Source organism: Pseudomonas sp. FR229a, assembly GCF_030209115.1.
Classification (GTDB): domain Bacteria; phylum Pseudomonadota; class Gammaproteobacteria; order Pseudomonadales; family Pseudomonadaceae; genus Aquipseudomonas; species Aquipseudomonas moraviensis_A.
Genome location: NZ_JARVSP010000030.1, coordinates 1 through 56,585 on the forward strand (window position 1 = coordinate 1; position 56,585 = coordinate 56,585).

The following is a 56,585-nucleotide window of genomic DNA, read 5'->3' on the forward strand; positions in this document are numbered from 1 at the left end:
CTGCCGAAGGCTGCGATCTTTTATTTTGAGAACGCCGCACTCTGTGCAGGCAGGAACAGCATGCGAGCCGGTCTGGTGGCGCGCCTGGGGGATTACCCAATCTGGCTTTGAAGATCAAAAGATCGCAGCCTTCGGCAGCTCCTACGGTTGCACCGTATTTCAAATGTAGGAGCTGCCGAAGGCTGCGATCTTTTATTTTGAGAACGCCGCACCCTGTGCGGGCAGGAACACCATGCGAGCCGGTCTGGTGGCGCGCTTGGGGGATTACACGATCTGGCTCTGAAGATCAAAAGATCGCAGCCTTCGGCAGCTCCTACAGTTGCACCGTATTTCAAATGTAGGAGCTGACGAAGGCTGCGATCTTTTATTTTCGAAGACGCCGCACTCTGCGCGGGCAGGAACAGCATGCTGGCCGGTCTAGTGGCGCGTCTCGGGGACTACCCGCTGTGGGACGTAATCTGGCTCTGAAGATCAAAAGATCGCAGCCTTCGGCAGCTCCTACAGTTGCACCGTATTTCAAATGTAGGAGCTGCCGAAGGCTGCGATCTCTTATGTTTGAAAACGCCACACTCTTTGCGGGCAGGACACCAGGCGAGCCGGTCTGATCGCGCCTCGGGGATTACCCAATTTGGCTTTGAAGATCAAAAGATCGCAGCCTTCGGCAGCTCCTACGGTTGCACCGTATTTCAAATGTAGGAGCTGCCGAAGGCTGCGATCTTTTGACGTTGGGTCAGGCTTGCCCTTTGGCCTGCTGTTCCAGATGCACCTGCAGGTCTGGATCGATCTGTAAGGCCGCGGCCAGCTCGTCGAGATAGCTGCGTTCGGCATCCTGTTGGTCGTCCACCAGCATCACGCTGGCCAGATACATTTCCGCGGCCACGGCCGGGTCGCCGTCCGCAGACTGCGCTACTTCGCGGGGATCCAGCGGTTTGGCGACTTCGGCGTCGAGCCATTGCTGCAACTGCGGATCCGCAGTGTGTTTGCCGATTTCGCTGCTGATCAGGTGCTTCTCTGCGTCGTCGATACGCCCGTCAGCCTTGGCGGCGGCGATCAAGGCGCGGAGCACCGCGTGGCTGTGGGTTTCGATTTGCGGGCCGGCGAGCAGGTCGGCGGTTTGTGGCAGGTCTGGCGGCGCCTTGCTGGCCTGGCTGCGTTGCCAGGCTTGATACGCCTGGTAGGCCATCATGCCCAGCGAAGCGAGGGCCGCGTAATGGGTGCCGCCGGAACGACTTCGGTTGCCGCCACCCAAGGCACTTCCCAAGCCGCCACCACCGAGCAAGCCTCCCAGTAACCCACCCAAGCCGCCGAGTCCGCCGGAAGCCGCGCCAGCACCCGCGCGGGTCTGCCCTCCACCGCCCAACAGGCCGCCAAGCAATCCGCCCAGGCCATCGCCGGCCGCAGCACCACGTTGTTGTCCCGCCGAGGCCTGGCCTCGCAGCAGTTGTTCGAGCAAATCGCTGGTGTTCATGTCGTCATCCTCAAGGCCCCGGCCCGATTGCGTCAGGCAACGATAGACCGACGCGGCCATAGCGCCAGCACCGTTTGGCTGACGCCCGATAATCGATAAATCGCCACGCAAGAAATTTTCCGCCAGCCAGCTAAGATTCAAGGGTGGTGAACCTTATCCCGGCCAAACCGGTCGATAGCTGCAACCCGACCCGGTTTGCCGACGCCCTTCCTGAGGATGGGCGATACCCGGCTTGCTTCACTTTCTGGAGAACGCCCCCGTGATATCCACCGTACACATCGCCAGGCTGAAAGCATGGGGCGCCCATGGTTTTACCGCGACCGGCGTGGTCACCGCCTTCCTTGCCACCCTCGCCCTGCTGGAAAACCAGCCGATCCATTGCCTGATGTGGCTGGGCGTAGCGCTGATCGTCGACGGCCTCGATGGCGCACTGGCGCGCAAGGTCAATGTGCAATCGGTGTTGCCGAGTTTCGACGGCTCGATCCTTGATCTGGTGATCGACTACCTGACTTATGTGTTCATCCCGGCACTGTTTATCTACCGCTACATTCCCCTCCCCGATTACACCTTGTTGCTGACGGTGTCGGTGATTCTGGTGTCCTCGCTGTTCTGCTTCTGCAACGTCAACATGAAGAGCAAGGACAACTATTTTGTCGGTTTCCCGGCGGCCTGGAACGTGGTTGCGCTGTGCCTGTACATCATTGGCCCGGGGCCGTGGATCACCTTCCTCACCGTGATCGGTCTGGCGCTGCTGACGGTGACGCGGATGAAGTTCCTGCACCCGTTCCGCGTTCGCCGCTTCATGCCGATCAACATTGCGGTGACGGCGATCTGGCTGTTGTGCAGTCTGTCGCTGGTGCTCAATCACCCGGTAATCAACCCGCTGGTGATGGGCTTGTGGCTGCTGATGTCGGCTTATTTCCTGGGGATCTGCATCTGGCGCACGGCGCTGGAGTGGTTTGATCGCGGCCACTCGAAATAAGCAAATCCCCCTGTAGGAGCGAGCCTGCTCGCGCTAGCGGTGTATCAGTCGAATGATTTTCAGCTGACCCACCGCTATCGCGAGCAGGCTCACTCCTACAGGGGTTGTTCATTTGTCCAGAACTAACGTTTGGTTATCACCACTTCCAGGTACTCACTCGGCACCACCAGCGACGCCTCTCCCGCCCGGTTCGAGCGGTTGAGCAACTCGGTCAGATCCTCCTCCAGCGCCTGCCCAGCCTCCGGCGTCAACACCGCAAACGCCTTGTGCACCGGCCCGTACCAGTGCCGAAAAATATCAATGAAATGCGCGGCCGAGCGATAGCGGAAGTTGAAATGGTTGCGCGTCACCCGCACGACAAAATCACGATCGTCGAAATGCTTGTGCAGCCATGCATCCGAACCCCAATTCGATGGAGGCTGTGCAACCGCAGGCGGTGGCAGATGCTGACCGAGGATCTTGAACATCTGCCCGACGAAGCCCTCCGGCGTCCAGTTCGCCATACCGATCCGCCCGCCCCGACGACACACCCGGCCCAGTTCAGCGGCAGCAGTGACCTGGTCGGGCGCAAACATCACGCCAAAAGTCGACAGCACGGCGTCGTAGCTTTCATCGGGAAACGGCAAAGCCTCGGCATCGGCCACCTGGAAAATCACCTCCAGATGCTCGGCCCGGGCGCGGTCCTGACCGCGCTCCAGCAGTGCCGCCACGTAATCGGTCGAGGTCACCACACAACCGCGCCGCGCCGCTGCCAGAGTGGCGTTGCCATTGCCGGCAGCGACATCCAGCACTTCTTCGTCACAACGCAGATCGCAGGCTTCGGCGAGGCATTCGCCGACGATTTGCAACGTGGTGCCGATCACGGCGTAGTCGCCACTGGCCCAAGCGACTTTCTGACGTTCCTTCAGGGCAGTGAGATCAATCGGGGTACTCATGACAGCGAGCTCCGTGGCAGAGAGAATGCACAGGCTGCGACGCGGACCGTGCTTGCTCACTATCGCGCCGAGGCTGCCCGGCGTCCCTGTCAATCGTCCGGCGAGCCCATAAACCGGGGACTTTGCCGATGAGCGGTGGAAATCTGTCAAGCCCATGAAACAGGTTGGCTGGCATAGGGCTGCAGATACTGGCAATGGCTCATGGGTCGCGACCCATGAGCCATTGTTGTTGCGATCAAGCCGCCGGTGCCTTGGCCTCCTCCAGCAACTGCTTGATCATCTGCTCCTGCTCCGCATAACGACCTTCACCGAAGTGGCTGTAACGCACTTGGCCCTTGGCGTCGATCAGGTAATGCGCCGGCCAGTACTGGTTGTCGAAGTGGCGCCAGATCGCATAGTCGTTGTCGATCGCTACCGGGTAGGTGATGCCGAGTTTTTTCACCTGATCCTTGACGTTGTCGATGATGCGTTCGTAGCCGTACTCCGGCGTATGCACGCCGATCACCACCAGGCCGTCCTTCTCATATTTCTGCGCCCAGTCTTTGACATACGGAAGGGTGTGCTGGCAGTTGATGCAGTCGTAGGTCCAGAAATCCACCAGCACCACTTTGCCGCGCAGGGATTCGGCGCTGAGTTCGGGGGAGTTGAGCCACTGCACAGCGCCGGACAGCGACGGCATCGCGCCCTGGGCGTCGTCCATCATCGAATCCGCGCGGACCTTGCTGACGAAGTAGTCGACCACTTTCGGCACGCTTTCCAGGACGTTTTTCTCGACGCTGGCAACGCCTTCCGAAGAGGTGTTGGCGAGCAGGGTTTTGTCCGCGCCGGTGGCGATCACTGCGACCGTAGCCAGCACCGCAACCCCGGCACCGCGGCGCAACCAGCCACTGAACGGGATCGACGGCTTCAGTCGATTGACCAGACCGCGCCCGGCGAAGATCAACGTGCCCAGCGACAAGGCACTGCCGGCGCCGTAAGCCAGCAGCAACAGGCTGGTCTGGGCATTGGCACCTTGCAGCATCGCGCCGGTGAGAATCACTCCAAGGATCGGCCCGGCACAAGGCGCCCACAACAGGCCGGTGGCGACACCGAGCATGATCGAGGCCATGGGTCCTGCGCGTTTACGGGTGTCCTGATCGAGGCGATTGCCCAACGCGACAAAGGGTTTGGTCAGCCAGTCACCGACCCGGGCCGAAATCAGCGACAGGGCAAACAGCGCCATGACCAACAGGGCCACGTGGCGGCCGGTGTTGCTGGCCTCAATCACCCACTCGCTGCTGACCACGGCGAGGCTGGAGATCAACGCAAAGGTCAGCGCCATGCCGCCGAGGGTGAGCAGGATCGAGGAGCGTGTACGGTTGGCGCCAGCGAACAGAAACGGCACCACCGGGAGGATGCACGGACTGAGGACGGTCAGCAGACCGCCGAGAAATGCGATGAGGTACATGACGGGTCACCTTGAAATGGGGGCTGGGCGCACAACCGGGCAGCGAGGGGATATGTTCCCTCGCTAGCTCGCTTTATTGACGCCGTGGCTCATGCGTTCTGGCCGTCCAGCAACTGCGCTTGTGGCGTGCGACTGGCACCGTTTTCCGCGACCAGTTGGCCCTGCGGCGTGCGGCTGGAACCGTCAGCGGCGAGCGTCTGGCCCTGCGGCGTGCGGCTGGATCCGTCAGCGGCAACCATCTGGCCCTGCGGCGTGCGGCTGGAGCCGTCAGCGGCGATCAGTGCATCGCTGCCCTCCTTCGCCACTGTGGTCAGCTGGAAGCAGGTGCTGCTGGCGCAACTGCTCTGCTCCAAGGCACTGTTGGCGTGGGCGGCGGCACCGGTGAAGGCGAAGGCTGCTGCGGTCAGAAAGCGCGAGACGTTGTTCATGGCAAAACTCCTTGCAGAAAAAGTAGGGATGACTCAGTTCTGGTTGTTGCAGCCGTCAGCGAATTTGCTGTAATCCAGCTCGCGGGTCTTGCCGGCGGAATCGAGGTAGGTCATGCGCGCCTCGGTGATGCCGCAGGTCACCGAGGTGTCTTCGGTCATCGACAGCACTTTCTTGATATCCAGATGGGTGCCGTAGGTGTAGGTTTGCCGGCTGACGTCAGCTTCGGCGTGGGCCGACAGGGTGCAGATGTTCAGAGCGGCGAACAGGCAGGCGGCGAATACGGATTTGTTGTTCATGGTGGTGTCCTCAAGGCTTCAGTGGGTTTTGAGCCGAGGCAATCTGTGTGTGCCTCGATGGAGCCTATTTGAGGCGCTCGAGGTATCGCGTCTGTGTCAGGAAAGGACGAGAATCACTCGTTGTGTATCCACGCCATGTGTAGATACACAGCGATACAAACCCCGGTAAAAATCGCGTTTTTGCGTCGGCGTGTATCCGCCGTTGCGGCAGATACACTGCAATACAAAGGCAGGCAGGCGTGCGGTTTCCGGCGCTATAGACTGCACGGCATTCCCCTTTTGACAGAGGCTTGAACCGATGGAACATGTCGATCACATTCTCATCGTCGACGACGACCGCGAAATCCGTGAACTGGTAGGCAACTACCTGAAGAAAAACGGCCTGCGCACCACAGTGGTCGCCGATGGCCGGCAGATGCGCAGCTTCCTGGATGCCAATACTGTCGACCTGATCGTGCTCGACATCATGATGCCCGGCGACGATGGTCTGCAGCTGTGCCGCGAATTGCGCGTGGGCAAACACAAGGCGACGCCGGTGCTGATGCTCACCGCGCGCAACGATGAAACCGACCGCATCATCGGCCTGGAAATGGGCGCCGACGATTACCTGACCAAACCGTTCGCCGCCCGCGAACTGCTGGCGCGGATCAACGCAGTATTGCGCCGCACCCGCATGCTGCCGCCGAACCTGGTGTTCACCGAAGCCGGACGCTTGCTGGCCTTCGGTCGCTGGCAACTGGACACTTCGGCGCGGCACCTGCTCGACAGCGACGGCACCATGGTTGCCCTCAGTGGCGCCGAATACCGCCTGCTGCGGGTGTTCCTCGACCACCCGCAACGGGTGCTCAGCCGCGATCAGTTGCTCAACCTGACCCAGGGTCGCGAGGCCGATCTGTTCGACCGTTCCATCGATTTGCTGGTGAGCCGCTTGCGTCAGCGTCTGCTCGACGATGCCCGCGAACCGGCCTACATCAAGACTGTGCGCAGTGAAGGTTATGTGTTTTCGCTGCCGGTCGAACTGCTTGGGGCGTCGGCATGAAACTCAAGCTGCAATGGCCGCGCACCCTCGCCTCGCGCCTCTCGCTGATTTTTCTGATCGGGCTGATTCTGGCGCAGGGCCTGTCGTTCGGCGCGCAGTACTACGAGCGTTACCAGAGCGCGAAAAGCACCATGCTTGGCAACCTCGAAACCGACGTCTCGACCTCGATGGCAATCCTTGATCGCCTGCCCGCTGCCGAGCGCGAGGCCTGGTTGCCGCGCCTGGCACGGCGCAATTACGGCTACCTGCTCAATGAGGGCGAACCGGGCATGCCGGTGACCTCGGCTGAAGAGTCCGTTGCGATTGCCTCGATTACCGCGGCCATCGGCGGCACTTATCCATTGGTATTTACCGAAGTTCCCGGCGGTCCGAGACGACATTTCCAGGGCCATCTGCGCCTGAGCGACGGTAGCCCGGTGACCATCGATATCCGTCCGGCGATGGTGCCGCTGTCGCCGTGGTTGCCAGTGGTGCTGCTGGGCCAACTGGCGCTGCTGATCCTCTGCACCTGGCTCGCCGTGCGCATCGCCATTCGCCCCCTCACCCGCCTCGCCAATGCGGTGGAAACGCTCGACCCCAACGCGCATCCGATCAAACTCGACGAGCAAGGGCCGACCGAAGTGGTCCACGCAGCGCGGGCGTTCAACGCCATGCAGACGCGCATCGCCGCCTACCTGAAAGAACGCATGCAACTGCTCGCCGCGATTTCCCACGACTTGCAAACACCGATCACCCGGATGAAGTTGCGTGCGGAGTTCATGGACGACTCGGTGGAAAAAGACAAACTGAGCAGCGACCTCGGCGAGATCGAACATCTGGTGCGCGAAGGCGTGGCCTACGCCCGCAGCGTTCACGGCGCCACCGAAGAAAGCCGCCGTACCGATCTCGACTCGTTCCTCGACAGCCTCGTGTTCGACTATCAGGACATGGGCAAGGACGTGCAGCTCGGCGGCAAGAGCAAAGCGGTGATCGAAACCCGTCCGCAAGCGCTGCGCCGGGTCCTGGTGAACCTGACCGACAACGCCCTGAAATTCGCCGGCGCCGCGCAACTGCAGGTCGAAGCGCAGGGCAACAGCCTGTCGGTGAAAGTCCTCGATCGCGGCCCGGGCATCGCCGAGGCCGAACTGGCGCAGGTGCTGGAACCGTTCTATCGCGTGGAAAACTCGCGCAACCGCGACACCGGTGGCACCGGACTCGGGCTGGCAATTGCCCAGCAATTGGCGATGGCGCTGGGTGGTTCGCTGCTGCTGAGCAATCGCGAGGGCGGCGGCCTGTGCGCTGAGCTCAGGTTGCCGCTGCCACGCTGAGAAAAACACCGACTAGACTCAATCAGTACCCAGTCGAGGGGGCCGCAGGACTTCTGCTGTGCCCTGCCCCTATCCGTGACCACCGCCCGGTGGCGCCTGCCTCGACATTCAACGCCGCCGGACGGTGATCCTGTTTCAGGAGCACACGTGATGAATGAGGCGAAGCTCAACGAATTCATGGGCAAACTGGTCAGCGACATGGGCGGCGCGGCGATGCTGGCCAATGTCATCGTCGGCGAAGAACTCGGTCTGTACCGGGCGATGGCCGACAGCCAACCGATCAGCCCCGAAGCCCTCGCAGCAAAAACCACCTGCAATCCGCGCCTGGTGCGCGAATGGCTCAGCGCCCATGCCGCATCCGGTTACATGGAGCACCTCGACGGTCAGTTTCGCTTGCCGGAAGAACAGGCGCTGGCGCTGGCCGTGGAGGATTCGCCGGTGTACGTCGCCGGCGGTCTCGGCGTGGTGGCGTCGTTTTTCCATGACAAGGACAAACTGGTCAAAGCCATGCGCGGCAATGGCGCGCTGTCTTGGGGTGATCACCACCCGTGCATGTTCAGCGGCACCGAACGCTTCTTCCGCCCCGGCTACAAAGGTCACCTGATCGCTGAATGGCTGCCGGCACTGGACGGTGTGGTGGAGAAACTGGAACGCGGCGCCAAAGTCGCCGACATCGGCTGCGGCCACGGCGCCTCGACGGTGATCATGGCCCAGGCGTTTCCCAGGTCGCAGTTTGTCGGCTTCGACTTCCACGCGCCCTCCGTCACCGTCGCCACGCAACGGGCCGAAGAAGGTGGCGTGGGCAACCGCGCCAGATTCTTCGAGGGCACGGCGAAAAACTATCCCGGCAGCGACTACGACCTGATTTGCTTTTTCGATTGCCTGCACGACATGGGCGACCCGGTCGGCGCCGCCCGCCATGCCCATGAGGCGCTGAAAGACGACGGCACGGTGTTGCTGGTCGAACCCTTCGCCAACGACAAACTGGACGACAATCTCAACGCGGTCGGGCGCCTGTTCTACGCCGCTTCGACGTTTATCTGCACACCCAATTCGCTGTCACAGGAAGTCGGCCTCGGGCTCGGTGCCCAGGCCGGAGAGCTACGCTTGCGCAAGGTATTCACCGAGGCCGGGTTCAAGCAGTTCCGTCGCGCCGCGCAGACACCGTTCAACCTGATATTGGAGGCGCGCAAGTAACCGACTGAAAACGCGAAACCTGTGGCGAGGCAGCTTGCTCCCGCTGGACTGCGCAGCAGGCCCTTCTTCTGCGGCCGCTTCGCCCCCCAGCGGGAGCAAGCTCCCTCGCCACAGTGGTTGATGCTAACCTGCGGGCACTGCCCATTCTGGAGTGCTGAGCATGCTCGACAGCCCGATCCGCGAACACCTCGATACGCTGGTGCAGGCCATGGCCGAGGATAAGTTTCTCGTCCTGACCGGCGCTGGCATCAGCACGCCTTCGGGCATTCCGGACTACCGCGACAGCGACGGCGTGCGTCGCGGACGGCAGCCGATGATGTATCAGGAATTCCTTTCTGCCCCGGAATCACGCCGTCGCTATTGGGCCCGAGCCATGCTCGGCTGGCCGCGCGTGCGCCAGGCGCGGCCGAATGCAGCGCATCAGGCGCTGGCGACGCTGCAGCAGCGTGGCCGGATCAGCGATCTGATCACGCAGAACGTCGACACCTTGCACGATCAGGCCGGTAGTCACGATGTGATCGAACTGCATGGCAGCCTGCATCGAGTGCTGTGTCTGGACTGCGGGCAGCGCAGTCCGCGCGATGAGATTCAGCGCCAGATGGAAGCGGAGAATCCCTATCTGAGCGGCGTTGATGCGGTGCAGGCGCCGGATGGCGATACCTTGCTCGACCCGGCATTTGAAGCGCGCTTCCAGGTGCCGCAGTGCCCGCATTGCGCGGGTGAGCGGATGAAACCGGATGTGGTGTTTTTTGGCGAGAACGTGGCACAGGCGACCGCAGCGCGGGCGATGGCCGCTGCCGAGAATGCGGCGGGGTTGCTGGTGGTTGGGTCATCGTTGATGGCGTATTCGGCGTTTCGTTTGTGTCGCGTGATTGCCGAGCGTGGCAAGCCGCTGATGGCGATCAATCTGGGCAGGACCCGGGCGGATGATCTGCTGGATTTGAAGATTGAAGGGTCGTGTGAGGTGCTTTTGCCTTGGATAGTTGAAAAGCTGGAACGGTGAGATTTTGAGTATTGGGTTCGGCTTGAAATCGGCCCCTCACCCTAGCCCTCTCCCGAGGGAGAGGGGACTGAACGAGGTGTTTGTACGGGATTCGTCGGCCTGAAATCACTCATCGAACTCAGGTTTTTGATTGCCGTGCTGGTGCCAGACTCAATGCGCCCGATCCAGGCCCACCAATAAAGCGCTGTCGCGACTGTAGATATCCGGCGCGTATCGCACGTGGCCGCTGCTGTCGACTTGCGCCGTCCAGTAGGTCATCAGGATAGGCACGGGGGAAGACAGGCGAAATTCGTGGGTGGTACCGCTGGCGAGCAGTGTGTCGGTGCGGGTCTTTTCTGCCGGTGACAGCAGCAGATCGCGCAGTTGCAGCGGATGCTCGACACGGACACAACCGGAGCTGAACGCCCGTGGACCTTTTTCAAACAGCGCCTTGCTCGGCGTGTCGTGCAGGTACACCGAGAACGGGTTGGGGAAACGAATGACCATTTGCCCCAGCGGATTGCGCGGGCCGGCGTCCTGGCGCAGTAGGATGTTGCCGGGGTTGTCCCAGTCGATGTCCGCTGCCGCCAGGGGCTGACCGTTGGCATCGAGCACTTGCAGGTTCTGGCGGCTGAGGAAGGTCTGGTCCTTGCGGATTTCCGGCAGCTTGTCTTCTTTCCAGATGGTGGGCGGCACGGTCCAGGTCGGGTTCAGCGTGAGCCGGGTGACGCGGGATTTCAGCAGCGGTGTCTGGCGCTCGGCGCGGCCGACCTGGGTGCGGGTCTGCCACACCGGCTGACCGCCCTGATACAGCGTCAGCTCAGCGGCCGCGACGTTGACCACCAGACCGCTGGGCTCCATGTCCTGGGCCATCCAGCGGAAACGTTCGAGATTGACGCGCAACTGATCGCGGCGAGTCAGCGGGCTGATGTTCAGCTCGGCAATCGTACCCGGCCCGACCACGCCGTCAGCCTGCAACGAGTGACTGGCCTGAAAATGCTTCACCGCTTCCACCAGCACGTCATCGTAGGCGTTGTCCGGCGTCACGATCACGTCTGCCAGATAACCTTCGTTGTACAGACGCCGGGCGAGTTCCGGCACGCGCTGGTCTTCCATCGCCGGGCGCAGCAGCGGGCCGTTGCCCACCGGCTGCCATTGCGGCAGGGCCTGCAAACGTTGTGCGGCATAAAGCTGACGCAGGCTCTGATACTGAGGCAGATGCGGACGGGCGAGGTCGAACGCTGCAGCAATGTCGTTCACCCCCGGCACGGCAATGCTGAGCAACTGCGCCTGACGATCGGTCGGCGGGCCGTCGACATGCCACAGCGGTTCGAAATGCGACTGCAACAGACGACCGTAATGCAGATCCTGCAAGGCCTGCAGGTAATGGCGGCTGATATCGATATCGGCACACAACTCGCCGTCCTGCGGCGGTGACGCCGACACAGCATAGCGATTGGGATTCAGCCCATCGTCGGCCAACAGCTGCAATTGCGCGCGCAATGCCGGCAATCGAGCCGATTCACTTGCCCACACTGGCATCCAGTCCTGCTGTGCATAGAACGCCTGCAATTGACTCAGCGCCGGGCCGTTGAGACGCGGAGCAATGGCCGGGCACGACTGCGCCAGGCTGATCAACACGGCCTGCAACGGGCTGCGCGGCTCCACCGGCAGTTCCGTCGTCGGCGTCGGCAGGGTTTCGAGCGGGGGCAGCGGCTCATCGGCGCAAGCGACAAACGGCGCAGCGAGCAAACAAATGCTCAAGTAGCATGCGTACTTTTTGAACAACTGCTTTACTCCAATCCATGGCCGTCCAGATGACGGTCAACCTTACATCAGGTGCGCTGAACAGTCAGGCTCCAGCCTCGGAGCCTGCGGGTATTGACTGGGAGTCAGGAGCCAAAGTGCCGTTTATGTAGCAAGTTGAGGACACTTTATAAAATGTTGACGTTTTTGCGCCGACTTCTGTTGAGCACCGCGACCCTTGTCGCCGTGACCAGCCCAGTATTTGCCGCCGGCAAGCCATCGCCGGTTCTCTACAACAGCCTCGCCCACGCCGCGCCGGAACTCAATCCCCAAGCGCTCAAAGGTGCATTGAACGCCATGCAGTGCGCAGTCAACAACGGCGCAAAGCCCTCGCGGCATCTGGCGATCATCGACTATTCGCAACCGTCCACCGAACGTCGTCTGTGGATCTTCGACCTGAGCAAACAGAAATTGGTGCTGCGGGATCTGGTCGCCCACGGTTCCAATTCCGGGGAAAACTTCGCCACACAGTTTTCCAACCGCGAAGGCAGTTATCAGTCCAGTCTTGGCCTGTTCCGCACCCAGGAAAGCTACGAAGGCACCCACGGCTATTCACTGCGCATGGACGGCCTGGAACCCGGTTTCAATGATCTGGCCCGCGATCGCGCGATCGTGATTCATGCCGCCAGCTACGTGAACCCGCTGTGGAGCAAGCGTCAGGGCCGCATCGGCCGCAGTCAGGGTTGCCCCGCCGTGCGGCCGCAGATCGCCAAACAGGTGATCGATCGCCTGAAGAACGGCCAGTTCATGTTTTCCTGGTACCCGGATCAGCGCTGGCTGCAAAAGTCACCGTACCTGAACTGCCAGCCGCAGCAGGTGGCGAGCATTCTCAACACCCACGCCAGTTAACGCGCGTCGCCGCCGGCGGGTTTGTAGAAGAGGAACCTGCCGGTCTGCGCGGTGTTGCGATAGGCCTTGGCCCAGCTCGGGTGCACGCCGCGGTCGTGAAAATACAGGGCGCCGCGGGTGCGGTCCTTGAGCTGGCGATTCAACGCCTTGCCAGCGATTTCCTTGGCCAGCGCGTATTCGGCGTCTTCCTTGACCTGATCGGGCTTGCCATCGCACCACCAGGAAAACTGGCAGTTGCCGCTTTCCGAGCCTTGCTTGACCACCGCGCACACCGTGTCGGGAAAGCCTTCATGGCCGAGGCGATTCATCACCACGCTGGCGACGGCCTCCATTTCCGGGGTGTCCTTGCCCTTGGCTTCCCAATAGATGCTGCGCGCCAGACAGGTCAGCGGATCGTCCAGCGGCGCGGCCCCGGCCGGGTCCACTGCCTGCGCTTCGGTGGGGGTGATGGCCTCGGATTTCGGCGCCGGAGCAGCACTGACTTTATCCGCCGCTTTCTCCTCCAGCACCTCGGCTTTCTGTTCCGCCTTGGCCTCGATAGGGGCCTGAGCGCCGGCCCATGCTGCGCCGGCAAAAACAATCCACAACAAACCGCCCGCCAAGCCTTTCAATCCCATGTCGGTTCTTCCGTCAGCGCCCGTCGGGGGCAAGATGTTACGTCGGTGAGACGCCCGGTTTGCGGGGTCTTCGCAGAGTGTAGCGAGCAAATACGCGGGCACACCAGTGCAGAAAAAATCCGCCGCAAAGAAAAACACATTCACCCACCGGGGGCCTTTCGCGCATCATGGGCGCATTCAGCTCAAGGGAGATTTCCATGCGCTTCATGCCGTCCGTTTCGCGTTGTGCCGCATTGTCGCTGGGCGTGGTGTTCGCCACCTCGGCGCTGGCCGCCGATGAACTGCAATTGATCGAGTCGATCAACAGCTATCGCAGCCAGCCGCAGCGTTGCGGCAGCCAGGCGTCGAACGAGTTGCCGCCGTTGTCGGCCGACCCGCGCCTGCGACTGCCCGCCAGTGGCGCGGTCGATTTGCAGCAGGCCATGGCCAGCGCCCGCTATCCGATGGTCAACGTTCAAGCGATCACTCTCAACGGCCCGCGCGATGCGGCGTCAGCAATGAAGGCGATTCAGGAAAGCTTCTGTCAGGTGGTGCTCGACCCGCAGTTTGTCGATATCGGCGTCAACCGCGTTGACCGCGACTGGCGCATCGTCCTCGCGCGGCCGTTGCTGACGGCGAAACTCGGCGATGCGCAAAGCGAAGGGCAAAAGCTGCTGGCGCAACTCAATACCGCCCGCAGTCAGGCCCGTCAGTGCGGCGGCCAGTCCTTCGCGGCGGCAGCACCGCTCGCCTGGAACGCCACGCTGGGCACCGTTGCCCAGGATCACAGCCGCGACATGGCCAACAATAATTATCTCGACCACAAGGACCGCGACGGCCGCACACCCGGCGACCGCGCCGAACTGTCCGGTTACAGTGGGCAACTGGTTGGCGAAAACATCGCCGCCGGGCAGGACACTGTCGGCAAGGTCGTCGACGGCTGGCTCGCCAGCCCCGGTCATTGCGCCAACCTGATGAACCCGCAATATCAGGAACTGGGCGCCGCGTACGCAACCGATCCGAAAAGCAACGCCGGCATTTACTGGACGGCAATGTTTGGCGCACCGTAAGGCATCATCGACGCCGTCAATCACTCGGTCAGCCAGAGTGATTGGACGGCGTGGCGAGCGCAGCCTACCCTGCGCGATCTGCGCCCGCTGACGGCGCTCCACATCCACGAGGCGAGCCCATGACACAGCGTGAATTGATCGATGGTCACAACCGCCGCGTGGATTATCTGCGCCTGTCGGTCACCGACCGCTGCGATTTTCGCTGCGTCTACTGCATGGCCGAGGACATGCAGTTCCTGCCGCGCCAGCAGATCCTCACCCTCGAAGAACTGTTTCAGGTAGCGCAAAGCTTCGTCGCCCTCGGCACGCGCAAAATCCGCCTGACCGGCGGCGAGCCGCTGATCCGCCCCGGCGTCGTGCAGCTGTGTGAGCAGATTGCCGCCCTGCCCGGCCTGCGCGAACTGTGCCTGACCACCAACGGTTCGCAGTTGGGCCGGCTGGCCAGGCCGCTGTTCGACGCCGGGGTCAAGCGCCTCAATATCAGCCTCGACAGCCTCGACCCGCAGCGCTTCAAGGAACTGACGCGCACCGGCGATCTGGCGCAAGTCATCGACGGCATCGATGCCGCCCGTGCCGCCGGTTTCACCCGCACCAAACTCAATTGCGTGGTGATGCAAGGGCGTAACGACCACGAGATCAACGATCTGGTCAGTTTCGCCATCGAGCGTGATCTGGATATTTCCTTCATCGAAGAAATGCCGCTGGGCGCGATCGCCGAACACAGCCGCGCCGAGTCGTTCTATTCCAGCGCGCAGGTGCGTGAACGCATCGCCGAACGCTTTACCCTGATCGACTCCACCGAATCCACGCAAGGGCCGTCGCGCTACTGGCGCGTAGCCGAAGCGCCGAACATTCGCCTGGGGTTCATTTCACCGCACAGCCACAACTTTTGCGGCACCTGCAACCGCGTGCGCCTGACCGTCGAAGGTCGCTTGCTGCTGTGTCTGGGCAACGAGCATTCGATGGACCTCAAAGCGGTGTTGCGCGCGCATCCGGGCCACCCGGAACGCTTGGAAAACGCGATCATCGAGGCAATGAAACTCAAGCCCTATCGACACAACTTCGAAGTCAACGACGACGTGCAAGTGGTGCGTTTCATGAACATGACCGGCGGCTGATTCGCCACGCAACAGGGACCGCGAAATGATCGTCAGACCGAGACCCAATCAGTTCGCCGTGCTGTTCACCCTCAGAGGTTCGATCGCCAAACGCATTGCCGTGCGCACCTTGATGCTGACGCTGCTGGCGGCGGTGATTGTGCTGGTTGAAATCCTTGTGCCGCGCTACTTCGCCGAGATCAACGCGACGCCGTTCACCCTGCTCGGCCTGTCGCTGTCGATTTTCCTCAGCTTTCGCAACAACGCCTGTTACGACCGCTGGTACGAGGGCCGCAAGGCCTGGGGCGAAGTGCTGCTGCGGGTGCGCGCGGTGATGCGCGAAACCCAGGGCATCGACGACGCCAGCCTGCGTCGGCAACTGTTGCGCAATTTGTGCGGGTTTGCCCATGCATTGAACGCCCGGCTACGCACAGAGAGTGAGGCGCAGGCCAGTGCCGACTGGGTCAGCCCGCTGATCGACGAGGCTGTACCGGACCACTGCGGGCAGATCCTGCACCACGTCGGGCGCCAGTTTTCCGAGCTGGAAACGGCCGGTGTGCTGTCGCCATGGCGTTATCAATTACTGGCCAGTCACCTGACCTGCCTGAGCCAGGCCCAGGCCGTGTGCGACCGGATCAAGAACACGCCGCTGCCCTTCCCTTATACCCTGCTGCTGCACCGCACTATCTACCTGTTCTGCCTTTTGCTGCCCTTCGCCATGGCGCAATCGCTGGGTTGGTTGACGCCGCTGTTCACGGCGATTGTCAGTTACACCTTTTTCGGCTTCGACGCGATTGCCGATGAACTCGAAGACCCGTTCGGGCGTGATGAAAACGACCTGCCGACCGACGCACTGGTGCGTACCCTGGAGCGCGACGTGCTGCACGAACTCGGCGTCTCGCCATTGCCGCCCGCGCCGCAACCGGACGATTACGTCCTGCGCTGAATGGCACAGCGGCGGGCCCGGCGTGTTCACTCTGGACCGAGGTGCGGACATTCGCGAGCAGGCTCGCTCCCACAGTTGAAATGCATTGCAATGTGGGAGCGAGCCTGCTCGCGAAAAAGGCAACTCGGTCAATCAGACCAAACGCACCAAGCGACACCGGCAAATTTTGCGTTTACAGGCGCGCGAATTCCCCCTTACTATCCGGGCACACCGGTCGCCGGGCCCGCCCTGCTGCCGACGCTTTCCGCCAACGGAAACAAGCGTTATGAGCACGTCACCACAACAACCCCAAAGGTTGCACGTCTCTGCCGTACGCGCCCACTGCAACCGGGGCCGCGTATGAACCGCATCGTCAATCTGCCCATGGCCCTGCGCCGTTCCAAGCTGCGTCACTCCGCACGCCCGCCGGATATCGCCTGCTGATTTCTGTCAGTCACTAAGCCATTGTGGCGAGGGAGCGTGCTCCCGCTGGACTGCCTGGCAGCCCCGCCTTTGAATCAACAAGCGAGAGCCGCTTCGCGCCTCAGCGGGAGCAAGCTCCCTCGCCACAGGTTCTGTGTCCTCTGACTGATCTCCCTATGAAATCCCTGCCGGGACGCCCTGCGTCCGGCCGAATCTGCGCGCCTGTGCGGCGCCATCGTGAGTGATTTGCCATGAAATTCGCAGCCATCGAAGACGCACGCCTGTTCCTCGAACAGAACCCCGATATCGACATGATCGAGCTGTTCATCCTCGACGCCAACGGCGTGCCGCGCGGCAAGCTGTTGCACCGTGAAGAGCTGCTCGCCGTGTATGAAAGCGGCCGGCCGCTGCCGAGCACGATTCTCGGTTTGACCGTGCAGGGCGAGGACGTCGAGAACTCCGGACTGGTCTGGGACGTCGGCGATATCGACTGCCGCGCCTATCCGCTGCAAGGCAGTCTGGTGCGCCTGCCATGGCGGCAGATTCCGACTGCAGCGGTGCAGGTCAGCATGCACCCGACCGAAGGCCTGCCGGCGAGCATCGCTGATCCTCGGCACTTGCTGATCAAGGTGATCGACGGGCTCAAGGCCGAGGGATATCACCCGATCATGGCCTGCGAGCTGGAGTTCTATCTGCTCGACGCCAAACGCGATCACAACGGCCGCCCGCAACCGGCGCTGGACGCCGACGGCGGGCGACCGCGACACACGCAGGTCTATGGTTTGCGCGAGCTGGAACAGATCGAACCGTTCCTCGCTGACCTCTACAGCGCCTGCAAACTGCACGGCATTCCGGCGCGCACGGCAATTTCCGAATACGCCCCGGGCCAGGTGGAAATCACCCTCGAACACGGCGATGCACTGGCAGCGATGGATCAGGCGGTGCGTTACAAACGCCTGGTCAAAGGCGTGGCGCACAAGCACGGCATGCAGGCGACATTCATGGCCAAGCCGTTCGACGATCTGGCCGGCACCGGCATGCACATGCACGTCAGCCTCGCGGACGCCGACGGCCGTAATCTGTTCGCCTCGCAAGACCCGGCCGGCACACCGCTGTTGCGCACGGCGATTGGCGGCATGCTCGCGTCCTTGCTCGATTCGCTGCTGCTGTTTTGCCCCAACGCCAACTCCTACCGACGTTTCCAGGCCAACAGCTACGCGCCACTGGCGCCGACCTGGGGCGTCGACAATCGCACCGTCAGCCTGCGGGTTCTCGGCGGGCCAGCGCCGACGCGGCACATCGAACACCGCCTCTGTGGCGCCGACGCCAACCCGTATCTGGCGGCGGCAGCGATCCTCGCCGGCATCCATCGCGGCATTCGTGAAGAGCTGGATCCGGGCGCGCCGGTCGAGGGTAATGGCTATGCCCAGGCTAAAGAGTTGTTGCCGACCGATTGGCTGACGTCGTTACAGGCGCTGGAAAATTCCGCGTGGGCACGGCAGGCGCTGGGGGAGGAATTCCTTGGGGTTTATCTGGCGGTGAAGCGTGCCGAGTATCGGCAGTTCATGGCGGAAGTGGGTGAGCAGGATTGGCGGTGGTACCTGACCGAGGCCTGAGGATTCACCACAACCCCTGTAGGAGTGAGCCTGCTCGCGATAGCGGTGTGTCAGACAATTGATTTTTGACTGACGCACCGCTATCGCGAGCAGGCTCACTCCTACAGGGGACCGTGTACCAACCTGAATTTTTGTGGACCCTGACATGACCATTCGCTGCAATTCCTACTACACCGCCACCCTCAACCACGACACCGACTACCCCACCCTGCAAGGCCGGCACAAGGTCGATGTGGTGATCATCGGCGGCGGTTTCACCGGTGTCGCCACTGCTGTCGAACTGGCGGAAAAAGGCCTGAAAGTCGCCATCGTCGAAAGCCACAAAATTGGCTGGGGCGCCACCGGACGCAATGGCGGGCAAGTCACCGGCAGCCTCTCCGGCGACGGTGCGATGCGCAAACAGATGCGCGCCAGTCTTGGCGATGACGTCGACGATTTCATCTGGCACCTGCGCTGGCGCGGGCATGAAATCATCCGCCAGCGCGTCGAGAAATATGCGATCCAGTGCGACCTCAAACACGGCCATCTGCACGCGGCGTACAAGCCGAGCCACATGACCGATCTGCGCAAGGACTACGACGAAGCCGTGCGCCGAGGTCTGGGCGATGAAGTGAGCCTGCTCGACCGCAGCCAGGTTCGTGATTTGCTGCAAAGCGAGCTTTACCACGGCGCAATCAAGAACACCCGCAACATGCACCTGCACCCGCTCAACCTGTGCATCGGCGAAGCGCGGGCGGCCGAAAGCCTCGGTGCGCTGATCTTCGAAAACAGTGAAGTGCTGGAGATCATTCACGGCGAAAACCCTGGCGTGCGCACCGCCCACGGCCAGATCGCCGCCAATCAGGTGATGCTCGCCGGCGACGTCTACCACAAACTCGAACCGGGTCAGCTCAAGGGCAAGATTTTTCCGGCCATGGGCGGCATCGTCACCACCGCGCCGCTCGGCGATCTGGCGCAACAGATCAACCGCGAAGACCTCGCCGTCTATGACTGCCGCTTCGTCCTCGATTACTACCGGCTCACCGCCGACGGCAGGTTGCTGTTTGGTGGTGGCGCGAATTACAGCGGCAAGGACTCACGGGACATTGCCGCCGAACTGCGCCCGTGCATCGAGCGCACGTTCCCGGCGCTAAAAGGCGTGCCGATCGATTACCAGTGGAGCTGCGCCATGGGCATCGTCATCAACCGCATCCCGCAACTGGGCAAACTCTCGGACAACGTCTGGTATTGCCAGGGCTACTCGGGACACGGCATCGCCACCACGCACATCATGGGCGAAATCATGAGCCGGGCGATCACCGGGCAGCTGGAGCAGTTCGACACCTTCGCCGCGTGCCGGCACATTCGCGTACCGATGGGCGACCTGCTCGGCAACCCGTTGCTGGCGGCGGGGATGTGGTATTACCAGATGCTTGAGCGGTTGCGCTGACTGGACCGGCCCTTTCGCGAGCAGGCTCGCTCCCACATTGGATTTGTGAACTACACAATACCCTGTGGGAGCGAGCCTGCTCGCGATGAGCCCCTCAAATCCAACCCAAAATTCAATCCGGCAACTGCTCCACCACAATCCCCAACCGCTGGTAATCCTCGACATTCCCCGACCCCGGATGCCGCTCGGTAATCAACCTGTGCAGGCGCGTGCACGGCGCCACCACAAACGGCTCCACCGCCCCCAGCTTGTCCGCCGTGGTCACCGCAATTACCCGCGTCGCGCTGTTGAGCATCGCCTGTTTGATCGGCACTTCATCGAAATGCAGCGAGGTGATCCCGACCTCGGGATGAATCGCACAAACGCCGGTAATCGCCAGATCAGCCTTGATCCCCGCCAGCAGTCGCAGCGCTTCCTGACCACTCGCCGACATCGAATGCGGATTCAATTCGCCGCCCGCCAGAATCACTTTCACGCCCTTGTATTCGGACAGGGCAATCGCCGTCAGCGGTGATGCGGTCACGGCGGTAATGCAGATGTCGGCGGGTAACGCCCGCGCTACCTGCAAGGTGGTCGAGCCGGAGTCGAACAATACAATCTGCCCGTTCTCGATGTGCTGGGCCGCCAATTGCGCCAAGCGCACTTTGATCTCGTCCGTCTCATCCAGGCGGGTGAAGTAATCCTTGCCGGAATCTTTCGGTCGCGGCAACGCCCCGCCATGCACGCGCTGCACCAGACCGGCGTTGTCCAGTTCGGCGAGATCGCGGCGGATGGTGTCTTCGGAGACTGCAAAATGCTGGCTCAGCTCGGAGGCCATGACCTTGCCGTCACGCTCAAGAAGCAAAAGGATTTTCTGCCGGCGCAGCGAAGGCAATTCAGCGATGGAGTGGTCGTGCATGGTTATGCCTGTTTGTGCTTGTAATTGCAGGTTTCAGCGACACTAGCGAAAGTCTCGGGCGAATACAAACGCAGCGGCCATCAATGCTTTCGATCATTGGAATCAACAAGGCGAATTTTTTCTTTGCGTTGCGCCTGTTCACAATGGCCCCACTCTTAAAAGCTCAGGATGAACCGCCCATGAATCTCAATTTCGCCTTCGCCTGCATGATCGTCGTGTCGTTCGCGATTGCCCTGGGCCACGCCTGACAGCAAGTCAAACCGAGGCGAGCAATTGCTCACGCAACCATTTATGTGCCGGATCGCGGTGCATGCGCTCAGCCCAGAACATCGCCATTTCATAACCGGGCACCTGCAACGGTGCATCGACCACTTGCAGCGCCGGATTGCCGCGGACCAGGCGTGACGGCAGCATCGCCACCAGATCGGTGCTGGCCAGTACCGACATCGCCATCAGAAAGTGCGGCACCGACAACACCACTTTCCGCGCCAGGCCGACCTCGGCCAGCGCCTTGTCGGTCACGCCGAAAAAGCCTCCGCCCTCTCGCGACACCAGCACGTGCTCCAACTCACAAAATTGCTCGCGGCTGGGCGCCCGGGTCAATCCCGGATGACCGATGCGCCCGGCCAGCACATAGCGTTCAGTGAACAACGGTCGCCGATGCAACTCCGCCGGCGCGTCCTCGCTGATATGCAGGGCCAGATCGAACACGCCCTGCTCAGCCTGCTTGACCATTTGCGCGGGCGTCAGGTCGATGATCGCCAGCCGGGTGCCCGGCGCCTGTTCGCGCAAATGGCTGAGCGCTGGCAGGACGACAGTGGATTCACCGTAATCGGTCGCGGCGATTTTCCAGCTGTTCTTCGCCTGCGCGGGGTCGAACACATCCGCTGGCGCCACCGCCCTTTCCAGCGCCTCCAGCGCTTCACGCAATGGCTCGCGCAGTTCATCGGCGCGCGCGGTCGGGCGCATGCCTCTTGGGCCGGGCAGCAACAGCGGATCGTTGAAGATTTCGCGCAGTCTGGCCAAATGCACGCTCACCGACGGCTGCGACAAATGCAGACGCTGCGCCGCGCGGGTGACGTTGTGCTCGGCGAGCAATACGTCGAGGGTCAGCAGCAGGTTGATATCGAGGCGTCTCAAATTATTCATGACTATACCAGACATATCAGACATTCATTTCCAATATACCTGGCGAGCGCCGATCCTGCAGTCATCAACTCAAGGAGCACCCGACATGAATGTATTACTGGTTTACGCCCACCCTGAATCGACTTCGCTCAACGGCTCGCTGCGCGACTTCACCGTCCAGCGACTGCAAGCTGCCGGACACTCCGTGCAGGTGTCCGATCTGTACGCAATGAACTGGAAACCCGTGCTCGACGCCGATGACGCACCGCAGCGCGATCAATCGCAACCGTTCCACGCCTCCCTCGACTCGAAACGAGCCTACGCCGACGGCACCCAGGCCGCCGACATCGCCCGCGAGCAAGAGAAACTGCGCTGGGCCGACGCACTGATCCTGCAATTCCCGATGTGGTGGTTCAGCATGCCGGCGATCCTCAAAGGCTGGTTCGACCGCGTCTACGCCTACGGCTTCGCCTATGGCGTCGGCGAACACTCCGACAGCCGCTGGGGCGAGCGATACGGCGAGGGGAAAATGCAGGGCAAACGGGCGATGTTGCTGGTTACCACCGGCGGCTGGGAATCGCACTACAGCCCACGCGGGATCAATGGGCCGATGGACGATTTACTGTTTCCGATTCAACACGGGATTCTGTATTACCCAGGGTTTGATGTGGTGCCACCGTTTGTGGTGTATCGCACCAGCCGGATGGATGAGGCGCGGTATGGCCAGACCACTGAGGAACTGGGGTTGCGCCTGGATGAAATGTGGAGTGTGCGGCCGATCGGGTTTCGGCAGCAGAATGGTGGGGAGTATGAGATTCCGGGGTTGACGTTGAAGGATGAGATTGCGCCGGGCCTGGAGGGTTTTTCAGTGCACATCCGCTAGCCCCTCACCCTAACCCTCTCCCAAAGGGAGAGGGGACTGACCGAGTTGTTCTGGCAAATTACGCCGATCTGGGATATCGAGCCGAACTCAAGTTTTGAACAGCCCCCGATCTGCTCCCTTCCCCCTCGCCCCCTTTGGGGGAGAGGGCTGGGGTGAGGGGGATGGATCTGACTGACACGCCGTAATCGCCAGGCACCACTGGCTTGCTTCAAGTTTCCTGGCGCACCCGCCGAAACTGCACCAACAACGCCGGGGCAAAATGCAGCAGCACCATCCGGCTCAGATGATGCGTCAGGATAAACACCACATTCAGCCCACCCCCAAACGCGACAATCGCAATCGTCTCGATCGCGCCAGGCATGTACGCCAGCCACAACGACAGCGGATCACTGCCAAGCCACCGCGCGGCTACCTCAGCAAACATCGCTGCGACGACGATCATCAAACCCACCGAGACCAACGCCGTGCGCCCATGTCGCGCCAGTTCCGCGATGCCAAGTCCCTGAAACCGCGAGCCGATGCGCACGCCGAGAATCAGTGCCGCCAGGTTCAAGCTCCACTCCGGCATGTGAAAGCCATGCAGCCATCCCGACTTCACAAACACCGCGGTAAGGAGGATCGCAGTAAGCATGAATGGCGCCGGGACGCCGATCAGCAGCAGCAAACGCCCGAGCAATACGCTCAAAGCGATGACTGAGCATGCGGTCAGCGCCATGCCTGTGGTCAACGGATCGCTGGCCACTTCCACCACTGCGGCTTGCCCGGGAATGAGCAAACTCACCAGCACGGTGATCAAGAGCAGCCGCATCAGGTGCACGATGATGACCTTGCTCGAAGCCTTTTCCGATTCAAGCAAATCGAACACCGCGGCCAATGCGCCGGGATACACCGCCAACAGCGCATCGGTGCAATTCCAGCCGGCGCCCCGGGTGAGCCACCAGCCAGCGAGGGCGATTTGGACGGCCAGGCAGATCAGCAAGATGCCAAGGCTGGGCAACATCGTTGAGGCCGTTTCGCTGTCCCAAGCTTCGAACATCAGCCCGGTGGCGATACCCAGGGTGACCTGGATGTAGCCAAGTCCATAAGGGGTTGCCGGGGCGATGCCGGTTTTGCTGGCAAACAACGCGGTCACCACAATCGAGCCCAACAACAAGCCGTGAGGCAGACCTTCAAACTGCAACAACGCGCCGAAACCGGCGGCAATCAACAAGCACACAATGGATTTCATAGTCGCCTTCCTGGCTATCCAACTGACACACCACCATTTCCCTGTAGGAGCTGCCGAAGGCTGCGATCTTTTGATTTTTTTAAGATCAAGATCAAAAGATCGCAGCCTTCGGCAGCTCCTACGGGGGGATTTGCGTTTTATGCGCGAAGCCGTGCAATCGCCCGCCGATACTTCTCGACCCGCTCCAGATCCTCCCAACTCGGCGAGGTGATCCGCGAGATATCGCTGTTCTCTTCCAGATCCGCCAGTTTCACTACCCGGCCGATCGGGTTCTGCGCGGCGCGGTCGACGAAATCATCATAGGACTCGCCGGGCACTTTGCTCACCGCTGCAATCGCCGCCAGCACCTCTTCGCTGAAACCTTCCCCGCGCAAATCATCCAGACTCACGCCGCAATCCTCGACCACATCGTGCAGCACAGCGACGATGCGTTCTTCCAGCGTGTTCATGCGCAACATGACTTTCAGCGGATGCAAAATGTACGGCGCGCCGCCCTTGTCCACCTGCCCGGTGTGGGCCGTGGCGGCAATGGCGATGGCGCGTTCGAGAGTTTGGGCCATGGGAATCGAATCCTGCGCTGGATGTTTCTGATTGTTGCGCAGTGTACGCGAAGATCGCGCAGCGCGAAGCCGATTGAACCTTGCCCGCCTGCGCCGCCTCGAAACCAGACAAGCGCCAAATCACCGATCAGACGCGGCGCCATTGGAGAGGAACTGCCGATGAAAACCCGACTGCTGCTCCTGATCGCCACATTCGCCATCATCCCCACTTGCGTCATGGCCGAAGGCTGCGACGTCCAGACCCGCTCCTCCAGCGCCGCAGTGCCCGCCGTGGAAACCCACAGCTGCTACGAATACGAAGGCATGCCCGTGGACTCCATCAACTGGTCGTGCAGCAACGAAAGCAAGGACACCCTCAACGCCACCAAGAAAAAAGTCGAGCGCTGCGACGACCACTACCAGGCCACCTGCACCGCTCGCCTCACCCAGGAATCCCTCGCCAATCCGCACTCGACCAGCAAAGACAAAAGCGCCAAACCGCTGAACATGCCCGACAACGCCAAAGTCACCACGTATTACTACGACGGTGAGCATCTGGCTCAGGCGAAGATTGATTGTGAGAACAGTGGTGGTGACTGGAAGGCCAAGTAGCTTCCAGGATCTGTCAAAAAGCCCGGCTGGATGCCGGGCTTGCTGTATTTGAACCCACCATCAGCCCTCACCAGCGCCGCTGCTGGTACCGCTATCGTTCGACTGCTTCGAACCACTGGGCTTGGAGCCCGAAGGGGTTGAGCCGTCATTGTTGGTGGTGTTGCCCTGAGTGCCCTTGGGCACGGTGGCGCCGTTGGAATGAATGTCTTCCGGCGCACTCGGGTTGGTTTGGCTGTTGCCGTCGTTTGCAGTGGGGTCAGGGGTGTCGCTGGCGGCTGTTGCGTAGAGCGAGGTGGCGGATAACAGGGTGGCCAGGGAGAGTGCTGCGAGTTTGACTGGGCGCATATCGATGGTTCCTTTGCGGGGTGAGTTACGCATTGGAAACAGGTATTCGGTGAAAATGCGGGGCGGCTGACGAATGGCAGGGATAAAAAACCCGACGCCTCGAAGAGACATCAGGTTAATAAAGACAGCATCTTGTTCGCAGAAAAAAGCCCGGCTCAAAAGACCGGGCTTTCAGCTTGCGACACTCATCAACTACCGCCGCTCCCGCCACTGCTGCTACCGGACGGTTGACCCGCAGGGCTGGGTTTAGAGGCAGAAGGCACCGGCCCATTGTCGGTCTTGCCACCATCGCCACCTTGGGGTAGCGAATCGGCATCCGGGTCGGCATTGGTGGCTGGAGACGCCGGTTCTCGAGTCTGGCTGGTGCCGTCGCTCGCCGTCGGGGTCGACGTTTCGCCCGCCGCGAGCGTATACGGCGAACTGCCGAACAGCAACGCCGCGAGAGTAATCACCGCAAATCTATGGTTCAGCATGGTGGCTCTTCCTTTGCGTGTGGAGTTACAGCATTGGAAGCAGGTGCGCGGCGAACGTGCGGCGCGTCGGACGAATGGTTATCACCCAAACGGCTCACGCACGTTCGACGTCTGAAAACTCAATAGGAAAACACCCCATGTGGCGAGGGAGCTTGCTCCCGCTGGGCTGCGAAGCGGCCCCAAAACCGGACAGTCCGTTTCTCTTAGACACACTGAACCCCTCCAATTACGACGACTGCGTCGCCGAGCGGGAGCAAGCTCCCTCGCCACAGGTATGCGTCGCACGTCCTACAGGTCGATTGTGGCTAATGAAATTGGTGCCTATCTTCGGTCTGCGAACCCGCACGTATTTACCACCCTTCGACTCGCAGCGAATGGCAGTAGCAGCCAGAATCATGGTGCAGGATTTGATTGATGTGTTTCGGGTGATTGAACAGCAGGGATTTAATGGGCCTAATGAGTAACAAGAATGAATACCGCACAGATGAGTGCTTTTCAGAATAGCCCTGATTTCCCAAGGGCTGCATTAACCGCGCATTTGCGCCTTAATAACAGCCCTCGGAAATTCTAAACTCCGAAAAGCTGTTACGGCTTCTCCTGCTTTTTGAGAATCAACTCCACAATTTTAACCAGCTCAGGCGATGTCCCCTCAACCGAAAAGTCTGCAGCTCCAGATTGCAATAAGGATTTATGAAATCCATTAACTGTATCATCACTCAGCTTCGACTTACTGAGTGCCACATACGTCTTGATTGCAGTCAACTTCGCATATGCCTCGCTTTCAAGATTCAAATTAGTCATCATCAGCTTTAGAATGACCCTTAGCACCCACACGCCTACCGACCCCAAAAGAATGGCGAGAGCAACAAGATAGTGATCTGGCAAAGTAAGGTTTAAAAAATCAACCTTCTCAACCTTATCTGACGAATAAGTCATATGAAGGAGGACACCCAACAAGGAAACCACCAGCACTATCAAAAAACCAGCCCCACCTGAAAATATCAAAGCCCTGAGTCGGTGATGCTTTCTTTTCTCATCCCAAAACTTTACAGGCTCATTAGAGATAACGCTGTCGGTAACAGTACTTGCAAAATTTTCTATTTCTTCGACGGCGGCGATTTTAGCCTTTTCCGAAAACTCTCTAATCAGCTCAACTTTCGCATCCCCGTCTTCCTTAATTGCCTTGAGATATCTATCAGATTGGTCGTTTACAGCTTTTTGGTAATTATTCAACTCCGAAAACGTTGACTCTTTCGTTGATTTGATTTCATCTGCCAGATTACTCTTCCAACTTTTATAAAAATCTTCCAAAGCAACAGCTGAGGCGTTCATCGATGATCTGTAAACGAATAGAGCCATTTTGAGTGTATCACCACTTACTACTGCGACCTTGAATTCGCCAGACAAACCCTCGTCAAAACAAGGGAGCCTCCGAGTTACATTGGCCTCTTTAATTCTGTGACCAAAGACTTTTAGACTGCCGTTAGCTTTATCCAGATCCTCCTGTATTTTATGCAAATCGTGTAAGTATTCAATAATTTCCGGAACATCAGCTTCCGCGATACTACCACCGGGGTAAGCACGCGAAGTTACTTCTTTCCAAAAATCAATTTCATTAACCAACCAATCTGCGGCAAGCTCCTTTGTCTCTGTAAAAAGCGCCATATCCAATGCTGCAAAATCCTTTATAAACTTCCCTTTCATACAGCACTCCAAATATCCCATTCATTCATCAAAATTTAACAAACTACTGCATTTAAAATCGTTCACACCAAGCACAATGTCTGGCTGCCAGAAGCCAAGACAGGCACAAACGTAAAGACTCACCCACGACACGACACGTGTGCCAATCAGATAATGGCACAAAGATATCATTTAAGACACTATGCAAAATGATGACAGACACAAAATCAAAGACACAAAAAAACCGCATTTCCTGCGGTTTTTTTCGGTATCAGCTGTCCCGAATGTCGAACAAGATCCTCTCTCAAAAATTCGCCGGCGTATTCGCACTGATAATCTCAGCCTCATCCGCCCCGATATTGCGGAACTTATGCGGCAGCGTGGTCGGAAAGTAATACCCGTCCCCCGCACTCAGCACACTCACCTGTCCATCCACGGTCAACTCCACGGTGCCGCGCGTCACCAGCCCGCACTCTTCGCCTTCGGCATGCACGATTGGCTCTTCGCCGGAGCTCGCGCCGGGGGCGTATTGTTCGCGGAGCAGGCGCATCTGGCGGCTGGGGACGGAGGCGCCGATGAGCAGCAGGCGCAGGCCGTGGCGGCCGAGGTCGGGTTGTTCGTTGGCGCGGAAGACGTATTGGTGTTCGCGCGGCGGCTGGTCGAAGGTGAAGAAGTCGGCCAGGGACATCGGTATGCCTTCGAGCAGCTTTTTCAGCGAGCTGACGGAGGGGCTGACGCGGTTCTGTTCGATCAGCGAGATGGTCGCGTTGGTCACGCCGCTGCGCCGGGCGAGCTCGCGCTGGGAGAGTTTGTAGCTTTCGCGTACTAGTTTGAGTCGAGAACCCGTATCCATGACTGCCTTATGTTGAGGTACTTAAGGGTAATGGGGGTGGGTGGCGGGTGACGCGCAGGTCGCGCGGATCACGTTGCTCCCGTGTCCCGGAACCGTGAAAGGCGGCTATTAAATCACGTTTGCGGGTGTTGCTCAGCAGGTTCGATGGATGGTTGGGCAAAAGTCATTTATGCCTTGGTAATCCCGACCTGTAGGAGTGAGCCTGCTCGCGATGGCGGTGTGTCAGGTAATGATTCGGGGCTGACACACCGCTATCGCGAGCAGGCTCACTCCTACGGTTGGATTCTGGTGTGTCAGGAATTGCATTGGTGGCTGGAGTGGGCTCTTCGCGAGCAGGCTCGCTCCCACAGGGAAAACCGGCGCGGTCTTGGGGACCGTCGCCGGTGAGGTCAATCAGACGCCGAAACGGTCGCGCAGGGAATAGTAGACCGCGCCCAAAGCGGTGAGCGGTGCGGAGAAGGTGCGGCCGCCGAGCATCGGCATGTGCGGCAGTGAGGCGAAGGCGTTGAAGCGTTCGGCGTCGCCGCGGATCATTTCCGAGATCAGTTTGCCGGCCAGGTGCGAGCAGGTAACGCCGTGACCGCTGTAGCCCTGCATGTAGTAGGCGTTCTTTTCGATACGACCGAATTGCGGCATGCGCGACATGGTCAGCAGGAAATTTCCGGTCCAGCGGTAGTCGATTTTCACGTCCTTGAGCTGCGGGAAGGTCTTGAGGATCTTCGGCCGAATCAGCTGTTCGATGTCGTCCGGCTCCCGCGCGCCGTAGACCACGCCGCCGCCATAAAGCAGACGGTTGTCAGCGGTGAGGCGATAGTAATCGAGCAGGTAATTACAGTCTTCGACGCAATAGTTGTTGGTGATCAGGCTGCGTGCCTGCTGCTCGGTCAGCGGTTCGGTGACGACGATCTGCGAGCCGCACGGCATGCTTTTCGCGGTGACGCGGTTGTCGAGGCCTTGCGGCAGATAAGCATTGCCGGCGATCAGCAGGTATTTGGCGCGGACCAGCCCTTTGGCGGTGCGCACGGTGATCGGCTCGCCGTAGGTAATTTCCACCGCCGCCGATTGCTCGTAGATCTTGCCGCCCAAACGCACGATGGCAGCGGCCTCCCCTAGCGCCAGATTCAACGGATGAACGTGGCCACCCTGCATGTCCAGCAAACCGCCAACGTAAGCATCGGAGCCGACTTCGCGACGAATGTCCGCTGCATCGAGCATCTGCAGATTGCGGTTGCCGTAGCGTTCCCAGTTGCGCTTCTGCTCGGCCAGACCGTTGAGTTGCTTCTTGTTCATCGCCGCGAAAATACCGCCCGGGCGATAGTCGCACTTGATGTCGTAATCCTGGATGCGCGAACGGATGATGTCGGCGCCTTCGAAGATCATGCTGCCGAGGATTTCCGCAGTCTTGTCGCCGTAGCGCTCTTCGATGACATCGACGTCGCGGCTGTAGGAGTTGACCAATTGCCCGCCGTTGCGACCGCTGGCGCCGTAGCCGACTTTCGCCGCTTCCAGCACCGTGACTTTGTAGCCGGCTTCGCAGAGGAACAGCGCCGAGGACAGGCCGGTATAGCCGGCGCCGATGATGCAGACGTCGCAGTCCAGCGCTTCTTCGAGAATCGGAAAGTCGATGACTTCGTTGCGGGTGGCGGCGTAGTAGCTGTTGACGTGTTGCTGTTTCATACATTTCTCCGAGGGTCGCCAACCAGGGGCGACCGCCGCTGTAAAAGAATTAGAGCTTGATCCAGGTCGCTTTCAGCTCGGTGTACTTGTCGAACGCATGCAGCGATTTGTCGCGACCGTTGCCCGATTGCTTGAAACCACCGAACGGTGCGGTCATGTCGCCGCCGTCGTACTGGTTGATCCAGACACTACCGGCACGCAGACCACGGGCGAAGGTGTGCGCCTTGCTCAGGTTGCTGGTCCACACACCGGCGGCAAGGCCGAAGATGCTGTCGTTGGCGATCTGCAGGGCTTCTTCAGCGGTGTCGAAGGTGATCAGCGACAACACCGGGCCGAAGATTTCTTCTTGGGCGATAGTCATCGCATTGGTCACGCCGTCGAAAATCGCTGGCTGCACGTAGAGGCCACCGGTTTCTTCAAGGGTGCGCTGGCCGCCGGCAATCAGCTCGGCGCCCTCCTCGCGACCGATGCTGATATAGCGCAGCACGTTGTCGAGCTGACGCTGGTCGACCACGGCGCCGACAGTGGTGGCCGGATCCAGCGCATGCCCCGGTTTCCACGCTTGCAAGGCTTCCACCAGCAGCGGAATAAACTGCTCGCGGATCGAACGTTCGACCAGCAGGCGCGAACCGGCGGTGCAGACTTCACCCTGATTGAAGGCGATGGCACCGGCCGCTGCTTGGGCTGCGGCGCGCAGATCCGGTGCGTCGGCAAACACCACGTTCGGGCTCTTGCCGCCGGCCTCGAGCCAGACGCGTTTCATGTTGCTTTGGCCCGCGTAAATCATCAGTTGCTTGGCGATCGCCGTGGAACCGGTGAAGGCCAGGACGTCGACATCCATATGCAACGCCAGCGCCTTGCCGACGGTGTGACCGAAGCCCGGCAGCACGTTGAACACGCCCTTCGGAATCCCGGCCTCCAGCCCAAGCTGCGCAATACGGATGGCGGTCAGTGGCGACTTTTCCGAAGGCTTGAGAATGAACGAGTTACCCGCTGCCAGCGCTGGAGCGAACTTCCAGCTGGCCATGATCAGCGGGAAATTCCACGGCACGATCGCCGCGACCACACCGGCGGGCTCGCGGGTGACGAGGCCGAGTTGGTCGTGCGGGGTGGCGGCGACTTCGTCGTAGATCTTGTCGATGGCCTCGGCGCTCCAGCGGATCGCGTTGGCGGTGGCCGGGATGTCGATGCTCATCGAATCGCTGATCGGTTTGCCCATGTCGAGGGTTTCCAGCAGCGCCAGTTCTTCCTGGTGCTGCAGGATCAGATCGGCGAAGCGGATCAGGATGCGCTTGCGCTCGGCCGGGGCTTTTTTCGCCCAGACACCGGAGTTGAACGATCGACGCGCGGCTTCCACCGCGAGGTTGGCGTCGGCTTCATCGGTACTGGCGACGGCGGCGAGAAAGCGGCCATCGACCGGGCTCAGGCATTCGAAGGTGTCGCCACTGATCGCCGGGCGGTATTCACCGTTGATGAAGGCGCGGGATTCGATGGACAGGGACTGGAAGCGTTGTTCCCAGTCGTTGCGGGTTGTGGTCATTGTTATGAGCTCGACAAAAGGAATGGGGATGGGCGAACGCACGCCAAACGAAATCTGATAACCCGTTCCCATGTAGGAGCTGCCGAAGGCTGCGATCTTTAGCTCTTGCTCCGAAAATCAAAGTCAAAAGATCGCAGCCTTCGGCAGCTCCTACAGGGTTGGGTGTCAGCTTTTAGACGGTATGCAGATACCAGTTGTACTCAAGGTCAGAAATCGAGTTCTCGAACTCGGCCAGCTCGCTTTCCTTGCACGCGACAAACACGTCGATGTACATCGGGTCGATGTAGCGCGCCATGACTTCGCTGTCGTCGAGCTCACGCAGGGCGTCACGCAGGTTGTTCGGCAGGCTCTGCTCGTTCTGCTCGTAGCTGTTGCCTTCGACCGGAGCACCCGGTTCGATCTGGTTGGTCAGACCGTGGTGAATACCGGCCAGCACCGAAGCCATCAGCAGATACGGGTTGGCATCGGCACCGGCGACGCGGTGTTCGATGCGCACGGCGTCCGCTGAACCGGTCGGCACGCGCACGGCGACGGTGCGGTTGTCGATGCCCCAGCTCGGCGAGTTCGGCACATAGAACTGCGCGCCGAAGCGGCGATAGGAGTTGACGTTCGGGCAGAGGAACGCCATTTGCGCCGGCAGGGTCTCGAGCACACCGCCGATCGCGTGACGCAGCGCGGCGTTCTGCTCGGGATCCTCGCTGGCGAAGATGTTGTTGCCTTCTTTGTCCAGAATCGAAATGTGCACATGCAAACCGTTGCCGGCCTGGCCCGGATACGGCTTGGCCATGAAAGTCGTGTCCATCTCGTGGTCGTAGGCGATGTTTTTCACCAGACGCTTGAGCAGCACCGCGTAATCGCAGGCCTTGATCGGGTCGGAAACGTGATGCAGGTTGACTTCGAACTGCGCCGGGGCGCTTTCCTTGACGATCGCGTCAGCCGGGATGCCCTGCTCTTTCGCGCCTTCGAGGATGTCTTGCAGGCAGTCGACGTATTCGTCGAGATCGTCGATCAGGTACACCTGAGTCGATACCGGACGTTTGCCCGACACGGGCGAGCGTGGCGACTGCGGACGGCCGTTCACGTTGTCCTGGTCAATCAGATAGAACTCCAGTTCGAACGCGGCGCAAATGGTCAGGCCGAGGTCGTCGAACTTGCGCACCACATTGGCCAGCACTTCACGCGGGTCGGCGAAGAACGGCTGGCCTTCGATCTCGTGCATGGTCATCAGCAGTTGTGCGGTCGGGCGCTTTTGCCACGGCTCGATGCTCAAGGTGCCGGGAATCGGATAGCAGATGCGATCGGCATCGCCAATATCGAGGCCCAGACCGGTGCTTTCCACCGTAGAGCCGTTGATGTCCAGCGCGAACAGCGACGCCGGCAGGTTGATGCCTTTTTCGTACACCTTATGAAGACTGGTGCGTTCGATGCGCTTGCCGCGCACCACACCGTTCATATCCGCAATCAGAAGGTCGACGTACAAAACCTCAGGATATTTCTTAAGGAATGCGTTGGCTTCGTTGAGTTGAACGGTACGCAGAGGGACCGACATGATGCACCTATTTAGCTGTTAATTATTATGTTCACCACCGTGTTGCGCAGCCAGTCAATCCGAAAGGCAAAGTGAAGTCAATAGCGAACAGCTGGCCCCGAAGCCTTTATTTTTCGGGCTTTTATTAACACTCTCGTGCCAGATCCGCCGTCAAACCCCATGAAACCAGCGCAACCTGATGATCGGCGTTTAGAATTTTTTACATGGCAGTTGTTAATTAAAATCAACGAGGCTAAGCTCCGGAAAAGCTCGTTCAAGTGACAGACTTCGAGGTGAATAAAAATGGCATTCAAGCCATTGATCGGCGTTACTGCGTGCGTCAAACAGATTGGCCTGCATCCCTATCACATCAGCGGCGACAAGTACGTACGTGCTGTCAGCGTTGGCGCTGAAGGGCTGCCAGTGGTCATTCCTTCCCTCGGCAACCTGACTGAAATCGACGACCTGCTCGGTCAACTCGACGGTCTGTTGCTGACCGGCTCACCCTCGAATGTGGAGCCCTTCCACTATCAAGGCCCGGCCAGTGAGCCCGGCACGGATCACGATCCGGCCCGCGACGCCACCACCCTTCCTTTATTGCGTGCAGCCATCGCGGCGGGCGTTCCGGTGCTCGGCATTTGCCGTGGTTTTCAGGAAATGAACGTGGCCTTCGGCGGCAGTCTGCATCAGAGGGTGCATGAGCTGCCGGGCATGCTCGATCACCGCGAGGCGGACAGCCCGGATGTCGCGGTGCAATACGCCCCGGCCCATGCGGTCAGTGTGCTCGCTGGCGGAGGGTTCGAGGCGCTGGAGTTGCCCAACGAGTTTCAGGTCAATTCGATTCACAGCCAGGGCATCGACCGCCTCGCTCCTGGCCTGCGTGTCGAAGCGGTGGCGCCGGACGGTTTGATCGAAGCGATCTCGGTCGAGCACAGCCCAACCTTCGCACTCGGCGTGCAATGGCACCCGGAATGGCAAGTGCTGGACAACCCCGACTACCTGAAGATTTTCCAGGCGTTCGGCGCAGCGTGCCGGCAGCGGGCGGCGCGGCGCAACCAGCGCTGACGCAACCACGAATCAAGTAACGATTTACTGCCCCCGCGGCTGGCGGGTGTGCGTTTGCACACCTGTCAGTCGTGAACCGCGACACCCGTAATAACAACAAGTACGACCCAAGCCGCAGGGCAGGAGCCCTGTAGGAGCTGCCGAAGGCTGCGATCTCTTGATCTTGATCCTGAAAAACAAAATCAAAAGATCGCAGCCTTCGGCAGCTCCTACAGGTGCATTTGCAGGCTTGCAATCCACTTAAGCCCGGCCACGTTGGCCAGGCACACGAAACCTGTTGGGAGTTTCACATGGCAAACGCCTCCAGCACTTACCGGAAGGCACTCGAAGGTCATCAGCAACCGAAAAAGGTGTTGGTGAAAGTCGACCGTGTCACCAAGAAGTTCGACGAAACCGTGGCCGTGGACGATGTGTCCCTGGAGATCCATCAGGGCGAAATCTTCGCGCTGCTGGGTGGCTCCGGATCGGGCAAATCGACCCTGCTGCGCATGCTCGCCGGTTTCGAGCGGCCGACCGAGGGGCGGATTCTGCTCGATGGCGTGGACATCACCGACATGCCGCCGTACGAGCGGCCGATCAACATGATGTTCCAGTCCTACGCGTTATTCCCGCACATGACCGTGGCGCAGAACATCGCCTTCGGCCTTAAACAGGACCGTTTGCCTGCCAGTGAAATCGATGCCCGCGTCGAAGAAATGCTGCGTCTGGTGCACATGACCCAATACGCCAAACGCCGCCCGCACCAATTGTCCGGCGGTCAGCGGCAGCGCGTCGCCCTCGCCCGCTCGCTGGCGAAACGGCCGAAACTGTTGCTGCTCGACGAGCCGATGGGTGCGCTGGACAAGAAACTGCGTTCGCAGATGCAGCTTGAGCTTGTGGAGATCATCGAACGCGTCGGCGTGACCTGCGTGATAGTGACCCACGACCAGGAAGAAGCCATGACCATGGCTCAGCGCATCGCAATCATGCACCTGGGCTGGATCGCGCAGATCGGCAGCCCGGTCGACATTTATGAAGCGCCGGTCAGCCGCATGGTCTGCGAGTTCATCGGCAACGTGAACGCCTTCGACGGCACCGTGGTGGAAGATCTGGAAGGCCACGCGATCATCCACAGCCCGGATTTGCAGCAGAAAATTTACGTCGGTCACGGCGTCAGCACTTCGGTGCAGGACAAGTCGATCACCTACGCCATCCGCCCGGAAAAAATGCTCGTCAGCACCAGCCAACCGGAGTTCCGCTACAACTGGTCCGAAGGCAAGGTGCACGACATCGCCTACCTCGGCGGTCACTCGGTGTTCTACGTCGAGCTGCCCGGCGGCAAGATCGTCCAGTCGTTCATGGCTAACGCCGAACGTCGTGGTGCGCGGCCGACCTGGGACGACAAGGTCTACGTATGGTGGGAAGACGACAGCGGCGTGGTACTGCGCTCATGAGAACCTTCAATCAGCAATTCCTGCGCCTGGTGCCCAGCGGACGAAAACTGGTGATTGGTATTCCGTTCATCTGGCTGTTCCTGTTTTTCATGCTGCCGTTCTTTCTGGTGATGAAGATCAGCTTCTCGGAAGCCGCACTGTCGATCCCGCCGTACTCGGAGATCTACACCTTCGCCGAACAGAAATTCCAGCTGCTGCTGAACATCGGCAACTACACCCTGCTCGGCGAGGACGAGCTATACCTGTCGGCCTACCTCGGTTCGCTGAAGGTCGCAGCACTAAGCACGCTGATGTGCCTGGCGATCGGTTTTCCGATGGCCTACGCGATCACCAAGACCGGCAAGGAAACGCAAAACGTCCTGCTGCTGTTGATCATGATGCCGACCTGGACGGCGATTCTGATCCGCGTTTATGCGTGGATGGGCATCCTCAGCAATAACGGCTTGCTCAATGCGTTTCTGATGTGGACCGGGCTCACCGATCACCCGATCGAGATCCTCAACACCAACACTGCCGTCTATATAGGTGTCGTGTACGCGTATTTGCCGTTTATGGTTCTGCCGCTCTACGCCAACCTCGTCAAGCACGACAACAGCCTGCTGGAAGCCGCGCAGGACTTGGGTTCGAGCAACTTCAACAACTTCTGGAAGATCACCGTGCCACTGGCGAAGAACGGGATCATTGCCGGCTGCATGCTGGTGTTTATTCCGGTGGTCGGCGAGTTCGTGATTCCGGAACTGTTGGGTGGCCCGGAGACGCTGATGATCGGTCGCGTGCTGTGGCAAGAGTTCTTCAATAACCGCGACTGGCCGGTGGCGTCCGCCCTGGCGGTGGTGATGCTGTTGATCCTGATTGTGCCGATTCTGCTGTTCAACCGCAGTCAGGCCAAAGAGATGGAGGCACGGGGATGAAACGCTTCAACTTTTCCAGGTTCATGCTGATCTTCGGCCTGATGTTCATTTATCTGCCGATGCTGATTCTGGTGATCTACTCGTTCAACGCCTCGAAACTGGTGACCGTGTGGGGTGGCTGGTCAATCAAGTGGTATGCCGGCCTGCTCGACAACACGCAACTGATGGGCTCGGTGGTGCGCTCGCTGGAGATTGCCTGCTACACCGCGATTGCGGCGGTGGCGCTGGGCACCCTCGCCGCTTTTGTCCTGACTCGCGTCACGCGCTTCAAGGGTCGCACGCTGTTTGGCGGCCTGGTGACCGCGCCGCTGGTGATGCCGGAAGTGATCACCGGTCTGTCGTTGTTGTTGCTGTTCGTAGCGATGGCGCAGTTGATCGGCTGGCCGCAGGAGCGAGGCATCGTCACCATCTGGATTGCTCACACGACCTTTTGTGCGGCTTATGTCGCGGTGGTAGTCTCCGCCCGCCTGCGCGAGCTGAATCTGTCGATCGAAGAAGCGGCGATGGACCTCGGTGCGAAACCGTTCAAGGTGTTTTTCCTGATCACCATCCCCATGATCGCGCCGTCGCTGGCGGCAGGCGGGATGATGTCGTTTGCCTTGTCGCTGGACGATCTGGTGCTGGCGAGTTTCGTCTCCGGGCCGGGCTCGACGACGCTGCCGATGGAAGTGTTCTCGGCGGTGCGTCTGGGTGTGAAACCCGAGATCAACGCCGTGGCCAGTCTGATTCTGCTGGCGGTGTCGCTGGTGACTTTCCTCGTCTGGTACTTCGGCCGCAAAGCGGAAGCCAATCGCAAACGGGCGATCCAGGAAGCAATGGATCAGACCGCGAATGAGTCGTGGCAGCCGCAACGTGCCGCAGCGGCCACAGCCTGACTCTAGGACTATAAGAACCTGTGGCGAGGGAGCTTGCTCCCGTTTGAGTGCGCAGCGCTCACAAGATCTTGCGGCCGCTTCGCAGCCCAGCGGGAGCAAGCTCCCTCGCCACAATGGCTCTGTGTACATCATGTTTTGTGTTGGGTTTTTGAATAAGAAGAAGGGAGTTGTACCGATGAAAATGTTTGGCAGGACTCTGCTGACACTGTCCTTAATGGGCGCAATGGTCATGGGCGCCCAGGCCAACGACAAGGTGCTGCGTGTTTACAACTGGTCCGATTACATCGCGCCGGACACCGTGAAGAAGTTCGAAGACGAGACCGGTATTCGCGTGACCTACGACGTCTTCGACAGCAACGAAACCCTCGAGGCGCGCCTGCTGGCGGGCAAATCCGGTTACGACATCGTCGTACCGTCGAACAGTTTTCTGGCTAAGCAGATCAAGGCCGGCGTCTATCAGCCGCTGGACAAATCGAAGCTGCCGAACTGGAAGAATCTCAACCCGGTACTGCTGAAAAACGCCTCCGCCAGTGATCCGGACAACGCGCACGCGTTCCCGTACATGTGGGGCTCCATCGGTATCGGCTTCAATCCGGCCAAGGTCAAGGAAGTGCTCGGCGCCAACGCCCCGACCAACTCCTGGGACTTGCTGTTCAAACCGCAGAACGCGGAAAAACTCAAAGCCTGCGGCATCAGTTTTCTCGATTCGCCGACCGAGATGCTCCCGGCCGCCCTGCACTACCTGGGCTATCCGGTGAACGACAAGGACAAGGCGCACATCGCCGAGGCGGAAGCGCTGTTCATGAAAATCCGCCCGTACGTGGCGTATTTCCATTCCTCGAAGTACATCTCCGATCTGGCCAACGGCAACATCTGCGTAGCGGTCGGTTACTCCGGCGACGTCCTGCAGGCCAAGGCACGGGCGGTGGAATCGGGCAACAAGGTAGTGATCGACTACAGCATTCCCAAGGAAGGCGCCGGCAGTTTCTACGACATGGTCGCCATCCCGCGCGACGCTGCGAACGTCGACAACGCCTACCTGTTCATGGACTTCCTGATGCGCCCGGACATCATCGCCGAAGTCACCAACAGCATCGGCTACAGCAACGCCAACGCAGCGGCCACGCCACTGGTGGACGAAGCGATCCGCAATGAACCGGGCTCGTATCCATCGCAAGCGGTGATGGCGACGTTGTATGCCGTGCCGGATCAGCCAATTGCGACACAGCGCATCATGACGCGCGGCTGGACGCGGGTGAAGCTCGGGAAATAAGCACACCAGTGATCCACATGTAGGAGTGAGCCTGCTCGCGATAGCGGTGTTTCAGCCAGCTTCGATAGTGAATGTGCTGACGTCATCGCGAGCAGGCTCACTCCTACAGTGGTTCGGCGTTATGCCAGACAGAATCACAGGTTTCCCGTTCACGCAGCGCCTTACCACCGCTGCCCCTTGCTCTGAACGGCCTCACCCGGCTCCCTCGGCTCGGGTGAATTTGCGGGCGCCTTCGGGCGCCTTTTTTGTTCGTTCAGATCAGCGACCAGTCCTGCAAAACCCGATAGCGGCCCTTGTGCGATTCGAACAAGGCGAAGCGTTCAGCGCGCAGGAAAAACTCCGGCGGCGTGCCCGCTTCCGGCTCCGGCGCACGGTATTCGCGAGCCAGGGTCAGGTGCGGACGGAACTCATGGGTGGTTTCTTCAAAACCGAACGGCAGCATCGCTTGCTCCAGCGCATAGACCAGGCGCAACAACGCCTGCGGCGCCTGCTCCGGTGCCAATGACAGGACACCGGCGCGATGCCAGACCTGCAAGCGATCCAGCGAAATCCGCAATGCTTCACCCGGCGTGCGCACACTGCCCGCGGCTTCGCAGACGCCATGAATCTGCGCCAGCGGCACCGCGCCGAGAAACAGCAAGGTCAGATGAAAGTTGTCCGCCGGCACCGGCCTGCCGTTGCGCAGACCCAGCTCCGAACGCCACTGGGCGATCGCCTTGCGCTGCGCTGGCGGGCAATCCAAGGCAAAAAACAATCGCTTCGACGGCTCATCCTTGCGCACCCCATCAATCATTGCCCTCTCCCCTTGTTCGTCATGATCGCGCCGATTCTACTCAGCCTGTTCTGACGACTCGCGACAGGAAGCTATAGTTCATGGATTGCCATCAACCGGAGGCTGCCATGCGCGAGATCCTCAGCAAAGAACCCTGGTGGGCCCGGCCACCACAACCCGGGCAGAACGAAAGCGAACTGGAATGGGGCTGGCTGGTGCATTACAGCGAAGGCGAACCGCGCTTCGAGTTCGTCCGCGAACGACCCAGCGACGAGCAGATTCGCAACCGCAAGAGTTGCCGGGTCACCCCCTCGCCCGAGTGAATAGAGCCCGTGAGTACTAATCCTGTGGGAGCGAGCCTGCTCGCGAAAGCGGTGTGTCAGATAAAGAAATGTTACTGATACGACGCTTTCGCGAGCAGGCTCGCTCCCACAGGGTTATGCATTGATCAGTGGGGTTGGGTGTCGCCGGCTGCGGTGTCGATGCTGACCACCACCGACATCCCCGGTCGTAGCCGTTCCTGTTCCTGCTGATCGGGATCGATGGTGATGCGCACTGGCACGCGCTGAGCGATCTTGACGAAGTTGCCAGTGGCATTGTCGGCCTGGAGCAAGGCAAATTCCGAACCGGTGCCCGGCGAAATATGCTGCACATGGCCGGTGAATCGGCGGTGGTTCAAGGCGTCGACGGTGAAGCGCACCGGTTGCCCGACACGCACGTTGGCCATCTGGGTTTCCTTCATGTTGGCGATCACCCATTTCTGATCCGGCACCAATGCCATCAATTGGGCGCCGGAGTTGACGTAGGCGCCGAGGCGCACGCCGATCTGCCCGAGCTGGCCGTCGCGCGGCGCGACAATCCGCGTGTTCGACAGATCGATCCGTGCCAGTTGCACCGCCGCTTCGGCGCTGGCCACCGCAGCTTCCAGCGAGCCGCGATTGACGATCACCGTTTGCAGGTCCTGCCGGGCGATTTCCAGATTGGCCTTGGCCTGCGCCACTGCCGCCGTGCTCTGCGCATTGGCAGCGAGGGTCACGTCGAACTCGCGTTTCGACACCGAACCGTCGCGCACCAGTTCCTGATTACGGCGCAGATCGGCCTCGCTCTTGCGCAACTGCGCCTGGCTGTCGGCCAACACCGCCTGGCGCAATTTGATCGTTGCCTCGGCGCTGTTGCGCTGCTGCACGACGTTGGCCAGCCCGGCCTTTTGCACCGCCAGTTGTGCCAGCGACTGGTCGAGGCGCTGCTGATAAATTCGGTCATCCAGTCGCACCAGCAGATCCCCGGCCTTGACGTACTGGAAGTCCTGCACCGGCACCTCGAACACGTAACCGCTGAGCTGCGGGCCGATGATCGTCACCTGCCCGCGCACCAAGGCGTTTTCGGTGGTTTCCACGGCGCTGCTGAACGGCGGCAATTGCCAGGCATAGAGCACGATCAGCACGCCGACGATGGCGATCGCGGCAAAGCCCAGCGAAGAAATGATCCGCACCCGCAGCGAACGCGGCTCGGTATTGGCTGACGATGGCGGCGCCTCACCTTCAGGCGTGGCGGCAATGGCGTTGGTGGTTGTGGTGGTCGGTTCGGTCATGAAGAAATGGCGCCGCTTGATGGTACGGAAGGTGTCGGCTCAATGGCTTTGGTGGTACTCATCAGCCACAACGCGCGAATCGAAAGCCAGATCATGGTCAGTACGGCAATGACCGCGATCAGCATGAAGACATCGTTATAGGCCAGCACGTTCGCTTCGCGTGTCGCTGCATTGGCGAGGCTGCGGATCCCGGCCAGATTGCGCAGGCTCGGGTCGGCCAGCAAACCGCCATAGGCCGATCCACCGCTCTGCACGCGCGCGGCCACCAAGGGATCGGACATCACCAGATGATCGACGATGTGGCTGGAATGGTACTTCTCCCGCACGATCTGAAACGTGCCAAGCAACGCCGCGCCGAGCAGCCCGCCGAGGTTGTTGCAGATCCCGAACAGCACGGAAAAACTCACCAGGTTGCGTGGGTTGGTCAGCACGTTGCGCGTCCCGAACACCATGGTCGGGCCGAGAAAAAACGTACTGCCGAACGCCAGCAGGAACTGGCTGAAGTAGAGATTTTGCGGGCGGGTCAGGTTGTTGGAAAAACTGTCCATCACCGAACCGGTGGCCATCAGTGCCAGCGAGATGATCAACGGCATCAGCAAGTGTTTGGGGTCGATGGTCAGCGCGCTGGTGGCAAGCCCGGCGACGCTGCCGATCAGCATCACCACATACAGGCTGTGCAGTTGCTCATAGCCCATGTTGAGGTTCTGCATGAAACCGACCGCACCGGTGGATTGCTCCGAGGTGACCATGCGGATCAGGGTCACCGCCAGTGCCAGACGAATCATCGTGCCGCTGCCCAGCCAGCGGGTCATCAGCATCGGGTTGCTGCGGTTATGTTCGATGGCCAGGCCCATGATGATCAGCGCGATTGAACAGGCGAGCGCGACGCCGATCCAGTCGGCCTCCAGCCACCAGTCGATGCGCCCCAGCGACAGCACCGCGCACAACAACGCCACACCGGTGGCGAGGATGGCGAAGGTCAGGAAGTCGAGTTTTTCAAAGGTCTTGAAGCGGTCACCGGGCGGCAACTTCAGCAGCAATACACAGCCGAGTGACAACAGGGCCATGCCCAATTCGAACAGGTAGAGGCCGCGCCACTCGGCGATCTGCAACAGGTCCTCGGAAAACAGCCGCGCCAGCGGTAACGCCAGTTGCGAAGTGCCAAGACCGAGTACCAGCGCTTTGAGTCGCCACTTCGCCGGGAACGCCTGAACCATGTAATACAGCCCCAGCGAACTCAGCGCCGCGCCGACCATGCCGTGGGCAGCACGCACTGCCACCGCAGAATTGAGATCGTTGACGAACAGATGGCCGAAGGTCACCAGCGCATAGAGCACCAGGAACACTTCGGTGAACGCGCGCAAGCCGAACTGCTGGCGAAACTTCACCAGCAGCAGGTTCATCGATACGTTGGTCATCACATAGGCGGCCGGCAGCCAGGCCATTTCCGCGGTGGTCGCGCCGAGCGAGCCTTGCAGATAAGGCAGGTTGGCGACCACCAGCGAATTCCCCAGCCCACCAGTCACCGCCACCAGCACACCAACCGCCGCGTACGCCAGGCGCTTGGGCGTGGAGTGCAGTGGTGTCGACGGCGAACCGGGCAGGCTGGGCTTTTCGTGAGGTTGCCAGTTGCGCGGGGCGTACTTATCCATGGATCGGCCTGGTGCTGGGGGTGAGGGAAGTTTGCCGCATATTTCTTTGCAGCACACTTTTCCATGGACAACAAAAAACCTGTAGGAGTGAGCCTGCTCGCGATAACGGTGAATCACTCGCCATTTTCTTCGCTGACACACCGCTATCGCGAGAAGGCTCACTCCTACAGTGGAGAATGCGTGGCTGGACGAGTGATCGTATAACTTCCAGTTGACAATCCTCGAAAATCTGGGAAATATCCCCAGCGATGTTGTACGACGACGTATGACAAATAATAAAAACAACAAACGATTCAGGGAGCGTCACAGTGAGCACACTCGCCCGCAATTCCGTCCGCCCTCCACGTTTTGCCACTTTCAAGCCGCGTTCGACCCTCAGCCTGCTCGGCTGCAGCAGCCTCGCCCTCGCCCTGCCAATGAGCGCCGATGCTGAAGGCTTTCTCGAAGACAGCAAAGCCACGCTGAACCTGCGCAACGCCTACTTCAACCGCAACTTCGTCAACCCGGCCTATCCCCAGGGCAAGGCTGAAGAGTGGACGCAGAACTTCATCCTCGACGCCAAATCCGGCTTCACCCAAGGCACCGTCGGCTTCGGTCTCGACATCCTTGGCCTGTACTCGCAGAAGCTCGATGGCGGCAAAGGCACTGGCGGCACGCAGCTGTTGCCGATCCACGATGACGGGCGCCCGGCCGACAACTTCGGCCGGCTCGGCGTAGCCCTGAAAGCCAAAGTTTCGAAAACCGAATTGAAGGTTGGCGAATGGATGCCGGTACTGCCGATCCTGCGCTCCGACGATGGCCGCTCCCTGCCGCAGACCTTTCGCGGCGGCCAGATCACGTCCACCGAGATCAACGGCCTGACTGTCTACGGCGGCCAGTTCCGGGGCAACAGCCCGCGCAACGACGCGAGCATGGAAGACATGTCGATGAACGGCCGCGGTGCATTCACCTCTGATCGCTTCAACTTCGGCGGCGGCGAATACACCTTCAACGAGAAACGCACCATGGTCGGCGTGTGGTATGCCGAGCTGACCGATATCTATCAGCAGCAGTATTTCAACCTCAGCCACAGCCAGCCGATGGGCGACTGGACCCTCGGTGCCAACCTCGGTTTCTTCACCGGCAAGGAAGACGGCAGCGCCCAGGCCGGCGACCTCGACAACAAGACCGCGTTCGCCCTGCTCTCTGCCAAGTACGGCGGCCACACTTTCTACGTCGGCCTGCAGAAACTCACCGGCGACGATGCCTGGATGCGCGTCAACGGCACCAGCGGCGGCACCCTGGCCAACGACAGTTACAACGCCAGTTATGACAACGCCAAGGAGCGCTCCTGGCAGCTGCGTCACGACTACAACTTTGTGGCGCTGGGCGTGCCTGGCCTGACCCTGATGAACCGCTACATCAGCGGCGATAACGTGCACACCGCGACCACCAATGACGGCAAGGAATGGGGCCGCGAATCGGAACTGGCCTACACCGTGCAGAGCGGCCCGCTGAAGAACCTCAACGTGAAATGGCGCAATGCGACCATTCGCCGGGACTTCAGCACCAACGAATTTGACGAGAACCGGATCTTCATCAGCTATCCGATTTCGTTGTTGTAATTTCCAGGGCGACACCGCCCCCCTGTAGGAGTGAGCCTGCTCGCGATAGCGGTGTATCAGCTGACATTTTCTCTGACTGATATACCGCTATCGCGAGCAGGCACACTCCTACAAGGAAATGCATTTCAAAGCGAAGCAACTGTAAAAACACCTTTCCGCCTTCCGTCATCTACACCAAAAGTCGCGTTGACAAGATCCGGAAACCCTACCGATACTTCAGCGCAGTCATACGACAACCTACAACAAACCTAATAACAATGTGTCCAGGGATTGCCATGACGTCTACTTCTACCCCCCGCGTACCTTTCAATCGCCTGCTCCTGACCGGTGCCGCCGGAGGCCTGGGCAAAGTCCTGCGCGAACGCCTGCGCCCTTATGCCAACGTGCTGCGCCTGTCCGATATCGCCGCCCTCGCCCCAGCCGTCGATGAACATGAAGAAATCGTGCTCTGCGACCTCGCGGACAAACAAGCCGTGCATCAACTGGTCGAAGGCGTCGATGCGATCCTGCATTTCGGCGGCGTTTCGGTCGAGCGGCCGTTCGAAGAAATTCTCGGTGCGAACATCTGCGGCGTCTTCCACATTTACGAAGCCGCACGCCGCCATGGCGTCAAACGCGTGATTTTCGCCAGCTCCAATCACGTCATCGGCTTCTACAAGCAGGACGAAAACCTCGACGCCACCTCCCCGCGCCGTCCTGACGGTTACTACGGCCTCTCCAAGTCCTACGGCGAAGACATGGCGAGTTTCTACTTCGATCGCTACGGCATCGAAACCGTCAGCATCCGCATCGGTTCCTCGTTCCCCGAGCCGCAGAACCGCCGGATGATGCACACCTGGCTGAGCTTCGACGACCTTACGCAACTGCTCGAACGCGCGCTGTACACACCGAATGTCGGTCACACCGTGGTCTACGGCATGTCCGCCAACAAGGAGGTCTGGTGGGACAACCGCTACGCCAGCCACCTCGGTTTCGAAGCCAGGGACAGCTCGGAAGTGTTCCGCGACAAGGTCGAAGCCCAGCCGATGCCGGCAGATGACGATCCGGCGCGGATCTATCAGGGCGGCGCGTTCGTTGCAGCAGGCCCGTTCGGCGACTGATCGCTCGACTTGATCCCCCTCCAATAAAAACCAAGGGAATGAGTATGCAAGCCGAATTGATCGTCGACGCCCGCAACGCGGTCGGTGAAAGCCCGGTCTGGGTGCCGCAGGAAAACGCGCTGTACTGGGTGGATATTCCCAACGGCGGGCTGCAACGCTGGAGCGCCGACACTGGCCATGTTGCTTCGTGGAAAGCCCCGGAAATGCTCGCCTGCATCACCCGCCACCGCAGCGGTGGCTGGGTGGCCGGCATGCAAAGCGGTTTCTTTCGCCTGCACGCGCACAGCGACGGCAGCCTCGACAGCGAATTGCTCGCCACCGTCGACCACAGCCGCCCGGACATGCGCCTTAACGATGGTCGTTGCGACCGCCAGGGGCGTTTCTGGGCCGGCAGCATGGTCTTGAACATGGGCCTGAATGCGCCCGAAGGCCGGCTGTACCGCTTCGGCGCCGGGCAGGCTGGCGTGGTTGAAGCGCAGCTGGATGGCTTCATCGTGCCCAACGGCCTCGCCTTCAGTCCTGACGGCAAAACCATGTACCTGTCGGATTCGCACCCCAACGTGCAACTGATCTGGGCGTTCGATTACGACACCGAAACCGGTACGCCATCGAATCGCCGCATCTTCGTCGACATGAACCACTTCCCCGGCCGCCCCGACGGCGCCGCCGTGGATGCCGAAGGTTGCTACTGGATCTGTGCCAACGACGCCGGCCTGATTCACCGTTTCGCCCCGGACGGTCGCCTCGATTTCTCGCTGGAAGTACCGGTGAAAAAACCGACCATGTGCGCTTTCGGCGGCAGCAACCTGGACACCTTGTTCGTCGCCTCGATTCGCCCCGGCGATGACCTCGATCCGCAATCCCTGGCCGGCGGCGTGTTCGCCTTGAAGCCCGGCGTCAAAGGCCTCGCCGAACCTGAATTCAACGATCTGCTTTAGACCTTCTGCTGCACCGCTGCGCCTTGAACACAAAAATAACAAGACTGGAGACTCACCCCCATGAACTTCAAACGCACCTTGCTCGCCGCTGCACTCCCGCTGATATTTACCCTCGCTAGCGCCGCTCAGGCACTGGAACTTAAAGTCGCCGACATCCACCCCAAGGGTTATCCAACCACGGTGGCGGAAGAAAGCATGGGCAAAATGCTGACCAAAGAGACCAACGGCGAGCTGACTTTCAAGTACTTCCCGGGCGGTGTGCTGGGTTCTGAAAAGGAAGTCATCGAGCAGATGCAAGTCGGCGCGATACAGATGTCCCGGGTCAGCCTGGGGATCGTCGGCCCTGTCGTACCGGACGTGAACGTCTTCAACATGCCGTTCATCTTCCGAGACCACCAGCACATGCGCAATGTCATCGATGGGCCGGTGGGCGATGAAATCCTCGACAAGATCACCAACTCGGAATTCGGCCTGGTCGCCCTGGCCTGGATGGACGGCGGCACGCGCAACATCTACACCAAAAAACCGGTGCGCAAGCTCGAAGACCTCAAGGGCATGAAAATTCGCGTGCAAGGCAACCCGATGTTCATCGAGATGATGAACGCCATGGGTGCCAACGGGATCGCCATGGACACCGGCGAGATCTTCAGCGCCCTGCAAACCGGCGTGATCGACGGCGCGGAAAACAACCCGCCGACCCTGCTCGAACACAACCACTTCCAGAACGCCAAATTCTACAGCCTGACCGGTCACCTGATCCTGCCAGAGCCTATCGTGATGTCGAAAATCACCTGGGAGAAACTCACTCCGGATCAACAGACACTGGTCAAGAAAGCCGCCAAGGCTGCCCAGGCTGAAGAGCGCGAGCTGTGGGACAAGAAGTCCGCTGCCAGTGAAGAAAAACTCAAGGCCGCCGGCGTCGAGTTCATCACGGTCGACAAAAAACCCTTCTACGACGCCACTGCACCGGTGCGGGCCAAGTACGGTGCGCCGTATGCCGACCTGATCAAGAAAATCGAAGCCGTTCAGTAACGCCTCCCGCTCCGTACTCATAAATAGGGCCCGGCGCGCCGGATGTTCGAGGCGCGCCCGGTTACGGTGAAACCCGATGAAGAATTTGCTGCTGCGTATCAACGACAAGATCTACATGACCTGCATCTGGGTGGCCGGCCTTTCCGTTCTGGCAGTTTCCCTGATGATTCCCTGGGGCGTGTTTGCCCGCTACGTGCTGGGTACCGGTTCGAGCTGGCCCGAGCCTACGGCCATTCTGCTGATGATCGTGTTCACCTTTATTGGCGCCGCTGCCAGCTACCGCGCCGGTGCGCACATGGCCGTGGCCATGGTGACCGACCGCATGCCGCCGCATCTGCGCCGCGCCGCGTCGATTTTTTCCCAACTGCTGATGGCCCTGATCTGCATTTTCATGACGATCTGGGGATTCAAGTTGTGCATGTCCACCTGGAACCAGTTCATGGCGTCCCTGCCCACCCTGCGGGTGGGCGTGACCTATTTGCCGATTCCCGTGGGCGGTTTGCTGACCCTGGTTTTTGTCCTGGAAAAACTGTTTCTCGGTGACCAGAGCAAGCGTCGGGTCGTGCAGTTCGATCTGGTTGAAGAAAGCGAAGGTGCCGTTTAATGGACGCTCTGATTCTGCTGGGCAGTTTTATCGTATTGATCCTGATCGGCATGCCGGTCGCCTACGCCCTCGGCGCCGCCGCGCTGATCGGTGCGTGGTGGATCGACATCCCCTTCCAGGCCGTAATGATCCAAGTCGCGGGCGGGGTAAACAAGTTCTCACTGCTGGCCATCCCGTTCTTTGTCCTCGCCGGCGCGATCATGGCCGAGGGCGGCATGTCCCGGCGGTTGGTGGCGTGTGCCGGGGTGCTGGTGGGTTTCGTCCGTGGTGGCCTGTCACTGGTCAACATCGTCGCCTCGACCTTCTTCGGTGCGATCTCCGGTTCGTCGGTGGCCGACACCGCGTCGGTGGGTTCGGTGCTGATTCCGGAAATGGAGCGCAAGGGTTATCCGCGCGACTTCTCCACCGCCGTGACCGTCAGCGGTTCGGTGCAAGCCCTGCTGACCCCGCCAAGTCATAACTCGGTGCTCTACTCGCTGGCCGCAGGCGGTACCGTTTCGATCGCCTCGCTGTTCATGGCGGGCATCGTGCCGGGCTTGCTGATGAGCGCGTGCCTGATGGTGCTGTGCCTGATCTTCGCGAAAAAGCGCAACTACCCCAAGGGCGAAGTAATCCCGATGCGCCAGGCGCTGAAAATCGTCGGCGAAGCGCTTTGGGGCCTGATGGCGATGGTGATCATCCTCGGCGGCATCCTCTCCGGGGTCTTCACCGCGACCGAGTCGGCCGCCATTGCCGTGGTGTGGTCGTTCTTCGTGACCATGTTCATCTACCGCGACTACAAGTGGCGTGAACTGCCCAAGCTGATGCACCGCACCGTGCGGACGATCTCGATCGTGATGATCCTGATCGGCTTCGCCGCCAGCTTCGGCTACATCATGACCCTGATGCAGATTCCGGCGAAGATCACCACGGCGTTCCTGACCCTGTCGGACAACCGTTACGTGATCCTGATGTGCATCAACGTCATGTTGCTGCTGTTGGGCACGGTGATGGACATGGCGCCGCTGATCCTGATCCTGACGCCCATCCTGATGCCGGTGATTCTGGACATCGGCGTCGATCCGGTGCAGTTCGGCATGATCATGCTGGTCAACCTGGGGATCGGATTGATAACACCGCCCGTGGGTGCGGTGCTATTCGTCGGCTCCGCCATCGGCAAGGTCAGTATTGAAAGCACTGTGAAAGCCTTGCTGCCGTTCTACGCCGTGCTGTTCCTGGTGCTGATGCTGGTCACCTACATTCCGGCTCTGTCGCTGTGGCTGCCGCACCTGGTGTTGTAACAATGTGACTGTGGCGGGGAGTTTGCTCCCGCTCGGGCGCGCAGCGGTCGCTCTTTAAAAAAGGGCCTGCTGCGCAGTCCAGCGGGAGCAAGCTCCCTCGCCACAGAAGTGTTTCAGGTCCGAAAAAGCATGCAGGCTGCCACCACCAGACAGACACTGGCAAACCCCACCTGCAACGCCCGCGCCGGCACCCGTGCGCACAGCCTGCGGCCGATGATCATGCCGACGATGCTGGCGACGATGAACGCGGCGCCCTGGCTATCGATGCGTACGCCCGCATGCAACGAGCCGATCACCCCGATCGCTGAAATCAGACTGATCACCATCAACGATGTCGCAACAATTCCACGCATCTGCACATCGGTCAGTTGCTTGAACGCCGGCACGATCAGAAAGCCGCCGCCGACGCCGAGTAAACCCGAAACCACGCCAGTAACCGCTCCCAGTGCAGCCAGGGTAGCGGTGCATTTGGCGGTCCAGTCGAAGCGCCCGGTCTGCTCGTTGAGCATGCAGTTCTTCTGGCCCCAACTGGCATGCCCGTGATCGCTCGGCCCCGCTTGCTGACGGTCTCTTCTGAACATTCGCCAGGCAACCATGACCATCAGCAGGCTGAACAGGATCATCAGAACCTTCTCCGGCAACTGATGCGCGAAGTAGATTCCCAGCGGCGAAAACACCGCGCCCAGGGCCGCGATCAGCAGCGCCGCGCGGTAACGGACCAGGCCATGGCGCAAACCATCGATTGCCCCGACCGCTGCCGCGCTGCCGACCGCAAACAAGGCCACCGGCGCCGCTTGCGTCATCGTCCAGCCAAGCCCGAGCACCAGCGCCGGCACCGCGAGAATCCCGCCGCCCGCGCCGGTCAGACCGAGCACCAACCCCATCACCACGCCAAACAGACTTGCCAGCAACATAGGGTTTTCTCAGTCGACCCTGGACAGACGCGTCAGCCACTCGCGGCCCTTGAGCATGCCGTGCCAGTAGAACCACGGCAGCAGCGTCGCTTTCAGCCACCACGCCGACCGCCGCGGCACGGTCGGATCCAGCGGGAAGGTCGGCAGCAGTTTGCCGCCATAGCCGAACTCGGCAAGGATCACCTTGCCCTTCTCCACCGTCAGCGGGCACGAGCCGTAGCCGTCGTACTTCAGCGGCAGCGGCTGTTGTTTGCGCGCGGCCAGGAGGTTTTGCGCAACGACGACAATCTGCTTGCGCACCGCCGCTGCAGTTTTCGCGTTGCTGGTGCCGCAGATATCGCCGAGTGCGAACACTTCGGGATAACGCGGATGTTGCAGGGTGTGCGGGTTGACTTCGCACCAGCCGGCGGCATCGGCCAGAGCGCTTTGCGCGATGAAGTCCGGCGAAACCTGCGGCGGCACGACGTGGAGCAGATCGAAGCTTTTCGCCTCGCGGGTGACGTTGCCGTCGGCGTCCTTGATCTCGAACCACGCGGTTTTTGCCGGGCCGTCGACCTTGACCAGATTGGAGTTGAAGGCCAGTTGCGCGTTGTACTGTTCGATGTACTTCATCAACGGCGGGACGAACGTCGCGACGCCGAACAGCGCGGCGCCGGCCAGGTTGAATTCAAAATTGATGTTGCGCAGCACCCCGGATTTGCGCCAGTGATCGCAGGAGAGATACAGGGCTTTTTGTGGCGCGCCGGCGCATTTGATCGGCATCGCCGGCTGGGTGAACAGCGCCCGGCCATCGCGCAGTTTCTGCACTTGATCCCAGGTGTACTGGGCATGTTGGTAGCTGTAGTTCGAGGTGACACCGTGCTGGCCGAGGCTTTCCTGCAAGCCTTCGATTCTCTCCCAGGCCAGGCGCAGGCCGGGACAGACGATCAGGTTCTCATAGCTGACGGTGCGCTGATCATCGAGGGTGAGTTGACGCTGAGCCGGGTCAATGGCGCTGACGCTCGCCTGAATCCACGTTGCCTGACGCGGCATGACTTTGCTCATCGGCCTGACGGTGTCTTTCACAGCAAATGCGCCACCGCCAACCAGCGTCCAGGCCGGTTGGTAGTAGTGCTGTGAACTGGGTTCGATGACCGTGACGTTGAGGTGCGGGTCACGCTTGAGCAGACTGGCGACAAAACCGATGCCGGCCGTCCCGCCGCCGATGACCACGATGTCCGCACTGATGGATGGGCCCCAGTGTTGATCGTTCATTGCTTGTTCCTTTTGCTGCACGCAAGGATTTCTCAGCCTTCACACAAAACCTGTAGGAGTGAGCCTGCTCGCGATAGCGGTGTACCAGCCGACATCTTCATTGACTGTTTCACCGCTATCGCGAGCAGGCTCACTCCTACAAGGGGCGTGTGAAGGCTGGCATTTATTGCTGTTCCCAGCTCTTGAGTACCGCTCCGCAATAGAGCCCCGAGAGGGTTTTCATCACCTGAATCACCTCATGACTCGCCAGGCCATAGAAAATGTACTTGCCTTCACGGCGGGTCGCGACCAGCCCTTCGTCACGCAAAATGCCCAGTTGCTGGGACAGCGTCGGCTGGCGTACGCCGGTCATGGTTTCCAGTTCGCCGACATTGCGTTCGCCCTGGGTCAGTTGACAGAGAATCAGCAGGCGATCCTCATTGGCCAGGGCCTTGAGCAGCGTGCAGGCTTTGGAGGCCGAGGCACGCAGTTGGGCGACTTCACATTCGGTCAGACTGGATTGCATTTGCACGAGGCCTTGAAGGTCACTTAAGCTGCGAACATTATGTTTTTACATAAAGTGTTGCAACCCGAAATTCCCCAGCACAGGTTTTTGCCATGCCCGCCCTGATTGAAGCGTTCCTCGACCCCGCCTCTTCGACCTACAGCTACGTGGTCTATGAAGCCGACGGCGGACACTGCGCAATCGTTGACCCGGTGCTCGATTACGATGGCGCCGCCGGGCGCACCGGCACCGAGCAGGCGGACAGGATCATCGCCTTCGTCCGTGCGCACCGGCTGCAGGTGCAATGGCTGCTGGAAACCCACGCCCACGCCGATCACCTGTCCGCTGCGCCGTACTTGCGTCGCGAGCTGGGCGGCAAGATCGCCATCGGCGAATCGATCAGCAAGGTGCAGAATGTGTTCAAGGCGCTGTTCAACCTCGAGCCGGAATTTCGTATCGACGGCTCGCAGTTCGATCACCTGTTTGCGCCGAACGAATCGTTCATGATCGGCAACCTCAAGGCCACCGCCCTGCACGTCTCCGGCCATACCCCAGCGGACATGGCCTACGTGATCGACGGCGAACAGATCCTCGTTGGTGACACGCTGTTCATGCCCGACGTCGGCACCGCGCGCTGTGATTTCCCCGGTGGCAATGCCCAGCAATTGTTCAGGTCGATCAAGAAGCTGTTGGCTTTTCCGGCCGGCGTGAAGCTTTACGTGTGTCACGATTACCCGCCTGAAGGGCGCGCTTCGCAGTGCCAGACCACGGTCGGCGAACAGCGCAAAAGCAATATTCATGTGCATGACGGGATCGATGAAGCCGCGTTCGTCGAGATGCGTACCCAGCGTGATGCCGGATTGGGCATGCCGACATTGCTGCTGCCGGCGATTCAGGTGAACGTGCGGGCGGGGAATATGCCAACGGCGGAAGACAACGGCGTGGTTTACCTGAAGATCCCGCTCAACAAACTTTAACGTCAAAAGATCGCAGCCTTCGGCAGCTCCATTTGGAATACGGTGCAAATGTAGGAGCTGCCGAAGGCTGCGATCTTCTGATCTTCAGGTTCCCAACGTCAATCCATTAGCCGGCAACGGCAACGCGGTCTTATAACGCACCTGCTTCAGCGCAAAGCTCGAACGAATATTCGCCACGCCGGGAACCTTGGTCAGAAAATCCATCATGAAGCGCTCCAGCGACTGGATGCTTGGCACCAGCACGCGGATCAGGTAGTCCGGGTCGCCCGCCATCAAATAACACTCCATCACCTCCGGCCGATCAGAGATCGCTTCCTCGAAATGCTGCAGCGCCTCCTCCACCTGTTTCTCCAGGCTGACGTGAATGAATACGTTCACGTGCAGCCCCAGCAGGTCGGCATCCAGCAGCGTGACCTGTTCACGAATCAGGCCCAGTTCCTCCATCGCCTTGACCCGGTTGAAGCATGGCGTCGGTGACAGATTCACCGAACGGGCGAGGTCGGCGTTGGTGATGCGCGCGTTCTCCTGAAGGCTATTGAGAATGCCGATGTCGGTACGGTCCAGTTTGCGCATGAGACAAAACCACCTGTTTTTTATGTTTATGCAGAATTTCTATCTGCAAATGGTCGCCAGCGCAACGAAACACAGAGAAATATTCTTCTTGCCCGCGCCTATGATTGTTGTAGGACAAGATTTCCTCTACCCAGGAATGACTGCCAGCTCACTACAAGAAATTCACAAGATCGAGCGTAGAAGCCATGACCCAAGCGTATGAACCGCTGCGCCTGCACGTCCCTGAACCCTCGGGCCGTCCCGGCTGTAAAACCGACTTTTCCTACCTGCATCTGACTGATGCCGGTACGGTGCGCAAACCTCCTGTCGATGTGGAACCTGCTGACACCGCCGACCTGGCGCGGGGCCTGATTCGCGTGCTCGACGACCAGGGCAACGCCCTCGGCCCATGGGCTGAAAACGTGCCGGTCGAGATCCTGCGCAAAGGCATGCGCGCGATGCTCAAGACGCGCATCTACGACAACCGCATGGTCGTCGCCCAGCGGCAGAAAAAGATGTCGTTCTACATGCAGAGCCTTGGCGAGGAAGCCATCGGCAGCGCTCAGGCTCTGGCGCTGAACATCGACGACATGTGCTTCCCGACCTACCGCCAGCAAAGCATCCTCATGGCGCGCGAGGTGCCACTGGTCGACCTGATCTGCCAGTTGCTGTCCAACGAGCGCGATCCGCTCAAGGGCCGCCAGTTGCCGATCATGTACTCGGTCAAGGACGCCGGGTTCTTCACCATTTCCGGCAACCTCGCCACCCAGTTCATTCAGGGCGTCGGCTGGGGCATGGCCTCGGCGATCAAGGGCGATACCAAAATCGCCTCGGCGTGGATCGGTGACGGCGCCACCGCCGAATCGGACTTCCACACCGCCCTCACCTTCGCTCACGTCTATCGCGCGCCGGTGATCCTCAACGTCGTGAACAACCAGTGGGCGATCTCGACCTTCCAGGCTATCGCTGGCGGTGAAGCCACCACTTTCGCCGGGCGCGGCGTCGGTTGCGGCATCGCCTCGCTGCGGGTCGATGGCAATGATTTCTACGCGGTCTACGCGGCTTCCGCCTGGGCTGCCGAACGCGCCCGACGCAACCTCGGCCCGACCATGATCGAATGGGTCACCTACCGCGCCGGTCCGCACTCGACCTCCGATGATCCATCGAAATACCGCCCTGCCGATGACTGGAGCCACTTTCCGCTCGGCGATCCGATCGCGCGTCTGAAACAGCACCTGATCAAGGCCGGCCACTGGTCGGAGGAAGAACACGCCGCCGTCAGCGCCGAACTCGAAGCCGAAGTGATTGCCGCGCAGAAACAGGCCGAACAGTACGGCACCCTCGCCGGCGGCCAGATCCCGAGCGCCGCGACCATGTTCGAAGACGTCTACAAAGAGATGCCGGAGCACTTGAAGCGCCAGCGTCAGCAGTTGGGAATCTGACATGAACGATCACAACAACAATATTCAGTTGGAAACCGCCATGACCACGACCACCATGACCATGATCCAGGCCCTGCGCTCGGCCATGGATGTGATGCTTGAGCGCGATGACAACGTCGTCGTCTTCGGGCAGGACGTCGGTTACTTCGGCGGCGTGTTCCGCTGCACCGAAGGCCTGCAGACCAAGTACGGCACCTCGCGGGTGTTCGACGCGCCGATTTCGGAAAGCGGCATCGTCGGCGTGGCCGTCGGCATGGGCGCCTACGGACTGCGTCCGGTCGCCGAAATCCAGTTCGCCGACTACGTCTACCCTGCCTCCGACCAGATCATTTCCGAAGCGGCGCGTCTGCGTTATCGCTCGGCCGGCGAGTTCACCGCACCGATGACCCTGCGCATGCCCTGCGGCGGCGGCATCTATGGCGGCCAGACCCACAGCCAGAGCATCGAGGCGATGTTCACTCAGGTCTGCGGTCTGCGCACCGTCATGCCATCCAACCCGTATGACGCCAAAGGCCTGCTGATTGCCTCCATCGAAAACGATGACCCGGTGATCTTCCTTGAGCCGAAACGCCTGTACAACGGCCCGTTCGACGGTCACCACGACCGCCCCGTAACCCCGTGGTCGAAACACCCGCAAGCCCAGGTGCCGGACGGCTACTACACCGTGCCGCTGGACGTTGCCGCGATCACCCGCCCGGGCAAGGACGTGACGGTGCTGACCTATGGCACCACCGTTTATGTCTCGCAAGTCGCTGCCGAAGAGTCCGGCGTCGATGCCGAAGTCATCGACCTGCGCAGCCTGTGGCCGCTGGATCTGGAAACCATCGTCAAGTCGGTGAAGAAAACCGGTCGCTGCGTGGTGGTTCACGAAGCCACGCGCACCTGCGGTTTCGGCGCCGAGCTGGTATCGCTGGTGCAAGAGCATTGCTTCCATCACCTGGAAGCGCCGATCGAGCGCGTCACCGGTTGGGACACCCCCTACCCGCACGCGCAGGAGTGGGCGTATTTCCCAGGGCCGTCCCGAGTGGGCGCGGCGTTGAAACGGGTCATGGAGGTCTGAATGGGCACGCACGTTATCAAGATGCCGGACATCGGCGAAGGCATCGCAGAAGTAGAACTGTCGCAGTGGCACGTCAAGGTTGGCGACCTGGTCGTAGAAGATCAGGTGCTGGCGGACGTGATGACCGACAAGGCGATGGTCGATATCCCGTCGCCAGTACATGGCAAAGTCATTGCCCTCGGCGGTCAGCCGGGTGAAGTGATGGCAGTCGGCAGTGTGCTGATCAGCATCGAGGTCGAGGGGGCTGGCAATCTTAAAGAGTCCGCCGCACCTGTTGTCGATAAAGAGCCTGTCACGCCGAAAGTTGAAGCCGTCGTTGTTGAGAGCAAACCTGCTGCAGCTGCGCCGCGCCCTGCGCCTGTTTGCCAAGGCCCGATGGTTGCTCGCGAAGCAGACGAACGCCCCCTCGCATCGCCCGCCGTGCGCAAACATGCGCTGGATCTGGGTATTCAATTGCGTCTGGTGCGCGGCTCCGGCCCGGCCGGTCGTGTG

55 protein-coding genes (1 of these 55 running past the window's edge) are annotated in these 56,585 nt (G+C 60.4%); 30 read left to right on the top strand and 25 right to left on the bottom strand.

The genetic code is table 11. From position 1 onward, the window contains the following. Positions 1–730: 730 nt before the first annotated feature. On the bottom strand, positions 731–1,468 hold the full coding sequence (locus tag QRN33_RS23000) for a tellurite resistance TerB family protein (protein WP_285410291.1): 738 nt from the start codon (positions 1,466–1,468) through the stop codon (positions 731–733). A 259-nt stretch (positions 1,469–1,727) separates the two neighbouring features. Here QRN33_RS23000 and pcsA point away from each other — a divergent pair, with 259 nt between their 5' ends. Next, on the top strand, positions 1,728–2,450 hold the full coding sequence (gene pcsA, locus QRN33_RS23005) for a phosphatidylcholine synthase (protein WP_042609341.1): 723 nt from the start codon (positions 1,728–1,730) through the stop codon (positions 2,448–2,450). A 122-nt stretch (positions 2,451–2,572) separates the two neighbouring features. Here the strand turns inward: pcsA and QRN33_RS23010 are convergent, their stop codons facing one another. The 4 genes from QRN33_RS23010 to QRN33_RS23025 form a co-directional block, all read right to left on the bottom strand. Continuing rightward, a complete protein-coding gene (locus QRN33_RS23010) occupies positions 2,573–3,385 on the bottom strand; it encodes a class I SAM-dependent methyltransferase (RefSeq protein WP_116658650.1) in 813 nt (270 codons plus the stop codon). 235 nt (positions 3,386–3,620) lie between these two features. Then, positions 3,621–4,832: a cytochrome c biogenesis protein DipZ gene (locus QRN33_RS23015; RefSeq protein ID WP_285410293.1), complete on the bottom strand. Its 1,212-nt coding sequence runs from the start codon at positions 4,830–4,832 to the stop codon at positions 3,621–3,623. Between the two features lie 89 nt (positions 4,833–4,921). Further along, entirely contained in the window at positions 4,922–5,260 is a 339-nt protein-coding gene (locus QRN33_RS23020; protein ID WP_285410294.1) for a hypothetical protein, read from the bottom strand. Positions 5,261–5,293: 33 nt separating this feature from the next. Beyond that, on the bottom strand, positions 5,294–5,557 hold the full coding sequence (locus QRN33_RS23025) for a DUF2790 domain-containing protein (protein ID WP_042609337.1): 264 nt from the start codon (positions 5,555–5,557) through the stop codon (positions 5,294–5,296). Between the two features lie 298 nt (positions 5,558–5,855). On the opposite strand from QRN33_RS23025, the gene QRN33_RS23030 reads away from it, so the two are divergent. The 4 genes from QRN33_RS23030 (at position 5,856) to QRN33_RS23045 (ending at position 10,103) form a co-directional block, all read left to right on the top strand. Then, positions 5,856–6,596: a response regulator gene (locus QRN33_RS23030; RefSeq protein WP_285410295.1), complete on the top strand. Its 741-nt coding sequence runs from the start codon at positions 5,856–5,858 to the stop codon at positions 6,594–6,596. After that, positions 6,593–7,903 carry an ATP-binding protein gene (locus QRN33_RS23035; RefSeq protein WP_042609336.1) on the top strand — a complete coding sequence of 437 codons (1,311 nt, stop codon included), beginning with the start codon at positions 6,593–6,595 and terminating at the stop codon, positions 7,901–7,903. Before QRN33_RS23030 ends, QRN33_RS23035 begins: the two co-directional genes overlap by 4 nt. A 150-nt stretch (positions 7,904–8,053) precedes the next feature. After that, complete coding sequence (locus QRN33_RS23040) at positions 8,054–9,100, top strand: class I SAM-dependent methyltransferase (RefSeq protein WP_285410296.1); 1,047 nt, start codon at positions 8,054–8,056, stop codon at positions 9,098–9,100. A 160-nt stretch (positions 9,101–9,260) separates the two neighbouring features. After that, positions 9,261–10,103, top strand: a complete 843-nt coding sequence (locus QRN33_RS23045; RefSeq protein WP_285410298.1) for an NAD-dependent protein deacetylase — start codon at positions 9,261–9,263, stop codon at positions 10,101–10,103. 150 nt (positions 10,104–10,253) lie between these two features. Here the strand turns inward: QRN33_RS23045 and QRN33_RS23050 are convergent, their stop codons facing one another. Continuing rightward, positions 10,254–11,870, bottom strand: coding sequence for a L,D-transpeptidase family protein (locus QRN33_RS23050; protein WP_285410300.1), 1,617 nt, complete (start codon positions 11,868–11,870; stop codon positions 10,254–10,256). A gap of 153 nt (positions 11,871–12,023) precedes the next feature. Here QRN33_RS23050 and QRN33_RS23055 point away from each other — a divergent pair, with 153 nt between their 5' ends. Further along, entirely contained in the window at positions 12,024–12,737 is a 714-nt protein-coding gene (locus QRN33_RS23055) for a murein L,D-transpeptidase catalytic domain family protein (protein ID WP_064363540.1), read from the top strand. Here QRN33_RS23055 and QRN33_RS23060 read toward each other — a convergent pair. Next, positions 12,734–13,354: a cell wall hydrolase gene (locus QRN33_RS23060; protein ID WP_083352509.1), complete on the bottom strand. Its 621-nt coding sequence runs from the start codon at positions 13,352–13,354 to the stop codon at positions 12,734–12,736. The genes QRN33_RS23055 and QRN33_RS23060 overlap by 4 nt on opposite strands. Before the next feature lie 197 nt (positions 13,355–13,551). On the opposite strand from QRN33_RS23060, the gene QRN33_RS23065 reads away from it, so the two are divergent. The 5 genes from QRN33_RS23065 (at position 13,552) to QRN33_RS23085 (ending at position 19,893) form a co-directional block, all read left to right on the top strand. Next, a complete protein-coding gene (locus QRN33_RS23065) occupies positions 13,552–14,403 on the top strand; it encodes a CAP domain-containing protein (protein WP_285410302.1) in 852 nt (283 codons plus the stop codon). Between the two features lie 119 nt (positions 14,404–14,522). After that, complete coding sequence (gene moaA / locus QRN33_RS23070; protein WP_041480911.1) at positions 14,523–15,521, top strand: GTP 3',8-cyclase MoaA; 999 nt, start codon at positions 14,523–14,525, stop codon at positions 15,519–15,521. Between the two features lie 25 nt (positions 15,522–15,546). Then, a complete protein-coding gene (locus QRN33_RS23075; protein WP_285410305.1) occupies positions 15,547–16,446 on the top strand; it encodes a bestrophin family protein in 900 nt (299 codons plus the stop codon). A 653-nt stretch (positions 16,447–17,099) separates the two neighbouring features. Next, entirely contained in the window at positions 17,100–18,464 is a 1,365-nt protein-coding gene (locus QRN33_RS23080; RefSeq protein WP_285410307.1) for a glutamine synthetase family protein, read from the top strand. Positions 18,465–18,609: 145 nt separating this feature from the next. Next, the gene (locus QRN33_RS23085; protein ID WP_285410309.1) at positions 18,610–19,893 is read left to right on the top strand and encodes an NAD(P)/FAD-dependent oxidoreductase; all 1,284 of its coding nucleotides are present in this window, start codon (positions 18,610–18,612) and stop codon (positions 19,891–19,893) included. Positions 19,894–20,005: 112 nt separating this feature from the next. Here the strand turns inward: QRN33_RS23085 and QRN33_RS23090 are convergent, their stop codons facing one another. Next, positions 20,006–20,791, bottom strand: a complete 786-nt coding sequence (locus QRN33_RS23090; RefSeq protein ID WP_064363547.1) for a DeoR/GlpR family DNA-binding transcription regulator — start codon at positions 20,789–20,791, stop codon at positions 20,006–20,008. 83 nt (positions 20,792–20,874) lie between these two features. Between QRN33_RS23090 and QRN33_RS23095 the strand changes: the two genes are divergently transcribed. Next, a complete protein-coding gene (locus tag QRN33_RS23095) occupies positions 20,875–21,039 on the top strand; it encodes a hypothetical protein (protein ID WP_165839223.1) in 165 nt (54 codons plus the stop codon). Between the two features lie 7 nt (positions 21,040–21,046). Here the strand turns inward: QRN33_RS23095 and QRN33_RS23100 are convergent, their stop codons facing one another. After that, on the bottom strand, positions 21,047–21,940 hold the full coding sequence (locus QRN33_RS23100) for a LysR family transcriptional regulator (RefSeq protein ID WP_285410312.1): 894 nt from the start codon (positions 21,938–21,940) through the stop codon (positions 21,047–21,049). Positions 21,941–22,025: 85 nt separating this feature from the next. On the opposite strand from QRN33_RS23100, the gene QRN33_RS23105 reads away from it, so the two are divergent. Then, complete coding sequence (locus QRN33_RS23105) at positions 22,026–22,802, top strand: NAD(P)H-dependent oxidoreductase (RefSeq protein ID WP_285410314.1); 777 nt, start codon at positions 22,026–22,028, stop codon at positions 22,800–22,802. A gap of 208 nt (positions 22,803–23,010) precedes the next feature. On the opposite strand, the gene QRN33_RS23110 is transcribed toward QRN33_RS23105, so the two are convergent. Further along, positions 23,011–24,030 (bottom strand): AbrB family transcriptional regulator, encoded by a 1,020-nt coding sequence (locus QRN33_RS23110; RefSeq protein WP_285410316.1) that lies wholly within the window; start codon positions 24,028–24,030, stop codon positions 23,011–23,013. A gap of 137 nt (positions 24,031–24,167) precedes the next feature. Then, positions 24,168–24,590 (bottom strand): HD domain-containing protein, encoded by a 423-nt coding sequence (locus QRN33_RS23115; RefSeq protein WP_285410317.1) that lies wholly within the window; start codon positions 24,588–24,590, stop codon positions 24,168–24,170. Positions 24,591–24,749: 159 nt separating this feature from the next. Here QRN33_RS23115 and QRN33_RS23120 point away from each other — a divergent pair, with 159 nt between their 5' ends. Further along, on the top strand, positions 24,750–25,181 hold the full coding sequence (locus QRN33_RS23120) for a hypothetical protein (protein WP_042609320.1): 432 nt from the start codon (positions 24,750–24,752) through the stop codon (positions 25,179–25,181). A 60-nt stretch (positions 25,182–25,241) separates the two neighbouring features. Here QRN33_RS23120 and QRN33_RS23125 read toward each other — a convergent pair whose 3' ends face one another. The 7 genes from QRN33_RS23125 to QRN33_RS23155 form a co-directional block, all read right to left on the bottom strand. Next, positions 25,242–25,526, bottom strand: coding sequence for a hypothetical protein (locus QRN33_RS23125; protein WP_285410319.1), 285 nt, complete (start codon positions 25,524–25,526; stop codon positions 25,242–25,244). 188 nt (positions 25,527–25,714) lie between these two features. Continuing rightward, on the bottom strand, positions 25,715–25,999 hold the full coding sequence (locus tag QRN33_RS23130) for a hypothetical protein (RefSeq protein WP_285410321.1): 285 nt from the start codon (positions 25,997–25,999) through the stop codon (positions 25,715–25,717). 585 nt (positions 26,000–26,584) lie between these two features. Continuing rightward, on the bottom strand, positions 26,585–27,703 hold the full coding sequence (locus QRN33_RS23135) for a DUF6161 domain-containing protein (protein WP_285410323.1): 1,119 nt from the start codon (positions 27,701–27,703) through the stop codon (positions 26,585–26,587). Positions 27,704–27,986: 283 nt separating this feature from the next. Next, complete coding sequence (locus QRN33_RS23140; protein ID WP_011333561.1) at positions 27,987–28,535, bottom strand: cupin domain-containing protein; 549 nt, start codon at positions 28,533–28,535, stop codon at positions 27,987–27,989. A 393-nt stretch (positions 28,536–28,928) separates the two neighbouring features. Then, positions 28,929–30,212: an NAD(P)/FAD-dependent oxidoreductase gene (locus QRN33_RS23145; protein ID WP_285410325.1), complete on the bottom strand. Its 1,284-nt coding sequence runs from the start codon at positions 30,210–30,212 to the stop codon at positions 28,929–28,931. Between the two features lie 49 nt (positions 30,213–30,261). Next, a complete protein-coding gene (locus tag QRN33_RS23150) occupies positions 30,262–31,752 on the bottom strand; it encodes an aldehyde dehydrogenase (protein WP_285410327.1) in 1,491 nt (496 codons plus the stop codon). A 172-nt stretch (positions 31,753–31,924) separates the two neighbouring features. Then, positions 31,925–33,301, bottom strand: a complete 1,377-nt coding sequence (locus tag QRN33_RS23155; protein WP_007918694.1) for a glutamine synthetase family protein — start codon at positions 33,299–33,301, stop codon at positions 31,925–31,927. A 282-nt stretch (positions 33,302–33,583) separates the two neighbouring features. Here QRN33_RS23155 and QRN33_RS23160 point away from each other — a divergent pair, with 282 nt between their 5' ends. The 5 genes from QRN33_RS23160 to QRN33_RS23180 all read left to right on the top strand — a co-directional run bounded on the left by QRN33_RS23160 (position 33,584) and on the right by QRN33_RS23180 (position 38,837). Then, complete coding sequence (locus QRN33_RS23160; RefSeq protein ID WP_285410330.1) at positions 33,584–34,345, top strand: gamma-glutamyl-gamma-aminobutyrate hydrolase family protein; 762 nt, start codon at positions 33,584–33,586, stop codon at positions 34,343–34,345. Positions 34,346–34,635: 290 nt separating this feature from the next. Continuing rightward, on the top strand, positions 34,636–35,778 hold the full coding sequence (locus QRN33_RS23165; RefSeq protein WP_285410333.1) for an ABC transporter ATP-binding protein: 1,143 nt from the start codon (positions 34,636–34,638) through the stop codon (positions 35,776–35,778). After that, positions 35,775–36,689: an ABC transporter permease subunit gene (locus QRN33_RS23170; RefSeq protein WP_064363558.1), complete on the top strand. Its 915-nt coding sequence runs from the start codon at positions 35,775–35,777 to the stop codon at positions 36,687–36,689. The genes QRN33_RS23165 and QRN33_RS23170 overlap by 4 nt, the downstream gene beginning before the upstream one ends. Further along, complete coding sequence (locus tag QRN33_RS23175) at positions 36,686–37,564, top strand: ABC transporter permease subunit (RefSeq protein ID WP_285410335.1); 879 nt, start codon at positions 36,686–36,688, stop codon at positions 37,562–37,564. Before QRN33_RS23170 ends, QRN33_RS23175 begins: the two co-directional genes overlap by 4 nt. Positions 37,565–37,739: 175 nt before the next feature. Beyond that, complete coding sequence (locus QRN33_RS23180; protein WP_042609311.1) at positions 37,740–38,837, top strand: polyamine ABC transporter substrate-binding protein; 1,098 nt, start codon at positions 37,740–37,742, stop codon at positions 38,835–38,837. Between the two features lie 253 nt (positions 38,838–39,090). Here QRN33_RS23180 and thpR read toward each other — a convergent pair whose 3' ends face one another. Next, on the bottom strand, positions 39,091–39,630 hold the full coding sequence (thpR, locus tag QRN33_RS23185; RefSeq protein WP_285410337.1) for an RNA 2',3'-cyclic phosphodiesterase: 540 nt from the start codon (positions 39,628–39,630) through the stop codon (positions 39,091–39,093). Positions 39,631–39,737: 107 nt separating this feature from the next. On the opposite strand from thpR, the gene QRN33_RS23190 reads away from it, so the two are divergent. Next, the gene (locus QRN33_RS23190; protein WP_042609399.1) at positions 39,738–39,932 is read left to right on the top strand and encodes a hypothetical protein; all 195 of its coding nucleotides are present in this window, start codon (positions 39,738–39,740) and stop codon (positions 39,930–39,932) included. 125 nt (positions 39,933–40,057) lie between these two features. Here QRN33_RS23190 and QRN33_RS23195 read toward each other — a convergent pair whose 3' ends face one another. Together QRN33_RS23195 and QRN33_RS23200 are read right to left on the bottom strand one after the other, a co-directional pair. Further along, a complete protein-coding gene (locus QRN33_RS23195) occupies positions 40,058–41,200 on the bottom strand; it encodes an HlyD family secretion protein (protein ID WP_083352496.1) in 1,143 nt (380 codons plus the stop codon). Beyond that, complete coding sequence (locus QRN33_RS23200; protein WP_042609308.1) at positions 41,197–42,852, bottom strand: MFS transporter; 1,656 nt, start codon at positions 42,850–42,852, stop codon at positions 41,197–41,199. The genes QRN33_RS23195 and QRN33_RS23200 overlap by 4 nt, the downstream gene beginning before the upstream one ends. 308 nt (positions 42,853–43,160) lie before the next feature. Here QRN33_RS23200 and QRN33_RS23205 point away from each other — a divergent pair, with 308 nt between their 5' ends. From QRN33_RS23205 to QRN33_RS23230, 6 genes are all read left to right on the top strand, one after another. Continuing rightward, on the top strand, positions 43,161–44,456 hold the full coding sequence (locus QRN33_RS23205; protein WP_064363563.1) for an OprD family porin: 1,296 nt from the start codon (positions 43,161–43,163) through the stop codon (positions 44,454–44,456). Positions 44,457–44,731: 275 nt separating this feature from the next. Next, positions 44,732–45,556 (top strand): NAD-dependent epimerase/dehydratase family protein, encoded by an 825-nt coding sequence (locus QRN33_RS23210; RefSeq protein ID WP_083352495.1) that lies wholly within the window; start codon positions 44,732–44,734, stop codon positions 45,554–45,556. 44 nt (positions 45,557–45,600) lie between these two features. After that, positions 45,601–46,494: an SMP-30/gluconolactonase/LRE family protein gene (locus QRN33_RS23215; RefSeq protein WP_285410340.1), complete on the top strand. Its 894-nt coding sequence runs from the start codon at positions 45,601–45,603 to the stop codon at positions 46,492–46,494. 60 nt (positions 46,495–46,554) lie between these two features. Further along, positions 46,555–47,526 carry a TRAP transporter substrate-binding protein gene (locus tag QRN33_RS23220; RefSeq protein WP_042609304.1) on the top strand — a complete coding sequence of 324 codons (972 nt, stop codon included), beginning with the start codon at positions 46,555–46,557 and terminating at the stop codon, positions 47,524–47,526. Between the two features lie 76 nt (positions 47,527–47,602). After that, a complete protein-coding gene (locus QRN33_RS23225; RefSeq protein ID WP_042609303.1) occupies positions 47,603–48,130 on the top strand; it encodes a TRAP transporter small permease in 528 nt (175 codons plus the stop codon). Beyond that, entirely contained in the window at positions 48,130–49,410 is a 1,281-nt protein-coding gene (locus QRN33_RS23230; protein ID WP_042609302.1) for a TRAP transporter large permease, read from the top strand. Before QRN33_RS23225 ends, QRN33_RS23230 begins: the two co-directional genes overlap by 1 nt. A gap of 113 nt (positions 49,411–49,523) precedes the next feature. Here the strand turns inward: QRN33_RS23230 and QRN33_RS23235 are convergent, their stop codons facing one another. The 3 genes from QRN33_RS23235 to QRN33_RS23245 all read right to left on the bottom strand — a co-directional run bounded on the left by QRN33_RS23235 (position 49,524) and on the right by QRN33_RS23245 (position 52,083). Further along, entirely contained in the window at positions 49,524–50,324 is an 801-nt protein-coding gene (locus QRN33_RS23235) for a sulfite exporter TauE/SafE family protein (RefSeq protein ID WP_285410343.1), read from the bottom strand. Between the two features lie 9 nt (positions 50,325–50,333). Further along, entirely contained in the window at positions 50,334–51,578 is a 1,245-nt protein-coding gene (locus QRN33_RS23240) for an NAD(P)/FAD-dependent oxidoreductase (protein WP_285410345.1), read from the bottom strand. Between the two features lie 163 nt (positions 51,579–51,741). Further along, entirely contained in the window at positions 51,742–52,083 is a 342-nt protein-coding gene (locus QRN33_RS23245; RefSeq protein WP_252880452.1) for an ArsR/SmtB family transcription factor, read from the bottom strand. Positions 52,084–52,175: 92 nt separating this feature from the next. Between QRN33_RS23245 and QRN33_RS23250 the strand changes: the two genes are divergently transcribed. Beyond that, the gene (locus tag QRN33_RS23250; protein ID WP_285410349.1) at positions 52,176–53,039 is read left to right on the top strand and encodes an MBL fold metallo-hydrolase; all 864 of its coding nucleotides are present in this window, start codon (positions 52,176–52,178) and stop codon (positions 53,037–53,039) included. A gap of 84 nt (positions 53,040–53,123) precedes the next feature. On the opposite strand, the gene bkdR is transcribed toward QRN33_RS23250, so the two are convergent. Beyond that, positions 53,124–53,612 (bottom strand): Bkd operon transcriptional regulator BkdR, encoded by a 489-nt coding sequence (gene bkdR, locus QRN33_RS23255; protein ID WP_039762201.1) that lies wholly within the window; start codon positions 53,610–53,612, stop codon positions 53,124–53,126. A 185-nt stretch (positions 53,613–53,797) separates the two neighbouring features. Between bkdR and QRN33_RS23260 the strand changes: the two genes are divergently transcribed. The 3 genes in view from QRN33_RS23260 to QRN33_RS23270 are tightly spaced (at most 1 nt apart) and all read left to right on the top strand, a layout consistent with a single transcriptional unit that may run on beyond the window. Then, positions 53,798–55,033 (top strand): 3-methyl-2-oxobutanoate dehydrogenase (2-methylpropanoyl-transferring) subunit alpha, encoded by a 1,236-nt coding sequence (locus QRN33_RS23260; RefSeq protein ID WP_042609297.1) that lies wholly within the window; start codon positions 53,798–53,800, stop codon positions 55,031–55,033. Between the two features lies 1 nt (position 55,034). Further along, complete coding sequence (locus QRN33_RS23265) at positions 55,035–56,093, top strand: alpha-ketoacid dehydrogenase subunit beta (protein ID WP_003224000.1); 1,059 nt, start codon at positions 55,035–55,037, stop codon at positions 56,091–56,093. Continuing rightward, positions 56,094–56,585, top strand: partial view of a dihydrolipoamide acetyltransferase family protein gene (locus QRN33_RS23270; RefSeq protein WP_285410352.1) — the 5' portion only. 780 nt of this gene lie beyond the right edge of the window; the window shows 492 of its 1,272 coding nt (coding positions 1–492); it begins with the start codon at positions 56,094–56,096; its stop codon lies beyond the right edge, outside the window.

Coding starts and splice junctions, on each gene's coding strand:
- QRN33_RS23045 (WP_285410298.1), top strand. CDS start 9,261: ATGCTCGACAGCCCGATCCGCGAACACCTCGATACGCTGGTGCAGGCC.
- QRN33_RS23030 (WP_285410295.1), top strand. CDS start 5,856: ATGGAACATGTCGATCACATTCTCATCGTCGACGACGACCGCGAAATC.
- thpR (WP_285410337.1), bottom strand. CDS start 39,630: ATGATTGATGGGGTGCGCAAGGATGAGCCGTCGAAGCGATTGTTTTTT.
- QRN33_RS23250 (WP_285410349.1), top strand. CDS start 52,176: ATGCCCGCCCTGATTGAAGCGTTCCTCGACCCCGCCTCTTCGACCTAC.
- QRN33_RS23110 (WP_285410316.1), bottom strand. CDS start 24,030: ATGAAATCCATTGTGTGCTTGTTGATTGCCGCCGGTTTCGGCGCGTTG.
- QRN33_RS23195 (WP_083352496.1), bottom strand. CDS start 41,200: ATGACCGAACCGACCACCACAACCACCAACGCCATTGCCGCCACGCCT.
- QRN33_RS23135 (WP_285410323.1), bottom strand. CDS start 27,703: ATGAAAGGGAAGTTTATAAAGGATTTTGCAGCATTGGATATGGCGCTT.
- QRN33_RS23035 (WP_042609336.1), top strand. CDS start 6,593: ATGAAACTCAAGCTGCAATGGCCGCGCACCCTCGCCTCGCGCCTCTCG.
- QRN33_RS23140 (WP_011333561.1), bottom strand. CDS start 28,535: ATGGATACGGGTTCTCGACTCAAACTAGTACGCGAAAGCTACAAACTC.
- QRN33_RS23100 (WP_285410312.1), bottom strand. CDS start 21,940: ATGAATAATTTGAGACGCCTCGATATCAACCTGCTGCTGACCCTCGAC.
- QRN33_RS23150 (WP_285410327.1), bottom strand. CDS start 31,752: ATGACCACAACCCGCAACGACTGGGAACAACGCTTCCAGTCCCTGTCC.
- QRN33_RS23180 (WP_042609311.1), top strand. CDS start 37,740: ATGAAAATGTTTGGCAGGACTCTGCTGACACTGTCCTTAATGGGCGCA.
- QRN33_RS23010 (WP_116658650.1), bottom strand. CDS start 3,385: ATGAGTACCCCGATTGATCTCACTGCCCTGAAGGAACGTCAGAAAGTC.
- QRN33_RS23260 (WP_042609297.1), top strand. CDS start 53,798: ATGACCCAAGCGTATGAACCGCTGCGCCTGCACGTCCCTGAACCCTCG.
- QRN33_RS23210 (WP_083352495.1), top strand. CDS start 44,732: ATGACGTCTACTTCTACCCCCCGCGTACCTTTCAATCGCCTGCTCCTG.
- QRN33_RS23130 (WP_285410321.1), bottom strand. CDS start 25,999: ATGCTGAACCATAGATTTGCGGTGATTACTCTCGCGGCGTTGCTGTTC.
- QRN33_RS23155 (WP_007918694.1), bottom strand. CDS start 33,301: ATGTCGGTCCCTCTGCGTACCGTTCAACTCAACGAAGCCAACGCATTC.
- QRN33_RS23230 (WP_042609302.1), top strand. CDS start 48,130: ATGGACGCTCTGATTCTGCTGGGCAGTTTTATCGTATTGATCCTGATC.
- QRN33_RS23065 (WP_285410302.1), top strand. CDS start 13,552: ATGCGCTTCATGCCGTCCGTTTCGCGTTGTGCCGCATTGTCGCTGGGC.
- QRN33_RS23055 (WP_064363540.1), top strand. CDS start 12,024: ATGTTGACGTTTTTGCGCCGACTTCTGTTGAGCACCGCGACCCTTGTC.
- QRN33_RS23025 (WP_042609337.1), bottom strand. CDS start 5,557: ATGAACAACAAATCCGTATTCGCCGCCTGCCTGTTCGCCGCTCTGAAC.
- QRN33_RS23080 (WP_285410307.1), top strand. CDS start 17,100: ATGAAATTCGCAGCCATCGAAGACGCACGCCTGTTCCTCGAACAGAAC.
- QRN33_RS23090 (WP_064363547.1), bottom strand. CDS start 20,791: ATGCACGACCACTCCATCGCTGAATTGCCTTCGCTGCGCCGGCAGAAA.
- QRN33_RS23200 (WP_042609308.1), bottom strand. CDS start 42,852: ATGGATAAGTACGCCCCGCGCAACTGGCAACCTCACGAAAAGCCCAGC.
- QRN33_RS23190 (WP_042609399.1), top strand. CDS start 39,738: ATGCGCGAGATCCTCAGCAAAGAACCCTGGTGGGCCCGGCCACCACAA.
- QRN33_RS23120 (WP_042609320.1), top strand. CDS start 24,750: ATGAAAACCCGACTGCTGCTCCTGATCGCCACATTCGCCATCATCCCC.
- QRN33_RS23145 (WP_285410325.1), bottom strand. CDS start 30,212: ATGAAACAGCAACACGTCAACAGCTACTACGCCGCCACCCGCAACGAA.
- QRN33_RS23170 (WP_064363558.1), top strand. CDS start 35,775: ATGAGAACCTTCAATCAGCAATTCCTGCGCCTGGTGCCCAGCGGACGA.
- QRN33_RS23240 (WP_285410345.1), bottom strand. CDS start 51,578: ATGAACGATCAACACTGGGGCCCATCCATCAGTGCGGACATCGTGGTC.
- QRN33_RS23060 (WP_083352509.1), bottom strand. CDS start 13,354: ATGGGATTGAAAGGCTTGGCGGGCGGTTTGTTGTGGATTGTTTTTGCC.
- QRN33_RS23040 (WP_285410296.1), top strand. CDS start 8,054: ATGAATGAGGCGAAGCTCAACGAATTCATGGGCAAACTGGTCAGCGAC.
- QRN33_RS23020 (WP_285410294.1), bottom strand. CDS start 5,260: ATGAACAACGTCTCGCGCTTTCTGACCGCAGCAGCCTTCGCCTTCACC.
- QRN33_RS23000 (WP_285410291.1), bottom strand. CDS start 1,468: ATGAACACCAGCGATTTGCTCGAACAACTGCTGCGAGGCCAGGCCTCG.
- QRN33_RS23160 (WP_285410330.1), top strand. CDS start 33,584: ATGGCATTCAAGCCATTGATCGGCGTTACTGCGTGCGTCAAACAGATT.
- QRN33_RS23105 (WP_285410314.1), top strand. CDS start 22,026: ATGAATGTATTACTGGTTTACGCCCACCCTGAATCGACTTCGCTCAAC.
- QRN33_RS23125 (WP_285410319.1), bottom strand. CDS start 25,526: ATGCGCCCAGTCAAACTCGCAGCACTCTCCCTGGCCACCCTGTTATCC.
- QRN33_RS23265 (WP_003224000.1), top strand. CDS start 55,035: ATGAACGATCACAACAACAATATTCAGTTGGAAACCGCCATGACCACG.
- QRN33_RS23215 (WP_285410340.1), top strand. CDS start 45,601: ATGCAAGCCGAATTGATCGTCGACGCCCGCAACGCGGTCGGTGAAAGC.
- QRN33_RS23075 (WP_285410305.1), top strand. CDS start 15,547: ATGATCGTCAGACCGAGACCCAATCAGTTCGCCGTGCTGTTCACCCTC.
- QRN33_RS23015 (WP_285410293.1), bottom strand. CDS start 4,832: ATGTACCTCATCGCATTTCTCGGCGGTCTGCTGACCGTCCTCAGTCCG.
- QRN33_RS23175 (WP_285410335.1), top strand. CDS start 36,686: ATGAAACGCTTCAACTTTTCCAGGTTCATGCTGATCTTCGGCCTGATG.
- QRN33_RS23165 (WP_285410333.1), top strand. CDS start 34,636: ATGGCAAACGCCTCCAGCACTTACCGGAAGGCACTCGAAGGTCATCAG.
- QRN33_RS23095 (WP_165839223.1), top strand. CDS start 20,875: ATGCTTTCGATCATTGGAATCAACAAGGCGAATTTTTTCTTTGCGTTG.
- bkdR (WP_039762201.1), bottom strand. CDS start 53,612: ATGCGCAAACTGGACCGTACCGACATCGGCATTCTCAATAGCCTTCAG.
- QRN33_RS23220 (WP_042609304.1), top strand. CDS start 46,555: ATGAACTTCAAACGCACCTTGCTCGCCGCTGCACTCCCGCTGATATTT.
- QRN33_RS23115 (WP_285410317.1), bottom strand. CDS start 24,590: ATGGCCCAAACTCTCGAACGCGCCATCGCCATTGCCGCCACGGCCCAC.
- QRN33_RS23225 (WP_042609303.1), top strand. CDS start 47,603: ATGAAGAATTTGCTGCTGCGTATCAACGACAAGATCTACATGACCTGC.
- QRN33_RS23245 (WP_252880452.1), bottom strand. CDS start 52,083: ATGCAATCCAGTCTGACCGAATGTGAAGTCGCCCAACTGCGTGCCTCG.
- QRN33_RS23235 (WP_285410343.1), bottom strand. CDS start 50,324: ATGTTGCTGGCAAGTCTGTTTGGCGTGGTGATGGGGTTGGTGCTCGGT.
- QRN33_RS23085 (WP_285410309.1), top strand. CDS start 18,610: ATGACCATTCGCTGCAATTCCTACTACACCGCCACCCTCAACCACGAC.
- moaA (WP_041480911.1), top strand. CDS start 14,523: ATGACACAGCGTGAATTGATCGATGGTCACAACCGCCGCGTGGATTAT.